The organism is Shimia sp. CNT1-13L.2 (genome assembly GCF_024331145.1).
Classification (GTDB): Bacteria; Pseudomonadota; Alphaproteobacteria; order Rhodobacterales; family Rhodobacteraceae; genus Shimia.
In genome coordinates this window covers 222,052-277,225 of record NZ_JANDJO010000001.1, presented here as the reverse complement: position 1 = coordinate 277,225, position 55,174 = coordinate 222,052, and the positions used below count along the sequence as shown (strand labels likewise).

The window sequence follows — 55,174 nt, the reverse complement described above, 5'->3', positions numbered from 1 at the left end:
CTGCCGTTCGAGGCGGTGGACGATTACGAGATCGTGGCCGGGTCGGCGCGGATATCGCTTGATCTCGAGGCGGTCGTGCGGCGCTATGGGCTGGCATTTGCGCCAGAGAGCATGGTGCCGATCGAGGTGGAGCTGCCGCTGCCGGTTGCCGGTGGGCGGGACAGTTTCAAGGAGGTGCTGATCGAGGATTTCTCGAAGCACCCCTGGGCGCATTTGCCGGTTCGGATTGCCCTCAGTGTTGAGGATGCGGCGGGGCAGGTGGGGGTCGCAGAGGACTTGCGGACCGATCTGCCGGCGCGGCGGTTCTTCGATCCGATGGCGGCGGCGGTGATCGAGTTGCGGCGCGACCTTTTGTGGTCGCGTGACAATGGCCCGCGCATTGCCCAGCTTTTGCGTGCGATTTCGCATCGGCCGGAAGAGGGCATCTTTCAGGACGAGACAAGCTATCTGCGGCTGCGGACAATCCTGCGGCGTCTGGAGAATGCCTTGCCCTATGGGTTGGCGGATGCTCAGGTTGCGGAACTGTCAGAGGCGATGTGGGAGTTGGCGATCCTTCTGGAGGATGGCGATCTGGATGACGCGCTGGACCGGATGCAGCGGGCGCGGGACCGGTTGGCCGAGGCGATGAAGAACGGGGCCAGCGAGGAGGAAATCGCGCGCCTGATGCAGGAGTTGCGCGAGGCGACGCAGGATTACCTGCGGCAGTTGGCGCAGCAGCAGAACCGCGAGATGGAAGATCTTGATCCGTCGGAGAGGGAGTTTGCCGAGAATTCCACGACGCTTAATCAGGATGATCTGCAGCGGATGATGGACCGCATTCAGGAGCTGATGGAACAGGGGCGGATGGCCGAGGCTATGCAGGCGCTCGAGGAGTTCCAGCAGATGATGGAAAACATGCAGGTCACGCAGGGACAGGGACAGGGCCAGCAGGGCGAGGGCGAGCAGGCGATGGAAGGTCTTGCCGAGACCCTGCGCGAACAGCAGGGGTTGTCGGATCAGGCGTTCCGTGAATTGCAGGAACAGTTCAACCCCGGCGCCAATACGGGTCAGAGCCAGGGCAACGAAGGTTACAGCGGGGGCGAAGGGCGCGGACAGGCGCATGACGGCACCGGTGAAGGCTCGGGCGAGGGGCAGGAAGGCGAAAGCGGTACGCCCGGCGCGCTGGCCGATCGGCAGCGGGCTTTGAGAGATCAGCTTGATGCCCTGCGCAACGGGATGCCGGGGCAGGGGACGCCCGAGGGCGATGCCACCGCCGAGGCGCTGGGACGTGCGGGTGAGGCGATGGACAACGCGGAAGATGCCTTGCGGGGCAATGATCTGGGGGAGGCCATCGACCAGCAGGCGCAGGCGATGGAGGCGTTGCGCGAAGGTATGCGCAATCTGGGTGAACAGATGGCCAACCAGAACCAGGGGCAGGGTCAGGAAGGACGGCAGGAGGCGCAGAGCGGCCTGCAGGATCCGCTGGGGCGCAGCCGCAACGGGCGCAATGGTCAGGTCAACGGCGATGCGTTGTTGCAGGATGAGGATGTCTATCGGCAGGCGCGTAAGCTTTTGGATGAAATCCGCCGTCGCGCCGGAGAGGCCGAACGCAGCGAGGAAGAACGCGGGTATCTGCGTCGGCTGCTGGATCGGTTCTAGGGGATTTCAGGCGTTAGTGGCCAAAGAAACCGCCCGGCCATGATGCCGGGCGTTTTTCGTTAGTTGACTTCGCCACCGGCTGCGGCGGCTTTCTCGTCGAGCCACAACATGCCCTCGGTGACCATGGTGTCGAGCCACAGACGCGCGGCGTTGACCTTGTCCATGAAGATCATGACATAGGGTTCGCCCGCCGGCCATGCGGCAACAATCTCGCGGTTGTAGACATAGGCGAGGATGATCATGGCAGCGATCAGCATGGTGAAGCCGAAACCAAGGCGGAAGCCCGAGTTGCGACGACGGCGGGCAGGCGCTGCGGCGGCTGCGGTCTCGCCGATGCCGCGTTCGTCGGCTGAACGGAGCGTCGAGTTGATTTCCTCGATGTCAGGCAGGAGTTCGCGGCGTGAATGGTGTTCTTCGGCTTCTGCGACGTCTTCTTGCGGTTCGGCCTCTTCGGGCAGGCCGCGGATACGGCGCATGCGGGCGCGGGCACCGGCGGCCATGTCATCCTTGTCGTCCAGACCAAGGTCGGGCTGGGATTCGAGATCGGCGAGGCTTTCTTCTGCGCGTGCGGAGGCTTCGTGTTCGGCTTCCTGCCGCAGGATGTCGGCCACGTTCGGATCGATCTTGCGGCGCTCACGACGCTGGACCGGCGCTTCGCCGGTGTCTTCTGCTTCCGGGATGTCTTCGGGGTCGGGGACCGGTTCGAAGGCGCTTTCTTCCTCTGCCGGTGCCTCTTCAGCGTGGCGGGCGGCGGCATCGGCGATCATGTCGGCAATCGCCGAGACTGTGTCCTCGCTCAGTTCAGCCTCGGCCGGTTCAGCTTCGGGTTCCGGGTCTGGTGTCGGTTCGGTGTCGAAGGTGAAATCGGGCGGCTGCACCTCATGTTCCTGAGCCTCGGGTTCCGGTGCAGGTTCGGGGGCAGCAGCAACTTCTGGCGTAGGTTCGGGAGCGGGCGCATCCTCGGCCCAGCTTTCGTCGGGGGTGGAGGTGCCAAGCTCGGCTGCCATCTCCACGTCCTGATCCGGGTGCATCTGGAACCACGTATGTCCGCAGTTCGAACATTGCACATCGCGCCCGGATTCCGGGATGACCTCGGTGGGCACTTCGTATTGTGCACCGCAATTCGGGCAGCTTAGCCGCATATTGTCCCTCTGGATGTCCCCAACCACTTATTCTTGTGGCAGCATATGGCCTAAGTGGCCTTTGGAAAAGAGCAAAGCCGCTCGGGACGGATTGAAACCAAGCTGTGGCTCAGGCACAACGGGACCTGAGTAAACGAGGGCGCGTCTTGTGATAGAACTTGAGAACATTGCCTATAGCTATGGTGGTGGAGAGCTTCTGAGTGACGTGTCGCTCAAGCTTTCGCCGGGATCGTTCCATTTCCTGACCGGCCCGTCGGGGTCGGGGAAGACCACTTTCCTCAAGCTGTGCTATGGCGCGTTGGTGCCGACGGCGGGGCGTGCCGAGCTGTTTGGCAAAGAGGTGCGCGAGATGGACCGCGACGATCACGCCATGGCACGGCGGCGGATCGGGGTGGTGCATCAGGACTGTCAATTTCTTGATCACCTGCCGGTGGCCGACAACGTGGCGCTGCCGCTGACGGTGGCGGGGCGCGATGATCTCGAGCAGGTGTCGAACCTCAAGGAGTTGATGCACTGGGTCGGGCTTGGCAACAAGGCCAGCGCCCTGCCGCCCGAGCTTTCGGGCGGGGAACGTCAGCGTGCGGCGCTGGCGCGGGCGGTGATCATGTCGCCGGATGTGGTGCTTGCCGATGAGCCGACGGGCAACGTGGACTGGGATATGTCGCAGCGCCTGTTGCGGCTGCTGATCGAGCTGAACCGGATGGGCAAGACCATCATGATCGCCACCCACGACCTGAACCTGATCCGCGCGGCGAAGGCGCAGAAGGTGCAGGCGCGGGTGCTGCGGATTGCAAACCGCAAGGTGCAACTGGCGGGGGCGGACCTGTGAGCGTGGGGCAGAGCATCAAGTTGTTCATCGTCGGGGATGTCTATCGCGATCGCGTGGTGCCGCCGTCGGGGATCACGGCGCGGCTGACCGGTTTTGCAGCGGCGGCGATGGCGTTTCTTGCGGTCTTTGCGCTGGCGTTGTCGCTGGCGTCGGGGCGGCTGGCGGCCCGATGGGGGGACGAGCTGGCACGCAGTTCGACGCTGCGCATTTCGGCCCCGGCGGGGCAGATGGCCGACCAGACGGCGGCGGCGATCCGGGTGCTGGAGACCACGCCCGGCGTGGCGGATGCGCGGGCCCTGTCGTCGGACGAACAGCGGGCCTTGCTTGAGCCGTGGTTCGGGCCGGAACTGCCGGTCGAGAGCCTGCCGATTCCGCAGTTGATCGAGATACTGGAGACTGAAGAGGGCTATGATGCCGCCGGGTTGCGGTTGCGGTTGCAGGCGGAAGTGCCGGGGGCGGTGCTGGATGACCATACGCGCTGGCGCAAGCCGCTTGAGCAGGCTGCGGCGCGGCTGCGGCTCTTGGGGATCGTGGCAGTGTTGCTGATCGGGGCAACGACGGCTGCGATGATCACCCTTGCGGCGCAGGCAGCGCTGGCGGCGAACGCGCAGGTGATCTCGGTTCTGCGGCTGATCGGGGCGCAGGACAGCTATATCGCGCAGGCCTTTGTGCGCCGCTTTACCCTGCGGGCGCTGGCGGGGGCCCTGGTGGGCACGGTCGCGGGCGGGGCGGCGGTGTTCCTGTTGCCATCGGCGCAGGAAGAGGGCGGGTTCCTGACCGGGCTTGGCTTTCAGGGCGCGGCGTGGTTGTTGCCCTTGTTGATCGTGCCTCTTGCTGGCATGGTCGCCTTCTTTGCAACCCGCGCGGCGGCGCGCAGAACGTTGAGAGGTCTGGATTGATGCGCAAGGCGGTACAGTGGGTTCTGTCCATTTTCTACGTGGTTCAGAACGCGGTCATGATGCTGGCGATGGGCATCGTGTTTTTCCCCTGGGCGCTGGTGTCGCCGAAGGGGGCGATGACCGCCTGCAAGGCCTATGCGACCTGGGCGCTCTGGAGCGCGCGATGGATCGTGGGCATCCGTTCCGAGGTGCGCGGCGAGGTGCCGACGGGCGCGGTTCTGGTTCCGGCCAAGCACCAGTCGTTCCTCGATATCATGATGATCTTCAAGGCGGTGCCGCAACCGCGTTTTATCATGAAGTACGAGTTGCTGTTCACGCCGATCATCGGGGTCTATGCGTGGCGTCTGGGATGTGTGCCGGTGCGCCGGGGCAAGCGGGGTGCGGCGATCAAGGCGATGCTGGCTGATGTTGAAAGCGGCCGCGTGCCGCCGGGCCAGTTGGTGATCTATCCGCAGGGCACGCGGGTGCCGGTGGGCGAGTATCGCCCTTACAAGGTGGGGCCTTATGTTCTCTACAAGGAGACCGGGCAGGATGCGGTGCCTGTGGCGACCAATGCCGGGATGTTCTGGCCCAAGGGCACCATGCTGCGCACGCCGGGGCTGGCGGTGGTCGAGTTTCTTGATCCGATTGCCTCGGGCAAGGCGCAGGATGCCTTCATGGCAGAGCTGGAAGACGAGGTGGAGACCCATTCCAACGCCTTGATGCGCGAGGCGGGGTTTGAGGCTGAACAGGAAGTGAAGGCGGTGTCCTGATCCGTCCTGCCTTTGCGATGACGTGAACGCCCGCCGGCCGGTGGGCGTTTTTCTTTGTGTCCTGTTCGAAAAAGATCGTGGGCGGTGCGACGGAAATGGCTGGCTGTTGCGTATGACCCTGTACTCGTTGGTTTTGCGAGACGCGCCCACTCACGGAGCGTATGTGCGGTAATCCGTGCGAACGACAGCCTTGGTCCCCCCGGGGCTGTCGTTTTTTAGGTGTGGGACCAGGGTTTCGCAAATTCGCCCGCCATCCATGCCTTTGTCATCGCGGTTTCCTGAAGCTTTACCTCGGGGTCGAGGCGCAGGGAGGGGAATTCGGTTTCCACCAGTCCCGCGATCATGTTGGCAAGCGCGTTACCCTGATCCCGGGTCAGGCCGGTCTTGCGGTCATGGAATTGTATGGAACAGCTGCGATCGTCGAATTTCAGAAAGGTTTCGGACAGGGGGTCGATCCAGAGAAGGTTGCCGTCTTTGGGAACGTATGAAACGAGGCCAAGCGCATCGAGTGCAGGCAGCTGAGCGCCGCGATGCTGGGGAAGGCAGACTTCGGCAAAGAGAGAATAGATGCTATCCACGCGCGTCGGGTTCTGCTGACACATCTTCTGGCCCACCAGGCCGATTGCGAAGCCAACGATGATGACAGACTAAAGAATACGTTTTTGCATGAAAGGCCGGACTGAAAAGGGGAGTTGGTTGAAAGGGATTGGCGGTAGTTCTGGTGATGCCGTGCAGGTGAGGCCGTGAGCAATGCTCTGGTGGCTGGTTTGAGGCCTTTTTGACCAATGCTGCGCTCCACACATATTGAAGTGATGCGCCAAAAGCCGCCATTGATCCGGATCAGTATCTGGTTCGTGAGCGTTGCAATAGTGCTAGGCGAAAACCGCATGTTTCGGGTCGATTGAAAAATTCGAGATTGGTACTTTTCTTCGAAAGTAACCACAGGATCTCCCCATGCACGGACGCGATGCACTCTTCCCAAACCTTGACCAACTGATGGACGCAGAAAATGCGTTGACCGAGCGGCTCAACCAGGCTCGCCGTGACTACGCCAGTCGCAGTGCGACCTCGGCGGAGTTGACGCCTGATTGGTTAGTGGAGTTGAAATCCAAGCGGTTTGAACAGTCGGAAGACCTTGAACCGCTGATGGACTGGGTGATTGATGCGCTCGACACTGGCAGTGTGCAGATGACTCATCCCGGATATCTTGGCCTGTTCAATCCGGCACCTACCTTTGCCGCAGAATGTGCGGATCGGATCGCGTCGATGTTCAATCCGCAAATCTGTGTGTATTCCCATGCGCCTGCTGCCGTCGAAATCGAACAGCATGTCATCAATGAAGTGGCCCGACGCGCAGGACTTCCCAAGAGGTCTGGAGGGCATTTTACCAGTGGCGGTGCCGAGGCCAATTCGACGGCTGTTTTATGTGCCTTGCAGGCGAAATGTCCGGAGTACAGCGACAAGGGCATCTATGCGTTCGGCGGTCAGCCGACGATTTACGTCTCGAAGGAAAGCCATCTTGCATGGTTGAAGATGGCGCATTCGGCTGGCATCGGGCGCAACGCCGTTCGATTGATCGCAACTGATGGTCAAGGCCAGATGGACGTGGATTGCCTTGCGGTCGCCATTGATGAGGATTTGAAAAACGGTTGCGTTCCGGTTCTGATTGTGGCCACTGCTGGCACCACGAATGCAGGGATGATCGACCCTCTCAAACCTTGCGGTGCTCTGGCCCAGAAACATGGCATGTGGTTTCACGTTGATGCGGCATGGGGCGGCGCAATGATTACCAGCAAGGCAGGGCGGTCCGTGCTGGATGGTATTCAGCAGGCGGATTCTATCACGATTGACGCCCATAAATGGTTCGCCACCACGATGGGGGCAGGCATGTTCCTGACCTCACGCCCCGACATACCGGCACAGGTATTCCGTATCTCGGCCAGCTACATGCCTGAAAGCGAGGCGGCCAAGGATTTCTATGTGAATTCGAACCAATGGTCACGTCGCTTCGTAGGATTGCGCCTGTTTCTCTCCCTTGGGGCCGCCGGATGGGACGGCTACGCAGACCATGTGGAACGCTCTATTCGACTGACGAACCGTTTCACGGAGAACCTGAAGAAGGCGGGGTGGTCGCAGGCAAACCGATCACTCATGGGGGTGAGCTGCATGGTTCCGCCGGAAGGGCACGACTCTGTGCAAGGCTATGTCGATACCGTTCACGCAGATGGGCGGTTCTGGGTTTCCAAGGCACTGTTCGAGGGCAAACCTGTTTTGCGGGCCTGCGTCACCAACGGACGCACGAACGAAGCGACCATTGACCAACTCACTGAATTCCTGACATCGGCTTAAGACAAAAAGGCACCCGTCATACGAATGGCGGGTACTCTCGAAGCTCTTCAACCTGCGCGCAAGTGGGTGGTTGTCATATCGATCAACAGACGACCCGTTTCTCCGCGAACTTCGGTGCGAATGACAATGAGTTTGCCACCGCGTTTGACCGTGGTGGATGTTGCGATCAGATCGCCCGTCCTTTCATTACCCGACAAGACTGTGTGAAGATCAACGGCGAGTGGAAAACCGGACCCGTCTTCACCAATGCTTTCCAAATCGCCGATTGCGCAGAGGGTCGCTGCGATGTCGGCAAACCAGATCAAGGCCCCAGCATGCATTGTCCCGAACGGGTTCTTTGCAGCTTCGGTCACCGGCATTCTGGCAACCACGCGTTCAGGCTCGCGGCTTTCAATAGTGAAGCCGATTTCGCCCTTCCATTCGTTCGCAGACAGCTTTTCTCTGATGTTCATCTCAATACCCTCGATTTTTTTGGTGACGAGAGCAGGCTTGCATCTGTGGCAAGTGAATTCGACCCAGAACTTGCGCAATCGGATTTTTGGTCCAAGTAGCGGAAAGTGCCCCTACCGGACATCTAAACATTCACCATGAAAGTCTGGAAAGTCCGAATAGCCGCCGTTTCAAATTGAGAAACCCTCGCAGACATCTGCGAGGGTTTCGGTGTTTGAAGCCTGTCGTGCCGTGCGGTGGGCGCAGGGCAGCGCACGGGGTTCGTACGATCAGCTGTGGATCGGGCCGTCGCCGCAAGCCAGGGCGGCTTCGCGCACGGCTTCCGAGTAGGTCGGGTGGGCGTGGCAGGTCAGGGCGATGTCCTGGGCCGAGGCACCGAATTCCATCGCAACACAGATCTCGTGGATCATGTCACCGGCCGACGGGCCGATGATCGCGGCACCCAGAACGCGGTCGGTTTCGGCATCGACGATGATCTTGGCAAAGGCACCTTCGGCCTGGCCAACGGCCTTGGCGCGGGCGTTGCCCATGAACATGAACTTGCCGACCTTGACCTTGCGGCCTTCGGCCTTGAGCGAGGCTTCGGTGGCACCAACGGTGGCCACTTCGGGAGTGGTATAGACGACGCCCGGGATCACGCCATAGTTCACGTGGCCGTGCTTGCCTGCCATCACCTCGGCGACGGCCATGCCTTCGTCTTCGGCCTTATGGGCCAGCATCGGGCCTTCGATCACGTCGCCGATGGCGTAGATGCCCGGCACGTTGGTGCGCCATTGGCCGTCAACGGCAACCTGGCCGCGTTCGGTCAGGGCAACGCCGACGGTGTCGAGGCCGAGGCCTTCGTAGTAGGGCTTGCGGCCGGTGGCGACCAGAACGACATCCGCGTCGAGCACTTCCTCGTCGCCGCCCTTCTTGGGCTGGTACTTGACCTTGGCCTTGGTCTTGGTGGTGTCGACACCCTGAACGGCGGCGCCCATGATGAACTTGAGGCCCTGCTTTTCGAGGATCCGCTTGAAGCTGCGCTGTACGTCGGCGTCCATGCCGGGGCAGACGGCGTCCATGTATTCCACGACGGTCACTTCGGCACCGAGGCGGGCGTAGACCGAGCCGAGTTCGAGACCGATGACACCGGCACCGATGACAACCATCTTCTTGGGCACTTTCGGCAGGTCGAGCGCACCGGTGGAATCCACGACGATGCCCTTGTCGTTGTCGACCTCGACACCCGGCAGCGAGGCGGGCACCGAACCGGAGGCGATCACGATGTTCTTGGTCTCATAGGTGGTGTCGCCGACCTTGACCTTGCCTGCGGCTTCGATTGTGCCGTAGCCCTTGATCCAGTCGATCTTGTTCTTTTTGAACAGGAACTCGATACCGCCGGTGTTCTGGCCGACGACGTCGGATTTGTAGGATTTCATCTGGTCCCAGTCGACCGAGGGGCTTTTGCCCTTGAGGCCGAGGTTGGCAAAGTTGTGTTCCGCTTCGTGCAGCAGGTGGGTGGCGTGCAGAAGCGCCTTGGAGGGGATGCAGCCCACGTTGAGGCAGGTGCCGCCCAGGGTTTCGCGGCCTTCGACCACGGCGGTTTTCAGGCCCAGCTGGGCGCAGCGGATGGCGGACACATAGCCGCCGGGGCCTGCACCGATGATGATGACGTCATATTGGGACATGGGTGTCTCCTAGTTTCGTTGGGGGAGCCTCAAGGCGACGATCCTGAGGGTACCGACAAGGGCTGGGGGGTTAAAGGTCATATCCGAAGGCCTCGAAATCCTTGGCGTAGAGGTCGCGGATGCGGTTGCGGGTGCCCGGGTCGGCGACATAGTCCTGTGTCGCGTCCCGGCCTTGATAGGTGCCGACGTTGCGGGGCTTTTCCGCGAAGGCCGCCGCGTGGTCGCGCGGCAGGTCAAAGCGGTCGGCCAGCTGTCGGAAAAAGCTTCCGAAGTCCTCGCATTTGCCGATGAGCGTGGGGGCGAGGATGTCGGGGCGAATGGTGTTGAACTGCGGGGCCCAGTGGCTTTCGACCAAAAGGCTGGTGTTGTTGGTCAGGCCATAGTCGATGTAGTCGAGAAAGCGTGTGAACCCTTCTGTGGTTCCGGCGTGGGTGTTCCAGTCAAAGCCGGTCAGGGCGCTGAGGCGGACGCGGTCGCCGGCAAACTGCGAGATGCTAAGTTCGTGCGAGCGGCAGAGGTAGTTGAAGGCAGAGACAAGGCGCGTCACGGGATGGCGCACCGTGGCCAGGTAGGTGGCCTCGCTCAGATAGCCGGGCAGCCAATTGACGTCCGACCGCTGGTGGACGAAACGGAAGACATTCAGGTTGGTCAACCGGTGCGGCAGGTTGTCTTCGTGAGCGTTGTCGGCTTCGATCAGGGAGGTCGTCAGGGGCACGCCGAATTCCGCCCAGAACAGGAAAGCCAGCGCTGTCGAGGTGCCGGATTTCCCGTTTGATTTGAAGATCCAGCGGCCACTGGGCGGGCTGACGAAATCGTGCAGGTAACGCACCATGTGGTGCTTGTGCGCAAATTGGTCGCCGTAGTGGGCGGCCAGCTTGTCAATCCGCTGCTGGGGCAGGCGGACGGGGCCCGGAATGTCGTGAAACAGCGCAGTCATGGCTCAATCGGCGCCTATCATCGGGACGTCATATTGGGACATGGTTGTGTTTCCTTGCGGACCTCGGTCCTTTTGCGTGTTTGGCCGCGTTGGGCGATCAGGGTTAGGCGGGGGTCAGGAGTTTGACGGAGACGTTGATGACGCCGTCGCGCTCCATGTGCATGGCAAGCTCTTCCGAGCCGAAGAAGGCGCGGGCGCGGTCGAGATCGGTTACGGCAAAGAGGGCAACGGCGTGGTCTGCCTTGTCCGGGTCGCTCCAGACGTGGAGGTCGACAATGCCCGAGGCCTTGCGGTTCTTGGCATCGTCCTTGAAGACCGTGAGCCAGGCGTCGAAGTCAGCGACGTCTGCTTGCCAGAGGATGTGAGTAGCCATGAGTCAGTTCCTTTGTTGTTTCCAACAGGATGCGCCATTCACGGGGGCTGCGCTTTGATTCCACTCAACTTTTGTTCGGGAGTGTAGCGAAGAGTGCGTCTGCCCGACTGTGCCGGGCAGCGAGTGATCCTCTCCACGAGCAGATACCCTGCCGTGGAGAGGATCGGTTTGGATTACAGATCCATCAGCAGGCGACGGGGGTCTTCCAGTGCCTCTTTTACGCGGACGAGGAAGGTCACGGCGCCTTTGCCGTCGACGATGCGGTGATCGTAGGACAGGGCCAGGTACATCATCGGGCGGATCTTGATCTCGCCGTTGATGACCATCGGGCGGTCCTGGATCTTGTGCATGCCGAGGATACCCGACTGCGGGGGGTTGAGGATCGGCGAGGACATCAGCGAGCCGTAGACACCACCGTTGGAGATGGTGAAGGTGCCGCCCTGCATCTCGGCCATGGAGAGTTTGCCGTCGCGGGCGCGGCGGCCTTTTTCACCGATGGCTTTCTCGATCTCGGCAAAGGACATCTTGTCGGCGTCGCGGATCACCGGAACCACGAGACCCTGCGGGGTGCCTGCGGCGATGCCCATGTGGACGTAGTTCTTGTAGACGATGTCGGTGCCGTCGATCTCGGCGTTCACTTCCGGCACTTCTTTCAGCGCGTGGCAGCAGGCCTTGGTGAAGAAGGACATGAAGCCCAGGCGGACGCCGTGTTTCTTTTCGAACTCGTCCTTGTACTGTTTGCGCAGCGCCATGGCCTCGGTCATGTCCACCTCGTTGTAGGTGGTCAGGATCGCGGCGGTGTTCTGCGCGTCCTTCAGGCGGCGGGCGATGGTCTGGCGCAGACGGGTCATCTTCACGCGCTCTTCGCGGGCGGCATCTTCGGCAGCAGACGGCGCGCGCGGTGCGGCGGCCGGGGCCGGGGCCGCAGCGGGGGCCGGGGCGATGGCGGCCTTGAGCACGTCTTCCTTCATGATGCGACCGTCACGGCCGGAGCCCTGTACGTTGGCTGGGTCGATGCCTTTTTCCGCCATCAGCTTGTTGGCCGAGGGGGCGTTTTCGACGTCTTTGCCAGCGGCTGCAGGCGCGGCAGCGGGGGCTGCGGCCGGAGCAGCGGCAGCAACGGCACCCGACGAGGAGATCACGGCCAGCTTGGCGGTGGCGTCCACGGTGGTGCCTTCCGGCGCGGTGATTTCAGCCAGAACACCAGCGGCGGGGGCCGGAACCTCGACCGACACCTTGTCGGTTTCCAGTTCGCACAGCATTTCGTCCTGGGCAACGGTGTCGCCAACGGCCTTGAACCAGGTCGAGACGGTGGCTTCGGTCACCGATTCACCAAGGGTCGGCACCATGACGTCCACGCTGTCGCCGCCAGCGGCTGCGGGGGCAGCGGCGGGCGCGGCTTCGGCGGCCGGGGCAGGGGCTGCGGCGGCGCCGTCACCGGCCACGATGGTCGCCAGCAGGGCATCAACGCCCACGGTGTCGCCTTCAGCGGCGATGATTTCGCCCATGACGCCAGCGGCCGGAGCGGGAACCTCGACGGTTACCTTGTCGGTTTCCAGCTCGCAGAGCATTTCGTCAACGGCAACGGCGTCGCCCGGTTTCTTGAACCAGGTGGCCACGGTGGCCTCGGTGACGCTTTCGCCAAGGGTGGGGACGCGAACTTCGGTCATGTGTCGTTATCCTTCGATGGTCAGCGCGGCATTCACCAGCGCCTCTTGTTGGGCTTTGTGTTGGCTTGCGAGGCCAGTTGCGGGCGAGGCCGATGCGGGACGGCCTGCGTAGGTCGGGCGGGTGTGCTTTGCCTTGATACGAGTGAGGGCCCACTCGATGTTCGGCTCGATGAACGACCACGCGCCCTGGTTCTTGGGTTCTTCCTGACACCAGACCATCTCGGCATCTTTGAAGCGGTCGAGCTCCTTGATGAGCGAGTGCGCCGGGAACGGATAGTATTGTTCGATCCGCATCAGGTAGACATCGTCGATGCCACGGGCGTCACGTTCTTCCAGCAGGTCATAGTAGACCTTGCCCGAGCACATGACGACGCGCTTGATGTCCTTGTCGGCCTTCAGCGCAGTGTCCGAGTTGCCCTGTTGTGCGTCGTCCCAGAGGACGCGGTGGAACGAGGAGCCATCGGTGAATTCGCTGGCTTCCGAGATGCAGAGCTTGTGGCGCAGAAGCGATTTCGGCGTCATCAGGATCAGCGGTTTGCGGAAACTGCGGTGGATCTGGCGGCGCAGGATGTGGAAGTAGTTGGCCGGGGTCGAGCAGTTCGCCACGATCCAGTTGTCGCCACCGCACATCTGCAGGAAGCGTTCCAGACGAGCCGAGGAGTGCTCGGGGCCCTGACCTTCGAAGCCGTGCGGCAGGAGGACGGTGAGACCTGACATCCGCAGCCATTTCGATTCACCCGAAGAGATGAACTGGTCGAACATGATCTGAGCACCGTTGGCGAAGTCGCCGAACTGGGCTTCCCAGAGGGTGAGCGCGTTCGGTTCCGCCAGCGAGTAGCCGTATTCAAAGCCCAGAACCGCGTATTCCGACAGGGCCGAGTCGATGACTTCGTATTGCGCCTGACCCTTGCGGATGTTGTTGAGCGGGTAGTAGCGTTCTTCGGTTTCCTGGTTCACCAGGCCCGAATGGCGCTGTGAGAAGGTACCGCGGGTGGCGTCCTGGCCCGCGAGGCGCACGTGGTGGCCTTCGGTCAGGAGCGAGCCATAGGCCAGTGCCTCGGCGGTGGCCCAGTCAAAGCCCTTGCCGCTTTCGAACATGGCTTTCTTGGTTTCCAGCAGGCGGCCAACGGTCCGGTGCAGCGGGAAGCCATCGGGCGCGGTGGTCAGGGCCTTGCCCACTTCGGCCAGCGTGTCCTCGGTGATCGAGGTCTTGCCGCGCTGGTAGTCGCCATCTTCGCGATCGAGGTGCGACCAGCGGCCATCCAGCCAGTCGGCCTTGTTGGGCTTGTATTCCTTGCCGATTTCGAATTCGTCGTTCAGCTTGGCCTGGAAGGCCGCCTTCATGTCTTCGATTTCGCCTTCGGGGATCAGGCCGTCCTTGACCAGACGCTCGGTGTAGAGCGACAGGGTGGTCTTGTGGCCCTTGATCTTCTTGTACATCACCGGGTTGGTGAACATCGGCTCGTCGCCTTCGTTGTGACCGAAGCGGCGATAGCAGAACATGTCGATGACGACGTCTTTCTGGAACTTCTGGCGGAATTCGGTCGCGACCTTGGCAGCGTGGACCACGGCCTCGGGGTCGTCGCCGTTGACGTGGAAGATCGGGGCTTCCACCACCAGGGCGTTGTCGGTCGGGTAGGGCGAGGAGCGCGAGAAGTGCGGCGCGGTAGTAAAGCCGATCTGGTTGTTCACCACGATGTGCATGGTGCCGCCGGTCTTGTGGCCCTTGAGGCCGGAGAGGGCGAAACATTCGGCCACGACACCCTGACCTGCGAAGGCAGCGTCGCCGTGCAGCAGGATCGGCATGACGGCGGTGCGCTCGTCATCATTGAGCTGGTCCTGCTTGGCGCGGACCTTGCCGAGAACAACCGGGTTCACCGCCTCGAGGTGCGAGGGGTTGGCGGTCAGCGACAGGTGCACGTTGTTGCCGTCGAATTCACGGTCGGAAGAGGCGCCGAGGTGGTATTTCACGTCGCCCGAGCCGTCCACGTCTTCGGGCTTGAACGAGCCGCCCTGGAATTCGTTGAAGATCGCGCGGTAGGGTTTCTGCATCACGTTGGCCAGAACCGAGAGGCGGCCACGGTGGGGCATGCCGATCACGATTTCCTTGAGGCCGAGCGAGCCGCCGCGCTTGATGATCTGTTCCATTGCCGGGATCAGCGATTCACCGCCATCCAGACCGAAACGCTTGGTGCCCATGTATTTGACGTGCAGGAATTTCTCGAAGCCCTCGGCCTCGACCATCTTGTTCAGGATGGCCTTGCGGCCTTCGCGGGTGAACTTGATTTCCTTGTCGTAACCCTCGATACGCTCTTTCAGCCAGGCGGCCTGCTCGGGGTTCGAGATGTGCATGTATTGCAGCGCGAAGGTGCCGCAGTAGGTGCGCTTCACGATGTCGACGATCTGGCGCATGGTGGCGATTTCGAGGCCGAGAACCTTGTCGATAAAGATCGGGCGGTCCATGTCGGCGTCGGTGAAGCCATAGGATTTCGGATCAAGCTCGGGGTGCGGGGTCTGGCTGCGCATGCCCAGCGGATCGAGGTCTGCAACCAGGTGGCCGCGGATACGGTAGGCCCGGATCAGCATCAGGGCGCGGATCGAATCCAGCACCGCCTGACGGACCTGTGCGTCGGAAACCTCGACGCCTTTCTCGGCGGCCTTGGCCTTGATCTTGTTGCCTGCCGCCTTGGCTTCGGAGGGTTCGGCCCATTCGCCGGTGAGGGCGGAGGTCAGCTCGTCCGCGGGTTGCGGCGGCCAGTCGGTGCGCTGCCACGAGGGGCCGTTTGCCTCGGCCTTGACGTCGAGTTCGGCGTCGCCCAGCTGGCGGAAGAAGGCCTGCCATGCCTCGTCAACGGCATTGGGATCGCTCGCGTAGCGGGCATACATCTGTTCGAGGTATTCCGCGTTGTGCCCCTGCATGAAGCTGGAGGCGTGGAAGATGTCGTTTGGGCTTTGGTCTGTCATATTCGAAGCCTCACTTCTTGGATTGTTTGCGAATAGAGAAAGCTGTCTCTACACGAGCAGGCCTTCCCCAAATGCCGTTCATTGGTTCTAGGTATTTCGCAATCTGTATGGACAACACTGCGCTTCTGGTTGGAGAGCCAATCTCTGAGTTGAGTTCTCCGTAGGCAAGATGGGCTTCCGGGTGCATCTGAGTGATGCCTAGCTGTTTGTAGCGTTCTCTCAGCTCATCCAACATCTTGTCGGATTGCTCAGAGGACGGTCCTGCGTAAAGGCACTCAAGGTCGATTTTGCCGTTTTTTGTTGACCCGATCACCAAAAGAACCGCTTTGGGATTCTTGGTATCGACAAAGCCCCAAGCGTCGCCTCGTTGCAACATCTCGAGATGGTGGCTGGTAAAGGATTTGCCAGTCTCCAGGACTTCGTTCCAGTCCATTTCACTTTCCGGATCCAGCGAAAACAAAAGGCCGTATCCGTCATGGGCGAGTCTGGAGAATCGCTTTGACAGCGGCGCGGAGAATTCAATCCAGCCGAAAGAGCTTAAAGTGCTCTTGAGGTTAGGGCCAAATTCCATGGCCTTTCCACAGGCAAGCATTGTTTTGTCGACAAGTGATGCACCGGCCAGTGAAGGCGACGTGAGCATTAAGCTTGAAAGCGCCGCGGCAATTGCGGCAATCCCCGCCCGGCGGCAACGCCGGGCAGCGCCCGACCCTCCCCACGGGAGGGCGCTTGGCGCCCCCCCAGGGTCAGGCGCTGCCCTATGTTCATGTGCCTTGGCGTTGGCCTTCATGCGTGTCGCGCCCCGGGCTTGTCCCGGGGCCTCCGGTCGTGGTCCCGGGGTATGCCCCGGGACGAGGTTGGTTTAGCCGAGTTCGATGGCTTTCAGCATGGCTTCGCCGAGGCCTGCGGGGCTGTCGGCGACCACGATGCCAGCTTCGTTCATGGCTGCGATCTTGTCTTCCGCGCCGCCTTTACCACCGGCAACGATGGCACCGGCGTGGCCCATGCGGCGGCCCGGAGGTGCGGTGCGGCCCGCGATGAAGCCAGCGACCGGCTTCCAGCGGCCTTTCTTGCGCTCGTTGGCGAGGAATTCTGCGGCTTCTTCTTCGGCCGAACCACCGATCTCGCCGATCATGATGATCGACTGGGTTTCTTCGTCCGACAGGAACATGTCGAGGACGTCGATGTGCTCGGTGCCCTTGATCGGGTCGCCACCGATACCGACGGCGGTCGACTGGCCGAGGCCGATGTCTGCGGTCTGTTTCACGGCTTCATAGGTCAGGGTACCCGAGCGCGAGACAACGCCAACCGAGCCACGCTTGTGGATGTGGCCGGGCATGATGCCGATCTTGCAGGCGTCGGGGGTGATGATGCCGGGGCAGTTCGGGCCGATCAGGCGCGACGAGGAGTTCTCGAGCGCGCGCTTTACTTTCATCATGTCCAGCACCGGAATGCCTTCGGTGATGCAGACGATCAGTTCCATCTCGGCGTCGATGGCTTCGAGGATCGAGTCGGCCGCGAAGGGCGGGGGCACGTAGATCACCGAGGCGTTGGCTTCGGTTTTCGCCTTGGCCTCGTGGACCGAGTTGAACACGGGCAGGCCCAGGTGTTCGTTGCCACCTTTGCCGGGGGTGACGCCGCCGACCATCTGGGTGCCATAGGCGATTGCCTGCTCCGAGTGGAAGGTGCCTTGCGAGCCGGTGAAGCCCTGGCAGATAACTTTGGTGTTTTCGTCTACGAGTACGGCCATTTTTGTGGTTCCTCAGTTCAGTGAATTACGTGGTTGGTTTGGGCTCGGCGCCATAGTTCAGGCGAAGGGCCAATTCGATTGCGTCGGTGTTCGTCTCTTCCTGGGGTTCGACGAGTTTCTGGTCCGGGCGGCGGGGAAACAGCACCTCGCGCTCGGGGAAGAAGGCGGCGCGCAGCTGTTCGTTGTGTGGGTCCATCGCATTGCGGAGGGCTTCGTACTGATCGCGGGTCAGGCCCTGGCGATCGCCGCCGATCGACATCTCCATCAGCTTGGTCAGGACACCCGTGCGGCGCGGGTTGTAATCGCCTTCGGGGGTGGCGAAGGGTTCGATCTCGTTCAGGATGCGCAGCACGGTCGTGGCATCCACCGAGAGTGCTTCGTTGGCGCGCGGCGGGGTTTTCAGACCGCTGCGATCAATCTTCAGCAACTGGCAGAGATCATCCACAAGATCGCCGTTCAGCAGATAGTCGGGTTCGAGCAGGGCAGGCAGGATGTTGTCCTTGCCCACGGCCTCGGCCCAGTTGGAGACCATCTTGTTGTAGTCGAGTTTCTTGATCAGCCCGTCGATGTGTTCCTGGAAGGAGATCGTCTGGCCCACCTTGATACGCTGCGAGTAGGACGAGGGGATCACGTCTTCCTGACGGCGCAGGTAGATGACATAGCGCACCTTGTCGGCGAACTGTTTGAAGTAGGCGTCGACCTTCTTGATCTTCTCGACCTTCTGGAACCAGACGCTGATCTGTTCGCAGGAGATGACGAGCGTGTCGTCCTTGCCCAGCTTGGCGCGGGCTGCGGCGAATTTCTCTTCGAAGGCGGCCGCGTATTTGCGCAGCGATTCACGGCCGGTGATCTTGGCCATGGTGCGCACGGAGCCTGCGGGCACTTTCATGTCGCCGAAATCGCAGGCCGCGATGGCGAATTCTTTCTGGCTCGGCGTGTTGCTGAGCTCGGCCGCATAGTGAATGCCCTGATCCACCAGAGCTTCCTTGTTCAGATCAAGGAAAGACTGGATCGTGGTGGAGCCGGTCTTGGGGCGGCCGATATGAACGATGATTTCCATCTAGACGCTCATGCAGAATAACAGGGGGGGAGCGGGTGGCCCAAGGCAGGCCACCCGAAGAGGTTTTAGCCCTTGACCGCTTTCACGATCTTTTCGGCGCCGTCGCTGAGGTTGTCGGCGGCGATCACGTTGAGGCCGGAGGTGTTGATGATCTCCTTGCCCTTTTCAACGTTGGTGCCTTCGAGGCGGACAACCAGCGGCACTTCGAGGCCAACTTCTTTCACTGCGGCAACAACGCCCTCGGCGATGACGTCACAGCGCATGATGCCGCCGAAGATGTTCACCAGGATGCCTTTGACGTTCGGGTCCGAGGTGATGATCTTGAAGGCTTCGGTCACCTTCTCTTTGGTGGCGCCGCCACCAACGTCGAGGAAGTTTGCCGGTTCCGCGCCATAAAGCTTGATGATGTCCATGGTGGCCATCGCGAGGCCCGCGCCGTTCACCATGCAGCCGATTTCACCGTCCAGAGCGATGTAGTTCAGGTCGTATTTCGACGCTTCCAGCTCTTTGGGGTCTTCTTCGGTCTCGTCGCGCAGAGCGGCAACGTCCTGGTGGCGATAGACAGCGTTGCCGTCAAAACCCAGCTTGGCGTCGAGCACCTTGAGCGAACCCTCGTCGGTGACGATCAGCGGGTTGATTTCCAGCATCTCCATGTCCTTCTCGATGAAGGCTTTGTAGAGCTGACCCATCAGGGCAACGCATTCCTTGACCTGCTTGCCTTCGAGGCCCAGCGAGAAGGCGATGCGGCGGCCGTGGTAGGCCTGGTAGCCGGTGGCCGGGTCAACCGAGAACGACAGGATCTTTTCCGGGGTCGATGCGGCGACTTCCTCGATGTCCATGCCGCCTTCGGTCGAGCAGACGAAGGAGACGCGCGAGGTGACGCGGTCAACCAGCAGGGCGAGATAGAGTTCGCGCTCGATGCCGGAACCGGCTTCGATGTAGATGCGGTTGACTTGCTTGCCGGCCGGGCCGGTCTGGTGGGTCACAAGGGTGCGGCCCAGCATCTTCTTGGCTTCTTCGGCGGCTTCTTCAACCGACTTGGTCAGGCGGACACCGCCCTTTTCACCAGCGTCGGCCTCTTTGAACGAGCCCTTGCCGCGACCACCTGCGTGGATCTGTGCCTTGACCACCCAGAGCGGGCCGTCGAGTTCACCAGCTGCGGTTTTTGCATCTTCGGCCTTGAGAACGACACGGCCCTCGGAAACGGGGGCACCGTAGGTGCGAAGCAGAGCCTTCGCCTGATATTCGTGGATGTTCATTGAACTGTCCCATCTTGCTGCGGTTGCCGAGCGTTTTGGCACAGGACATGGGACTGTCTAAGCGTTTTTTTCCATACTGCGGCGTTTTGGATCGTTTTTCCGCATTTTGTGATCACACTCAAATTTTTAGTGATCACAAAAATGGTTTGACGGCTCATATCCGAAGGAATCAATGCGTTAAGCGATGCTGTGCCGTGCTGGAAACCTTGTAACGCTTTGACGTCATATAAGCTGATATGCAGAGCCGTGAGAAGGATCTGGATGGTTTAGCAATAGATTTGAAGGGGGGGTGGTTCCGGGCGAACAAGTGTTTTCCTAGTCTCGCCCAGGTTCGTGCATTTGGCCTCCCCGCCACTTCTTGCCCTGGTTCTTGTTTTTGCGAAACGTGCGCAACCTCTTTTGGGTGAGTTCCAGTTCTTCTTCGGAATTGATGTAGAGGACCCCACTTTGAAACGTTTTCCCTTGGCCGATATGCTCATCGAATTGAATCAGCTTTGAAACATGATCCCCTCGAATTTGACCAATTTCGGCTCGGAGATCGAATGGATCGAGAGGAGATCCGGGCGGCCTTTTGTGAAGCTCGGTGAGGTGCAAGATGCGCGGTGCGCCGTGAATGGGGCGCCACCTATCGAAGGCGGCGACATCAAAGATGTTGTATTCCTGCGGATACACGCAGAATTTAGCCATGTCTTCATAGAGCATCTGCCGCAGAATAATCTGATCGTAGGGGGCCTGGGTTTCGTCCAGTCTACGCTCCCATTCCTCTGAGAAGGCCTCCATCTTGGCGGATTTTCGAATGCCAAGGACACCTGAGTTCAGGAACGGAAACGACCGCGGGATCGGGGGATTTGTTTTTGTGACGACCGGACCTCGGTTGAGCGCGCCTGCGGCGGCAAGGTCAAAATCGTGCAACACATCAAAGAGTTCGGAGACATCCATCAAGACAATGATGTCCGCGTCCAGAATGACGGTTCTCTCAAACCTAGTCTTCCGCATAGCTTCGATTTTGGGGCGAAACCATGATCGTTCCAGTTTGAAAACCTTGTTGAAAACCGTGTCTTCGACCTGTTGATCCGTGAACAAGTCGACATTTGCGTCTGGCATGTGCAGACGAAGTGTCCGCGCGGCGCGCTGGGCGAGTATCGTATATTCGGGTCCGGTTGTTGCGAACACGAAGCCCTGATCATTGCAGGTGCTTGCAACTTTTGATTCTGACATTGGCCAAGTACCTTGGATCAGAATAGACGCGTGAAATTGCAGTGCGGGGAAAAGAGCCGCTCTTTTCAGGCGGAATGGTGTGCGCCGAAGTCATGCTCCGGCGCACCAGAGTTTTAGGCCAGCGAGCCGTCGATGCCTTTGCAGGCGTCAACCAGACCTTGAACGGCCTTGACCGACACGTCGAACATTTCCTGCTCTTCTTTGTTGAGCTTGATGTTGACGACTTTCTCGACACCGCCAGCGCCGATCACGGTCGGAACGCCAACGTACATGTCTTTCACGCCCAGGTCGCCGTCACAGTAGGCGGCGCAAGGCAGGACGCGCTTCTGGTCTTTCAGGTAGGCTTCTGCCATTTCGATGGCCGACGCGGCCGGCGCGTAGAAGGCCGAACCGGTTTTCAGAAGGCCAACGATCTCGGCGCCACCGTCACGGGTACGCTGAACCATCGCGTCCAGTTTCTCCTGGGTGGTCCAGCCCATTTCGATCAGGTCGGGGAGCGGGATACCGGCAACGGTCGAGTAACGTACCGAAGGTACCATGGTGTCGCCGTGGCCGCCCAGAACGAAGGCGGTAACGTCGCGCATCGAGACGTTGAACTCTTCGGCCAGGAAGTGGCGGAAGCGAGCGGAGTCGAGAACGCCTGCCATGCCGCAGACCTTGTTGGTGGGCAGGCCCGAGAATTTCTGCAGAGCCCAGACCATCGCGTCGAGCGGGTTGGTGATGCAGATCACGAATGCGTCCGGTGCGTTGTCGCGGATGCCTTCGCCAACCGATTTCATGACTTTGAGGTTGATGCCCAGCAGGTCATCGCGGCTCATGCCGGGTTTACGTGCCACACCTGCGGTCACGATGCAGACGTCGGCGCCAGCGATGGCCGAGTAGTCGCTCGAGCCGGACATTGCGGCGTCGATTTTCTCGACGGGGCCGGATTCTGCGATGTCGAGCGCCTTGCCCTGGGGCAGGCCGTCAGCGATGTCGAACAGAACTACGTCGCCCAGTTCTTTGATAGCTGCGAGGTGGGCGAGCGTGCCGCCGATGTTGCCTGCGCCGATAAGGGCAATCTTGGGTCTGGCCATGGGAAATCTCTCCGGTCCGATTAATTTTTCGAGGGTGGCTTAGGGCGTAAAAGCCCGTGACGCAAGGTTTTTGCGCTGCGGCGCAGCGGCGCGGATTGGGCTTGAGATGTCGTAAATCGGTCATAAACTCCGGTTGACAGGGGATTTTTATGGCGCGGGAGCGGTAACATTGGAGATCGGGTTTTTTCTGATCGCGGCGCCCGCGGTGGTGTTTGCAGGCATCTCGAAGGGTGGTTTCGGCTCGGGCGCGGCCTTTGCCAGCGCGGCGATTCTGGCGATTGTCCTGCCGCCCGCACAGGCCCTGGGGATCATGCTGCCGCTGTTGATGCTGATCGACGTGGCGACGTTGCGACCCTATTGGGGAAAGTGGAGCTGGGGGGATGCGAAGGTGTTGATCCTTGGCGGAGTTCCCGGTGTCGCGCTGGGGGCGGGTTTGTTCACGGTGGCCGATGACGACCTGTTGCGCCTGCTGATCGGGACCGTGGCGCTTGGGTTTGTGCTGTGGCGGCTTTGGCCCGCGGCGCGGGCGCGTGCGCCGATCCCCGTCTGGGGCGGGCTGCTGGCCGGTGTCGCTGCGGGCTTCACGAGTTTTATCAGCCACGCGGGCGGGCCGCCGGTGGCGGTTTACCTTTTGTCGCGCGGGGTGGGGAAGACGACCTATCAGGCGACCACGGTTCTGATCTTCTGGGTCATCAATATCGCCAAGGCGGTGCCCTATGCGTTTCTTGGGGTGTTCACGCTGGAGAACCTTGTCATCGATCTCTGGCTGGCACCCTTTGCCCTGCTTGGGGCGTGGGTCGGGGTCAAGGCACATCACATGGTGCCGGAGCGCCTGTACTTTGCCGTGACCTATGTGCTGCTTGGTCTGACAGGAGGCAAGCTGGTGTGGGATGCGCTGAGTTGACGGCAGGATATTGCCGATCCCTGCGGTCGGCGCGGGGTGTTGTGGTATGATATGCGTCTACGAGCGGTTGCGGTGGGTTTCATTGGCGACATTCCCAGGGAGGAAAGACAATGAAAAGTCTCGTACTCGTACTCTCGGTTCTTGTGTTCGGTGCATTCGTGACCCCGGCGGCAGCCGATAAGGGGGGAACGCCGAACGAAAATGCAAGTGACAATGCGCGGGGAAGTGAAAACGCGCATGGTAACAACCCCAACAAGGGGCCTGGTAACAATTCCGGTAAGGGTGGCGGAGGTTAATCCGCAAACCCGTTGTTCATCTGGGGTCCGCAAGGAAGGTTGCGGGCCCCTTCAGGCGTCGTTGCCTTTCGCCGGCAGGGTTTCGGCCAGTGTTTCGTAGGCCTGACCGGAGGCGACGAGACATGTGGCGCCGTTTGGGAAGGTCACGGTGATTGTCCAACTGCCGGTTTCGGCGGCGAAGACCTCGACAATCGCGTTGTTGGCGCCAAGGCCGATGGCCTGCCGGGTTTCGCCATAGCTGTCGTTCAGGCGCTCAAGCACCACGTCGCGCGGGGCGCAGTTGCCTTGTTGTGCGGCCACCTGATCGGCGGCCAGCACCAGCAGGCCGAAGCCCATTGTCGCTTGGAGAAATACATCTTTCATTGCTCTGCCTTTCGTTGGGGCGGGTGAGCCCGCCGCGAATTTGATGCGAAAAGCATGCCGGATGAGGCGAGAAATAAGGGTTAACGCCGCGTCCTGAAGGGTTTCTTCTGCACTGCGGCATTTTTCATCTTGAACTTATCTGTAAAAAAAGTCCATTTTTGCGCAACTTTGTTTCGGAGAGACTCATGGATCAGCGCGCACGTCCTTATCGTTCGGTACTTTACATCCCCGGTTCGCGAGAGCGTGCCCTTGAAAAGGCCAAGACCCTGCCGGTGGATGCGATCATTTTCGATCTCGAAGATGCCGTGGCTGTCGATGAGAAGGACAATGCCCGCGATATCCTGAAAGCCTCGCTTGCGGCCGGTGGGTATGGGACGCGTATGCGGATTGTCCGTATCAACGGTCTGGATACCCAATGGGGCGAAGCCGACGCCAAGGCGGCAGCCGAGATGGATTGCGATGCGGTGCTGTTGCCCAAGGTCGAAAGTGCGGCGCAGGTGGACGCGCTGGCGGCGCTGGTGGGTGACAAGCCGATCTGGGCGATGATGGAAACCCCGCGCGGTATGCTGAACGCGGCCGAAATCGCGGCGCATCCGCAGCTGACCGGTTTCGTGATGGGCACGAATGACCTTGCCAAGGAACTCCAGTGCCGTTTCCGTGCCGATCGCCTGCCGATGCTGACCTCGCTGTCGCTGTGCCTGCTGGCGGCCAAGGCCGAGGGCATCGTGATCGTGGATGGTGTTTACAACGCGTTCAAGGACACAGACGGTCTGCGCGCCGAATGCGAGCAGGGCCGTGACATGGGTATGGACGGCAAGACGCTGATCCACCCGGCGCAAGTGGATGTGGCCAACGAAGCCTTTGCCCCGACCGAAGCCGAGATCGATCTGGCCCGCCGCCAGATTGCCGCTTTCGAGGAAACGGAAGCGAAGGGCGAGGGCGTGGCGGTTGTCGACGGCAAGATCGTCGAAAACCTGCACGTCGTGACCGCCAAGGAAATTCTTGCCAAGGCAGATGCAATCACGGCGCTGGCGAGTTAAGTCTGTCCCCAAGACCATATAGCTAGCGGAGAGCGAGATGACACTTTTGGTTCTTGGGGTACTTCTGTGGGCGGGGGCCCACTTTTTCAAACGTCTTATGCCGGATGCGCGGGCGCGTATGGGCGATGCAGGCAAGGGGATTGTCGCGGTTGCCCTCGTGATAAGCGTAGTGCTGATGGTGATTGGCTATCGTGCGGCCGAGGTGGTTGACCTGTGGTATCCGCCCGCCTGGACGGTGCATGCGAACAACTTTCTTGTTCTGGTCGCCATTTTCATGATGAGCCCAGCCCCCAAGAAGGGCCGTATCCTGAACGGTATGCGCCATCCGCAGCTTGCGGGTTTCAGGGCCTGGGCCTTTGCGCACCTTCTGGTGAATGGCGATCTGGCCTCGGTGATCCTGTTTGGCGGGCTGTTCGTCTGGGCGCTGGCCGAGGTGGTGCTGATCAACAAGGCAGAGCCGGAATGGACCCCGGGCGCGGCGGGCAGCTATGCCAAGGACGGTATGTTCCTGGTGGCGTCGCTCGTGCTGATGGCGGTGATTGGCTACATCCACTATTGGGTCGGCCCCTGGCCTTATCCGGTGTGAGGCCATGAAGCTTTATCGATTTCTCAGTGAAGACGACACATCGGCCTTTTGTCACAAAGTGACAGAGGCCCTTAACAAAGGGTGGGAGCTGCATGGCGACCCCACGTATGCGTTCAACGCCGAAACCGGTGTGATGCGCTGTGGGCAGGCCGTGGTGAAAGAGGTGGATGGCACCTACTCCCCGGACATCAAGTTAGGAGAACAGTAGATGGCCAAGACAAATCCGGGCCGGTTTTTCGAAGACTACACGCTTGGCCAGGTGATCGAGCACGCGGTGCCGCGCACCGTGTCGGGCGGCGAGCGGGCGCTGTATCACGCGCTTTATCCCGCGCGCCACGCGCTTTATTCCTCGGACGAATTCGCGCGGGCCTGTGGCCTGCCGAAGGCGCCGATCGACGATCTCGCGGCGTTCCATGTGGTGTTCGGCAAGACCGTTCCGGATGTGTCTCTGAATGCTGTGGCGAACCTTGGCTATGCCGAGGGCCGCTGGCTCAAGCCGGTCTACGAAGGCGATACCCTGCGCTCGACCTCCGAGGTGATCGGTCTCAAGCAGAACTCGAACGGCAAGACCGGCGTGGTCTATGTGCGGACCCGTGGCATGAACCAGAACGACGAGGTCGTGATGGAATACGTGCGCTGGGTGATGGTGCGCAAACGTGACGTTGACGCGCCCGCGCCCGAAACCGTGGTGCCCGAGCTGGCCAAGGTGATTGATGCCAAGGATCTGGTGATCCCCGAGGGGCTTGATTTCTCGAACTATGATTTCACGCTGGCGGGCGAGCCGCACCGCTGGGGCGACTACGAGATCGGCGAGACGATCGACCACGTGGATGGTGTGACGCTGGAAGAGGCCGAGCACATGATGGCCACGCGCCTGTGGCAGAACACGGCCAAGGTGCACTTTGACGCCACCTTCCGCCCCGACGGGCAGCGCCTGATCTATGGCGGGCACATCATTTCGCTGGCGCGGACCTTGTCGTTCAACGGCCTCGCAAACGCGCAGATGATTGTCGGCCTGAACGGTGGCGCACATGCCAACCCGGCGTTTTCGGGTCTGACCGTCAAGGCGTGGTCCGAGGTTCTTGATAAGGCCGACACCAATGTGCCGGGTGTCGGTGCGATCCGTCTGCGGCTTGTGGCGACCAAGGGGGGCGAGCCCTTTGCCCTGCGTGGTGAGGACGGCAAGTACCAGCCCGAGGTGCTTCTGGATCTCGACTACTGGGCGTTGATGCCGATGTAAGTCGCGCGTACCAAGTGTTGACAGGAGAGAGGGTGCCAGAGATGGTGCCCTTTCTTTTTGTGATCACAATGCCGAGTGACGTTGTGACGTGCAGAAACGTCGGCTTTTGCAGACAGAAGCGGGTAAACCGGTTGAAATTGATTCTTAGGAACCTGACTGATTTCGTTAGATTTGAATATGTGATCACAAGAAATGGGGTGTGATCACGAATTTCTCAAAAATTGCCCTCTTGCGCCAAAAAACCGCGCCTATTCAAAGTCTGAAACCGTGACACGTCGGAAAAATCCGGTAATTAGGTACGCGAGGGAAACCGAAAGGATTCAACATGGCTGATGTGAACCGGGGCAATCGCCCGCTTTCGCCGCATTTGTCGATTTACCGCCCGCAGCTCACGTCTGCGACATCGATTTTTGCACGTATTACTGGCGTAGCCCTACTGGGTGCCGCCGTTCTTGTTGTTTGGTGGTTCCTGGCCGCTGCGGCAGGGCCGGAATATTTTGACTTCGTGAACGGTCTGATGACCTCGTTCATCGGCGATGTCGTGATGTTCGCGGCGCTCTGGGCTGTCTGCTACCACTTCCTGTCGGGTCTGCGTCACCTTTACTGGGACACGGGCCGCGGTTTCGAAATCGAATTCGCCGAGAAACTTGCCAAGGGCGTGATCGTTGGATCCGTTGTCCTGGCGGTTGTGATCGCGCTGATCGTCTGAGGGAGATCGAACAATGGCATTCCTGACCGACCGTAAACGCGCCGAATTCCGTGGCTCCTCGCGCACGGGGACCGAACACTTCTGGGGCCAAACCATCAGCGCCGTGGGTCTTGCGATCCTGGTTCCGCTGTTTGTCTTCACCTTTGGCTGTGCCCTGGGTGGTACCTATGAAGAAGTGATCGCCTATTACCAGCGTCCTTTCCCGGCCATCATCGCCGGTATGACCATCACCGTTGCAATGATCCACTTCCGCCACGGTATCCAGGTGGTGATCGAGGATTATACCCGCGGTTTGCAGAAGAAGTTCCTTATCATCATCTGCACCTGCATCGCCTATGCCGTCGCCGCCACCGGGCTTTTCGCCCTGGCGAGCATCGCCCTCTAAGTCCAGGAGCTGAGACATGGCTGCTTACGAATACGAAACACATGAATATGACGTGGTCGTTGTCGGTGCCGGTGGCGCCGGTCTGCGCGCCACCCTCGGCATGGCCGAGCAGGGCCTGCGCACCGCTTGCGTGACCAAGGTTTTCCCGACCCGTTCCCACACTGTTGCAGCACAGGGCGGCATCGCCGCCTCGCTTGGCAACATGGGGCCGGACAGCTGGCAATGGCACATGTACGACACCGTCAAGGGGTCGGACTGGCTGGGTGATACCGACGCGATGGAATACCTTGCCCGTGAAGCGCCCAAGGCGGTTTATGAGCTTGAGCACTATGGCGTGCCGTTCTCGCGGACCGAGGAAGGTAAGATCTACCAGCGTCCGTTTGGTGGTCACACCACCGAATTCGGTGAAGGTCCCGCCGTGCAGCGGACCTGTGCTGCGGCCGACCGTACCGGCCACGCGATCCTGCACACGCTCTATGGCCAGTCGGTCAAGAACAACGCGGAATTCTATATCGAATACTTCGCCATCGACCTGATCATGTCGGAAGACGGTCAATGTCAGGGTGTTGTCTGCTGGAAGCTGGACGACGGCACCATGCACGTCTTCAACGCGAAGATGGTTGTGCTGGCGACCGGTGGTTACGGCCGTGCCTATTTCTCGGCGACGTCGGCACACACCTGTACCGGTGACGGTGGCGGCATGGTGGCCCGTGCGGGCCTCGCGCTGCAGGACATGGAATTCGTTCAGTTCCACCCGACCGGCATCTACGGTTCGGGCTGTCTGATCACCGAGGGTGCCCGCGGTGAAGGCGGCTACCTGACCAACTCGGAAGGCGAGCGTTTCATGGAACGCTATGCGCCGCAGTACAAGGACCTCGCGCCGCGTGACTATGTTTCGCGCTCGATGACCATGGAAATCCGCGAAGGCCGTGGTGTGGGCAAGGATGGCGATCACATCCACCTGAACCTGAACCACCTGCCGGCCGAAGCGCTGGCCGAACGTCTGCCGGGTATCTCGGAATCGGCGAAGATTTTTGCCGGTGTCGACGTGACCAAGGAGCCGATCCCGGTTCTGCCGACCGTTCACTACAACATGGGCGGTATTCCGACCAACTATTGGGGTGAAGTGCTGAACCCGACTGCCGAAGACCCGACTGCGGTTGTGCCGGGCCTGATGGCTGTCGGTGAAGCGGGTTGTGCCTCGGTCCACGGTGCGAACCGTCTGGGTTCGAACTCGCTGATCGACCTCGTGGTCTTTGGCCGTGCCGCCGCGATCCGCGCCGGCAAGGTTGTTGACGCAGATGCGCCGAACCCGGTTCTGAACCAGGCGTCGGTTGACGCGGCCTTTGATCGTTTCGACGGTCTGCGCCATGCAGACGGCAATATCGCGACTGCGGAACTGCGTCTGGAGATGCAGAAAACCATGCAGGCCGACGCGGCCGTGTTCCGGACCGCCAAGACCATGGCGGAAGGCGTCGAGAAGATGACCGCCGTTGCCGCCAAGATGGACGACCTGAAAGTCAGCGATCGCTCGCTGGTCTGGAACTCGGACCTGATGGAAACGCTGGAACTGACCAACCTGATGCCGAACGCGCTGGCCACCATCGTGGGTGCCGAAGCGCGTAAGGAATCGCGCGGCGCGCACGCACACGAGGACTTCTCGGAGCGTGACGACGAGAACTGGCGGGTTCACACCGTCAGCCGTGTCGAGGGCAACAAGGTTGATCTGACCTATCGTCCGGTGATCGTTGATCCGCTGACCAACGAAGACCAAGGCGGCATCAGCCTCAAGAAGATCGCGCCCAAGGCGCGGACCTTCTAAGCAGGCCTAATCCGGTGGAACGCGGCATGACGCATAGGGTTGAAAAGCGGCTGATCGTCCATTGTGGCGTTCAGAAAACCGCTTCGACCGCGTTCCACCATTTCGTCCAGCGCAATCGTGACGTGTTGGGCGCGCATGTGACCATCCTTACCCCCGAAAAAGGCACACCCACCCGCGAGTTGGGCCGGTTGTGCGCTTTGTTCAGTCTGGGCAGATGCACCGAGGGGGATCTGGCGGCGGCGCTTGATGCGGTGCGGGCCAAGGTCGAGGCGGTCAAAACCACCTGTATCGTTTCGCATGAAAATATCCCCGGTGCGATGCCGGGGCGCAGTGGCGTGGTCGAGTTGTTCCCGCGTCTTGATGCGATTTTCGAGATTTTCGAAGACCGTCTTGGCGACCTGGTGCCGGACTATGCGTTCTATACGCGCCAGCAGGATGCCTGGAAGGTGAGTGTTCACAATCAGGCGGTCAAGTCGGACCACTATACCGAGACGCTTGAGACCTTCCTTGCGGATACGGCCAGCTGCGATAGCTGGGCGGCTTTGCAAAAGCGGGTTGAGGGGTTTGTCGGGGCCGAGCGGGTGCATTTCTTGGCCCTCGAAGACGAAGCCGACCGGCAACGTCCGGGATCGCAGCTTCTGCGCCTTGCCGGTGTGCCCGAGGACGTGATTGCCGAGATGTCGGTGACCAAGAGCCGTAGCAACGAGAGCCTGAACGCAGGCTCGCTGGAGTTCCTGCGGCTCGTGAACCGTCTTGATCTGCCGCGTACTGCGCGTACGGCTGTTGCCAAGCTTATTCAGGGCAATCCGTCGCTGTTCGTGAATGAACGGGGGGCGCTGTGATGCTGGCTGTCTATCGCCCCTATGAAGTGGCCACACTGCGCCAACTTTCGCAGAATGCAGAGATAGTGAAAAAAATCGCTGCACATGCGCCGATTTCCAAGGAGGTGTTCCAGTGACCCTCTTTATCCAGAAAACTGCCAAGCGCATCCTTGTGCCTGGCCCCAGCGATTTCCGGTCTGCACAGCAGATGCCGGTAGAAGAGTTCCGCACCATGCCTTTGGCAGCGCGCGGCGAAGCAAGGAGAGAGACCAATGGTTGAATTCGCACTTCCGAAGAATTCCAAGATCACAACCGGTAAGACTTGGCCCAAGCCCGAAGGCGCGACCAACATCCGTAAATTCCAGATCTATCGCTGGAACCCGGATGATGGCCAGAACCCGCGCGTGGATACCTATTTCCTCGACATGGATGAATGCGGTCCGATGGTTCTTGATGCGCTGATCAAGATCAAGAACGAGATCGACCCGACCCTGACCTTCCGTCGCTCCTGCCGTGAAGGGATCTGTGGCTCCTGCGCGATGAACATCGACGGGATCAACACGCTGGCCTGTATCTATGGCATGGACGAGATCAAGGGCGACGTGAAAATCTATCCCCTGCCGCACATGCCGGTGGTGAAAGACCTGATCCCCGACCTGACCCACTTCTATGCACAGCACGCATCGATCATGCCGTGGCTGGAAACCAAGACCAACCGTCCGGCGAAAGAGTGGAAGCAGTCGATCGAAGACCGCAAGAAACTTGATGGTCTGTATGAGTGCGTGATGTGCGCGTCCTGCTCGACCTCCTGCCCGAGTTACTGGTGGAACGGCGATCGCTACCTCGGCCCGGCAGCCCTGCTGCACGCCTACCGCTGGATCATCGACAGCCGTGATGAGGCGACCGGTGAGCGTCTGGACAACCTTGAAGACCCCTTCAAGCTGTACCGCTGCCACACCATCATGAACTGCGCCAAGACCTGCCCGAAAGGGTTGAATCCGGCGAAGGCGATTGCGGAGATCAAGAAGATGATGGTCGAGCGCAATATCTGATCCACGGTCAGAAAGTTAACGGAAAGCCCGCCGATCTGGCGGGCTTTTTGCGTTTAGGGTCGGCTTGACGGCCGAGGATATCCGTTGGAAAAATTTGAGGAAACCACGGAGCGGCAGGCATGAGCGATTTGATGATGGCCTTGGTGTTGGCAACGCTTGCGGGCGCATCCGTGCCCTTGGGCGGCGCGTTGACTGGGCTGGAACGATGGCTGCCTGCGGACCAGGATCGCGGGCTTCAGCATTTCGTGATGGCCTTCGGGGGCGGGGCGCTGATTTCCGCGATCGCGCTGGTGCTGGTGCCCGAAGGGGTGGATCGCCTGTCTGAGGTGGCGGCCTTGTTCTGGTTCGTGGCGGGTGGGCTCGTGTTCCTTGTGGTGGATCGCGCACTGGCACGGCGCGGGAGCCATGCAGCGCAGTTCCTTGCGATGCTGCTGGACTATTTCCCCGAGGCGCTTGCGCTGGGCGCTTTGCTGGCTGTCGAGCGTTCGGTTGCTGTGCTGATGGCGGTGCTGATCGCGCTTCAGAACCTGCCGGAAGGGTTCAATGCCTTCCGCGAAATGAGGGATAGTGGCATGGCCGGACGGCGGGTGATGCTTTTGTTTGTCCTCATGGTTCCGGTTGGGCCGCTGGCGGCGTTTACGGGCATGTTCGTATTGCAGGACTGGCCGTCGCTGCTCGGGGCGGTGATGATGTTCTCGTCGGGCGGTATTCTATACTTGTTGTTTCAGGACGTCGCGCCGCAGGTGCCACTCAGGCATAGCTGGACGCCACCACTTGGGGCTGTCATGGGTTTCGCGCTGGGGTTGGCGGGGCATATGCTGACGACGTAAAGGCGCGGGCCGCTGCAATATTTGCATTTTCTGCATAGCCAGAATGCGAAATCGGGCGGTGTCATGCAGGGAATTCATGACTAGGTTCGCGCGCATGGGAGGAGTTCTGACGCTTTCGGAGATGACCATGTCGAACTCATATGATGACAAACCTGAAGATTTCGCTGCACGCGCGCTTGAGCTGCTGGAACAGGCCTATGCCTATTATCAGCCGCCGCTGCAGACTGTTGCAAAGGCGCAAGCGAAAGAGGGCAACGAGACCTATTACGAGTATGTAAAGGCCGCCTGATCTTCTACATTCCGGTTTGCTTGACAAAATGGCGTCCCCTGGGGCGCCATTTGCATTTCGGGCTGGTGACGCGGGCGTTATTTTGAAGTGATCGGGCGGGGCGCTATCCTTTCAGGTAGGGAATCTTGGAGGAGACAGAAAATGCGTAAGGTTTTGAGTGTGTTGGCCCTGCTGGCGGGAACCGCGGCCTGGGCGGGAGAGACGCCATCGAACCCGGGGGCGGAAGTGTATTTCATAGGCCTTGAGAACGGGGCCATGGTTGATGGGCCGGTCACGATCCGGTTCGGGTTGTCGGGCATGGGGGTTGCGCCGGCTGGAACCGAGCGGGAAGGGACGGGGCATCACCACCTGTTCGTGAACCGCCCGGCATTGGGCGAAGGGGCCGAGGATGCGGAGCTTTTGGAGAACGGCATTCCTACGGATGACAACCATCGTCACTTTGGCGGCGGGCAGACCGAGGTGACGCTGGACCTTGAGCCGGGCACCCACACGCTACAGCTTGTTCTGGGCGACGAGTTCCACGTGCCGCACAATCCGCCGGTTGTCTCGGATGTGATCACCATCACCGTGAAATAGGGATTGCCAAATCAGCGGCGCGGCGGGCAGGGTTCGCGCATGACACATGCGCCCAACCCTCCCGCTGATGCTGCTGATCGCCGTGCCGTGAAGCCGGTGATCTGTTACCCGAATGAAACCCTGCCCGAGGTGCCGCTGGCGATGTACCAGGCGGCGCTGGCGGGGGCCGAAAAGGTGGGCGAGGTTCTGGTGCCACCGCGCGAGGCGCGCACGTTTCATGTGCCTGCCGGGTCGTTTTTCCGCATCGTTTCCGTCGAAGGGCCGCAGGTTGGCGATTTGAACCTGCACAATGCCAATGACCTGAACGAGCGGTTTTATTCCGGTAAAACAAGGGCTTTGCATGGGACGCACCTGACCACGGGCGAGCGGATGTGGTCGTCTTTTCCCTACCTGCGCCCGATGGCGACGGTCGTCGATGACAGTCTGCATTGGTACGGGATGGATGAATACGGCGGGTCGGTGCATGACGTGATCGGGACGCGGTGTGACCCCTATACCGGCAACCTTCTGGCCGGATCGCAGTACCATCACTGTTGCCATTCCAACCTGACCCGCGCCCTTGCCGAGGAGACGGGCAAACCGACCGCCGAGATCGAGGGGATGGTACATGATGTGCTGAACGTCTTCATGTGCACCGGTTTCACGCGGGATACGGGGCAGTACTTTATGAAGGCAAGCCCGGTGCGGCCCGGAGATCACCTTGATTTCCTTGCCGAAATTGATCTAGTGGGCAACCTGAGCGCCTGTCCGGGCGGGGATTGTTCCAGCGAGCACAGTTCGGATGCGGCGGCGTGCTATCCGCTTTTGGTGGAAATCCTGAAGCCGCAGGATGGCGCGCTGGAGGGGTGGGAAAGCCCTGTTGTGAATGGCTATGACCGCAGCCACGGTTCATAAAGGTTAACGCCGAAACCCCTGTCTGTATTGCGTCGGTATTACGTCGGTATTGCGACGGTATGGATACCCCCAAGTTGATCCGTTAACGGAGCGCGCGGGTTAAGGATGTGTTGATGCTGGCCCCTTGGGCGGCATGGGGTCATGCCGCCCGTTTTGCGGGGCGCTTTAGCCGTGGACGAAGTGCAGCTTGTTGAAGCTCTGCCGCCAGTTTGCGACCTCGGGTGCGAGGCTTGCGGGATCGTTGCTGCGCAGGGCGGCGGCGATCAGGCGGGCCAGTTCGGGGGCGTGGTCCGACGTCATGCCCCAGCGCACGAGTTCTGGGGTGCCGATGCGCAAGCCGTTCATGTCACCTTCAACCGTCGCGATGGGCAGGCCAATGCCGCAGGCGAGGAAGCCCGCCTTGCGCAGGGTTTTCGATGCGGCCTGCCCCCCGCCAAAGGCTGCCGCCTCGACCGCGAACTGGTGCGAGAGGGTGGGGCCGTGGCGGGTTTCGAAGATCGGCAGGCCCTCGGTTTTCAACGCGGCGGCGAGGGACTGGGCCATGTCGATCATGGTCGCGGCATAGGCCTGTCCGAAGTCGCGCCAGTCGAGCATCGAAATCGCGAGGGCGGCGGATTTGGCCACGTCGAAGTTGGCCGTCATACCGGGGAAGGCGATCTTGTCGAGACGTTCGGCGATGTCCGCGTCGTCGGAGACGATCAGGCCGGAGGCGGGGCCGCCGAGGCTTTTGTAGGTGGACATGGTCATCAGGTGCGCGCCTTCGGCCAGCGGGTTCTTCCACGCTTTGCCAGCGATGATGCCGCATTGATGGGCCGCGTCGAACAGGACATGCGCCCCGACCTCGTCGGCGATGGCGCGGATTTCGGCCACGGGGTGTTCGGCGAGGTTTAGAGAGCCGCCGATGGTGAGCAGGGTCGGCTTGACCTGGTGGGCGAGTGTGCGCAGGCCGTCGAGATCAATGGTGTATCCGTCTCCATCAACGGGGGCGGGATGCGAGGTCAGGCCATAGAGGCCGGCGCAGCCGTCGGCGTGGTGGGTGACGTGGCCCCCGACGCTGGCGGGTGGGGTGATGATGGCGTCGCCGGGTTTGGTGAGGGCCATGAAGGCATAGAGGTTGGCGATGGCACCGGAAGGCACGCGGATTTCGGCATATTTGGCGTCGAAGACCTCTGCGGCCAGTTCGGCGGCGATGACTTCGATTTCCTCGATGGCTTCGAGGCCCATCTCGTATTTGTCGCCGGGATAGCCCAGGGACGGGCGGGAGCCGAGACCGGAGGCCAAGAGGGCCTCGGCGCGCGGGTTCATGACGTTGGTGGCGGGGTTGAGGTTGAAACAGTCGGCCTCGTGGATCTGGCGGTTTTGCGCGGTGAGGGCTTCGATACGGTCGGCAATCGCGTCGCTGGGGGTGTTGGCGGTGTCCTGGGCGATGGTTTGCACGCGGGTTTCGCAGGCGGCGGGCACCCAGGCGCGGGGGGCGAGGTTGGTCATGGTGGTTGTCTCCGATGTCGTTGGGGGCAGCATGGCGCGGGGGTGGGGATTGGTGCAAACCAGAAATCATGGTATCTAGGCCTAGAAAATCTGAGGCTCATGATATGTCGATCAAACCACCCCGCCCGAAGGGACCGCCTTTGAATGCCCTGCGTGCCTTTGAAGCGGCGGCGCGGCTTGGCGGGTTTTCGCGGGCGGCGGACGAATTGTGCGTGACGCCCGGCGCGGTGGCGCAGCAGGTCAAGCAGCTTGAGGACTGGGCCGGGGCCGATCTGTTCGAGCGGCGGGCGCAGGGGGTTGTGTTGTCAGCGGTGGGGCAGCGGGTGTTGCCCGAGATGGAGCTGGCCTTTGACGCATTGGGCGCGGCTGTGGCGGCGTTGCGCGAGGCGGCGCGGCCCGAGCGGGTGCATGTGGCGGCATTGCCGGCGGTGGCGCAGTTGTGGTTGTCGCCGCGCCTGCCGGAAATACGCGCGGCCCTGCCGGAGATGGAGGTGTCAGTAACCGCGCTTGAGCAGGCGCCGAACCTTGCGCGCGAGCCGTTTGACCTGACGGTGTTTTATGGGGCGGGAGAGGGGCTGCGGCTGGCGCGGGACGAGATCTTTCCGGTCTGCGCGCCGGAGCTGGCGGAGAGGCTTGCGCGGGTCGAGGATCTGGCCGGGGTGCCCTGTCTGTCGGATGCGGTCTGGGGAGAGGACTGGGATCTGTGGCTGGCGGAGACAGGGGCAGGCGTGCGTGTCGCGGGGCCGGTCTATTCGCTTTATGCCCTCGCGGTAGAAGAGGCGATGAACGGAGCCGGGGTGTTGATGGGACACGCGGCCCTTGTGGCGCGGCACCTTGAAAGCGGCGCGCTGGTGGCGCCGTTTGAGGGGCGGGTTGCCCTGCCGCGGTGGCTTGAGCTGGGGGTGAAGGGCGGCGCGGTGGCCCCGCCCTTGCAGGCCTTGATCGACCTCTTAGGCGAAGGCGGCCTCTAGCGCGATTTCGACCATGTCGCCGAAAGAGCGTTCGCGATCTTCCGATGGCAGGGCCTCGCCGGTCAGCAGGTGATCGGACACGGTGAGCACGGCAAGGGCGCGGCGACCGTGGCGGGCGGCGAGGTTGTAGAGTTCGGCGGCTTCCATCTCGACGCCGAGGATGCCGTGGCGGGTCATCTGTTCGTTGAGGTCGGGGCGTTCATCGTAGAAGACATCGGACGAATAGATGCCGCCCACATGGGTGGCGACGCCCTTGGCGGCAGCGGCATCGGCGGCGGCGCGCAGGAGGCCATAGTCGGCGCAGGGGGCGAAGTTCAGTTCCTTGAAGATGCCGCGTGACGGCGTGGACAGGGACGACGCGGTCATGGCGAGGATCACATCGCGGACCTCGACCTTGCGCTGCATGCCGCCGCAGGAGCCGATGCGGATCAGGGTCTGGGCGTTGTAGTCGCGGATCAGTTCGTTGGCATAGATCGAGAGGGAGGGCATGCCCATGCCCGAGCCGTGGATGGTGACGCGGTTGCCGCGCCATGTGCCGGTGAAGCCCAGCATGCCGCGCACCTCGTTGATGCAGGTGGCGTCTTCCAGGAAGGTTTCAGCCGCCCATTTGGCGCGATAGGGATCGCCGGGCATCAGGACGGTTTCGGCGATGTCGCCGGGTTTGGCTCCGATATGGATGGTCATCTGGGGTTTCCTCGCTGCTTGTCTTTCATAGATGCGGGAAAGCGAGGGGGGAGGGCAAGGGGATTGTGGGCAGGCGGAATGCCTGCCCTTGCGGTAGGATCAGCTGACGGCGGCGGCTTTGGCCGGGTCGTCTTCGATCTCTTTCAGCAGGCGGGCCAGCCGGACTTGGGGGTTCAGTTCCGGATCGCTGACGTGGCTGAGCATATCGGGCACGCTGGCTTCGATCTGGGTCTCGTCGGCCTGAGCCATGCCGTGGGCAATGAAGGGGCGCAGATAGGTCATGCCGGTCAGGTTGGCGGTTTGCTGGAAGGGTTTCAGCAGTTCGTCCATCGAGAAATTGTTGTAGCCGCCAGCGTGGTAGCTGTCGGCGGGGCCACCGGTCGAGACGAGGATCAGGAACTCGCGGTCCTTCAGCTTGTCGCCGCCGGGGCCGTAGGCAAAGCCGAAGCTGAGCACCTGGTCGAGCCAAGCTTTGAGGATCGGGGGGGCGGAATACCAGTAGAAGGGAAACTGCACGACGATCCTGTCGTGGGCCAGAAGCAGGGTTTGTTCTGCCTCGACGTCGAACTGCAGGGTCGGGCCGCCGATGGTGGTCAGGTCGCGGGTGGTGACGTTGTCGGCCTCGGACAATGCGTCGAACCATGCTCGGTTGATACGTGAGGTGTCGAGGTTGGGGTGAGCGGTGAGAACGAGGGTTTTCATGCGGGAAGCTCTTCGAGGAAAGTTGCGGTGTAGTGTGTGATCAGCGGGGTGCCATCGGTGCGCGGCGTGAAGTGCCAGTCTTCGCGGACCTTGGCTTGGATGGTGGTGCCATCCTTGGTGCGGGCGCGGAGCCGCACGTTGAAGGTGGCGGTGTTGCCCGTGACGGTGATGTTGCTGAGGTGATGCTCGGTAGGCGGAACCAAGGTGTCGAGCACGGCCGCGTACCACGCTTTGAAGCGGGCGTGGCCGTGCAGGTTCGGATCGATGTCCGGCATGTCCCAGACCACGTCGGGGTGGAGATCGGGGAGGAAGGCCTCGACGGGATCAAGGCGATCAAACCTCTGGAACCAATCTACGATGAAGCTGTGAACGGGGCTGGTCATGATGGGGGCAATCCTGCTTATTTGGCGAGGCGGTCCGGCACGGGGGCGAGATCGTAGTTCGACCAGAAGAAGGTATTGGCGGCGTCCTGATCTGCGCTGAGGTTGGTGGCCTCGACGATCTTGCCGTTCTCAATGCGGTAGACGAGCGCCCATGTGGTATCGACGTTGGGTTTGCCCGGAGCGTTGGACCAGCCGCGATGGATGTCGACAACATGCGCGTCATCGGCGCCAAAGTAGATCGGGTCGGCCTTGAAGCCTGCGCTGCCGAGTTGGGCAAAGAAGGCGAGAACCTCGTCGCGGCCGGACTTGGTGCCGGAGAGCGGGTGGCGGCCGGGGATATGCCATTGCACGTTTTCATCCATCACGGCGGCGATGCCGTCGAGATCGTTTGCGCCGTAGGCGGCAAAGAAGTCCTGCACCACCTTGATGTTGTCTTCGGGGGAGGCTGCGAGGGCGGAGGTTGCGGTGAGGATTGCTGCGGTGAGGGTCGGGAGGAGAGTGGTGGGTTTCATGAGCGTGTCTTTCGGTTGGGTGTGCCGTTGAACCGAATGTAGGGCTGGGTAGATTGTGAAATAATCCACCACGTTTGCACTTCTTTCATGTATCATTTCGATGAATAAGGGTTGGAGGGACCATGCGACTGCCGCTTGCGATGCTGGAAGTGTTCACCGCGATTGCCAGACACGGCAGTCTTCGCGCGGCGGCCGAGGCCTTGGGGATCAAGCCCTCTACGGTCAGTCACCAGTTGAAGGCGCTGGAAGATCAGATGGGCACCGCGTTGTTCATCCGGACCACGCGGTCCGTGAGCCTGACCGAGGCCGGGCGGGCGTTGATGCGCGGGGCCGGACCGGCGTTTGACCAACTGGGGGCGGCGGTTGAAAGCGCGCGCACGACGGGCCACGCGGCACGCGGGACGTTGAAGATTGCCTTGCCGGAGTTTGCCTATCATCAGTTCGTGGCCAAGGCGCTGCCGTCGTTTCATGCGGCCTATCCAGAGATTGAGCTGGAGCTGTCGCTGACCGATGCGCTGTCGGATCTGTTGGGTGAAGAGCTGCACGCGGGGTTTCGGCTTGGGGACAACATCGCCGAGGATATGGTGGCGGTGCGGATGACACCGCCGTTGCGGTTGGCGGTGCTGGCCAGTCCCGACTATGTCGCTGTGCATGGTGCGCCGGAGACGCCGCGTGATCTGTTGCAGCACAACTGCGTGCGGTATCGTTTCCTGTCAGCGGGACGGATCGCGCCCTGGACCTTTACCGGTGAGGAGGGGGAGTATGCGGCGGAAGTGGGTGGCAGCCTGATCGTGAATTCCCTTCCGGCCTCGGTCGATCTTGCGATGCGCGGTGTGGGGTTGGCTTATACCTTTCGCGACTATTGTGCCGAGGCTTTGGCAGACGGGCGGCTGGTGACGGTTCTGGAGCCGCACCTTGGTAAGACGCCGGGCCTGTTCCTGTATTTCCCGCGAGAATATCGCCAGATGATGCCGCTGCGCCTGTTCATGGACTACCTGCGCGGATTTCGCGACACGCCTAGCGACGGATAACGAAATCGCGGGCGTTGGTGGGGGCGACGGTGTGGGATTGCACGTCGGTGACGGATGCAGCGCCGGGGCCGGACCAGAGATCGGTCAGCATGGTTTCGATCTTGTCGCGCTCGCCTTCGAAACAGGCAACGACTGCGCCCATCGGATCGTTGCGAACCCAGCCCGTGAGGCCAAGGGCCGAGGCGCGGGAGCGGGTCCAGTTGCGATAGGCCACACCCTGAACGCGGCCCGTGATCCGGGCCTCTTTTGCAATGGTGGTCATGTGGTTTCCTCCGACCCCAGTGTCCCGCAAGGGCCGAGTCGGCGCAAGCGGGGCCGGAAAAAGCAAAAAGCCCCGCACTATGGCAGGGCTTTTCAGAGGAGCGCCGGGAGGCGTTATTCGGCGGCGACGGCCTTGGGATCGACCAGCGCGACCACGTCCATCATGATGGTGTTCAGCTCGAAGTCTTTCGGGGTGTAGACACGGGCGACGCCCATGGCGCGCAGGCGTTCGGCATCGTCGTCGGGGATGATGCCGCCCACGATGACGGGCACATCTGCGAGACCGGCTTCGCGCATACGTTTCATCATGTCTTCGACCAGCGGGATGTGGCTGCCCGAGAGGATCGAGAGGCCAACCACATGCGCCTCGGTTTCGAGGGCCGAGTTGACGATTTCCTCGGGGGTCAGGCGGATGCCGTCATAGGAGATGTCCATGCCGCAGTCGCGGGCGCGGAAGGCGATCTGCTCGGAGCCGTTGGAGTGGCCGTCGAGGCCGGGTTTGCCGATCACGAACTTGAGGCGGCGGCCGAGGCGGTCGGAGACGGCGTCAACCGCTTCGCGGATGTCATCCAGGCCTTCGGTCTTGTTCGAGGGCGAGCCGGAGACGCCGGTCGGGCCACGGTATTCGCCGTGAACGGTGCGCATCTGGGCGGCCCATTCGCCGGTGGTGACGCCGGCCTTGGCGGCGGCAATCGAGGCGGGCATGACGTTTTCGCCCGACTTGGCCGCGGCGCGCAGATCGGCGAGGGCCTTTTCGACAGCGGCGCTGTCGCGCTGGCTGCGCCATTCGTTGAGGCGTTCGATCTGTTCCTGTTCCACGGCCGGATCAACCACCATGATGCCGCCATCGCCGGTCATCAGCGGCGAGGTTTCGCCCTGCTGGTACTTGTTCACGCCGACAACCACGGTTTCACCCGCTTCGATGCGGTTCAGGCGGTCTGCGTTGGATTCCACGAGGCGCGACTTCATATAGTCGATCGAGCCGATGGCGCCGCCCATGCTTTCGAGGTTGGAGAGCTCGTGGCGGGCACCTTCCTTGAGTTCGGCGACCTTGCGGTCGACGGCGGGGTTGCCATCGAAGAGATCGTCATATTCCAGAAGGTCGGTTTCAAAGGCCATGATCTGCTGCATGCGCATCGACCACTGCTGGTCCCACGGGCGCGGCAGGCCGAGGGCTTCGTTCCAGGCGGGCAGCTGCACGGCGCGGGCGCGGGCCTTTTTCGACAGGGTCACGGCGAGCATCTCGATCAGGATGCGGTAGACGTTGTTTTCCGGCTGCTGTTCGGTCAGACCGAGCGAGTTGACCTGAACGCCATAGCGGAAGCGGCGGTGTTTCGGATCGGTCACGCCATAGCGTTCGGCGCAGATTTCATCCCAGAGTTCGACGAAGGCGCGCATCTTGCACATCTCGGTCACGAAGCGGATGCCCGCGTTCACGAAGAAGGAGATGCGGGCGACCATCGGGCCGAAGTCTTCGGCGGGCACACGCGGTTGCAGGGTGTCGAGAACGGCCTGTGCGGTGGCAAGTGCGAAGGCGAGTTCCTGTTCCGGCGTCGCGCCTGCTTCTTGCAGGTGGTAGGAACAGACGTTCATCGGGTTCCACTTGGGCACGTTGGTATAGCAATACTCGGCCACGTCCGCGATCATCTTGAGCGAGGGTTTGGGCGGGCAGATATAGGTGCCGCGCGACAGGTATTCCTTGATCAGGTCGTTCTGAACGGTGCCCTGAAGCTTGGAGATGTCGGCGCCCTGTTCCTCGGCCGCCGCGATGTAGAGCGACAGAAGCCACGGTGCGGTGGCGTTGATCGTCATCGAGGTGTTCATCTGTTCAAGCGGGATCTGGTCGAACAGGGTGCGCATGTCACCAAGGTGGCAGACGGGCACGCCCACCTTGCCCACTTCGCCGCGCGACAGGACGTGGTCGCTGTCATAGCCGGTTTGGGTGGGCAGGTCGAAGGCCACTGAAAGACCGGTCTGACCCTTGGCAAGGTTCGAGCGATAAAGCGCGTTTGACGCCTTTGCGGTCGAGTGGCCGGCGTAGGTGCGGATTAGCCAGGGGCGATCTTTCTGCGTCTGCGACATGGAACGTCCTCGTGAATCGGTTGGGCAATTTTATTTCGTCTGAGCGTAGATATGCGAAATATCATGTGCAAGTCAATTCGCTGCGTCGCGGCAAGTTTATTTTGCAGATACAGAATAACGCATCGTCGTGCTGGAGGAAAAGCCGAACAGGTGTTTGAGGGGGCCGAGGTGCTGGGTTTCGCCTGCGACAAAGCCCTGTCGTTCATAAAGGGCGCGGGCGCGCGGGTTGGTATTGATGACGTCGAGGCGGACTTCGCGGAGGCCACGTTCGGCGGCCTCCGCCTTGATTGCCTCGAGCAGGGCCGAGCCGATGCCCATGCCGCGGGCCGCCTCGGAGACGAAGATGCCGTCCATCAACAGGCAGTCCGGGGCGAGATCACGTTCCAGAAGCGAAAGCAGGGGCGCGCGCCATAGGGTGCCGAGCCAGCCATAGGCCGCGGCAAGATCGGGTAGGTCGCCGCCGACCAAGGCGCCTTTGTCGGTTTTGAAACCGGCCGCGCCGAGGATGTTGCCGTCGGGAGAGATCGCGGAGATCGCGAAGTCGGGGTTCAGGACACGGGTCAGAAAAGCCTGTGCCTTGGCCTCGGGGCGCATCAACGGGCCGAGCTTGGCGGAAAAGGCCTGCCAGTAGAGGCGGGCGATGGTGTCACGGTGGGCCGGATCAAAGCCGGCGCGGATGGAAAACTGCTGCATCTTTATCCGGTTTGCCTAAAATCTGTCGTTTAGATATTTACCCTCTTCTCCGCTCCTGCAAGGGTCAGACCATGACTTCGACCGTCGAACTTCCCATCTGGCTGTTCATCCTGATTGTCCTGTTCGCTGCCGTAACGGCGGCGAGCCACCTGTTGTTCCCCTCGGTGCGCTGGTTTTTCCGGCGGCGGATGGAGAAGGCGGTGGCGCGGCTGAACGAGCGGCTGGAACGGCCCATCGAGCCGTTCAAGCTGGCGCGGCGGCACGACATGATCCAGCGGCTGATCTATCACCCGGACGTGACGGAAGCGATTGTCGACCACGCGCGCAAGAACAAGATCCCCGAGAACGTGGCCTTTGAAGAGGCCAAGGGGTACGCGCGGGAAATCGTGCCGTCGTTCAGTGCTTCGGCCTATTTCGGCTTTGCCATTCGCGTTGCCCGCTTTCTGAGCCAGGCGCTTTACCGTGTGCGGCTTGCCTATTTCGATGAGGCGGGGATTGCCAATATTCCCAAGGATTCAACGGTGGTGTTCGTGATGAACCACCGGTCGAACATGGATTACGTGCTTGTGACGTACCTCGCGGCTGAGCGGTCGGCGCTTGCCTATGCGGTGGGGGAATGGGCGCGGGTCTGGCCGCTGAGCCGATTGATCAAGGCGATGGGGGCCTATTTTATCCGCCGCAAATCGCGCAACGCGCTCTACCGGCAGGTATTGGCGCGGTACGTCAAGCTGGCGACGGATGGTGGTGTGACACAGGCGATGTTCCCGGAAGGGGGGCTTTCGCTTGATGGTGCGCCGCAGGAGCCCAAGCACGGGTTGTTGAAATACATCGTGGACGGGTTTGATTCCGATGACCGTGACGTGGTCTTCGTGCCTGTTGCGCTAAACTATGACCGGGTGCTGGAGGATCGCATCCTGCTTGGGGCGCTGGAGCAGGGGAACCGCCGGTTCAACGCCAAGATCAGCGTGGTGGGCGGGTTCTTTATCAAGCAGATGTGGCTGCGGCTGCGCGGGAAGTATCACAAGTTCGGTTACGCGGCGGTGAGCTTTGGCCATCCGCTTTCCCTCGGCAGTTTCGTAAAGGACCGGGAGGGGGAGGTTTCCGAGGCGCTGGCTTATGAGCTGATGGAGCGTATCGAGAACGTGGTGCCCGTGCTGCCGGTGCCCTTGGTGGCGAGTATCATTGCGGGGGCCGACCATCCGATGTCGCGGGCGGCGATCGAAGCGGATTTTGTTGCGCGCATCGAGCAGTTGCATGAGGCGCATGTGCACCTGCCGCGCAATGACGTGGCCTATGCCACCGAGGTCGGTTTGCGGATGCTGAGCGAGCGCCGGATGATTCTCAAAGAGAACGGGTGTTACCGGGCAAATCCCGATCAGGACACCGCCCTGGCGTTTTATGCTAACTCGATAAAACATCTTTTCCCCTGATTTTGCAGGTGCAGAAGGAATTTCTGCGTTCGCTCGGTCATAAAATTACAAAATCACACCAAATGTGGTTGCAATATTACAGGGCCGCCGATACTCATCCTTCAGGAACCGCGATTCTGCGCCGCGGCAAGAGAGCAACTTCAGGAGGCTAACATGGCTCTGGACACCGAAACCGGCATTGCACCGTACGACGCACCCGAGAAAGATCTTTACGAAGTGGGTGAAATGCCCCCGCTGGGCTATGTGCCCAAGAAAATGTACGCATGGGCGATCCGTCGCGAACGCCACGGCGAGCCGGACACGTCGTTTGAAGTAGAAGTGGTCGACACCTGGGAAGTCGACAGCCACGAGGTTCTTGTTCTCGTGATGGCTGCCGGTGTGAACTACAACGGTGTCTGGGCTGGTCTCGGCAAGCCGATTTCGCCGTTCGACGTGCACGGCCAAGACTACCACATCGCCGGTTCGGATGCTTCGGGCATCGTCTGGAAAGTGGGTTCGGCCGTGAAGAACTGGAAAGTGGGCGACGAGGTCGTGATCCACTGTAACCAGGACGACGGTGACGACGAAGAATGTAACGGTGGTGACCCGATGTTCTCGCCGACCCAGCGTATCTGGGGCTACGAGACCGGCGACGGTTCCTTCGCACAGTTCACCAAGGTTCAGGCCCAGCAGCTGATGCCGCGTCCCAAGCACCTGACCTGGGAAGAGGCTGCCTGCTACACCCTGACCCTGGCCACCGCATACCGCATGCTGTTCGGCCACCACCCGCACGAGCTGCGTCCGGGCCAGAACGTTCTGGTTTGGGGTGCTTCGGGTGGTCTGGGCTCCTATGCGATCCAGCTGGCCAACACCGCCGGTGCCAACGCGATCGGCGTGATCTCGGACGAGAGCAAGCGCCAGTTCGTGATGGATCAGGGCGCTAAGGGCGTGATCAACCGCAAGGACTTTAACTGCTGGGGTCAGCTGCCCACCGTGAACTCGCCCGAGTACAACGAGTGGCTGAAGGAAGCGCGCAAGTTCGGCAAGGCGATCTGGGAGATCACCGGCAAGGGCAACAACGTGGACATGGTCTTTGAACACCCCGGTGAGGCGACCTTCCCCGTGTCGACCCTGGTTGTGAAAAAAGGCGGTATCGTGGTGATCTGTGCTGGTACCTCGGGCTTCAACACCACCTTCGACGTTCGCTACATGTGGATGCACCAGAAGCGTCTTCAGGGTTCGCACTTTGCCAACCTGAAACAGGCTGCATCGGCCAACCGCCTGATGATCGAGCGTCGTCTGGATCCCTGCATGTCAGAAGTGTTTGCCTGGAACGAGATTCCGGAAGCGCACATGAAGATGCTGCGTAACGAGCACAAGCCGGGCAACATGGCTGTTCTGGTTCAGGCCCCGAAAACCGGCCTGCGCACCGTTGAGGACGTGCTGGAAGCTGGCAAAAAGTAAGATGAGTGCCGCCCGGTCTGGGCGGCCCCGTTTTTCCCTCGCGAATCACCCCCGGATGGCCCTGCCCATTCGGGGGTGATTTACGTTGTGGAAAGGGAATTGTGTGTATTCAGGGCCTTGTCGAAGCTGACCCCGCCATTTTGGGGGAGGGAATTTCGGCGAATACCGGGATTAACGAAGTTCGTGTTAGGGTTGAGTTAATCTTTGATTAACCACTGTTACCGAGAGTTAAAGATGCAGAATGATTGGATACTCGACGTTCTCGCGGATTTGAGAACCTTTGCCGATAACAACGGGTTGGACGCATTGGCCCAGCAGCTGGAGGACACCCGGCAGGTCGCGGCCGCCGAGATCGTTTTGGCAAATGATTTGGTAGGCGTGGTGGCACATGGGGAAGATCGAGCGACGAGATGTCTTGTTGGGAGAGCTGCAACGCGCGCAAGAGCTTGAGGCGCTGAGCGCAGCCATCTTTGACCTCAGGGATCATTTTCGTGTCGATCACATGGTTTACCACTGGGTGAATGCCGAGGGGGATCAATACGGCTGTTACACCTACTCGGAAGACTGGGTTCAGCGATACAACGAACAGGACTACGTGCGCATCGATCCGGTGATCCTTGGCTGTTTCCAGCGGTTTCACCCGGTTGACTGGAAACGGCTGGATTGGTCCGGCAAGGTGGCGCGGGACTTCATGGCCGAAGCAATGACCCATGGGGTCGGCAACCAGGGTTTTTCGGTGCCGATCCGCGGGCCGAACGGGCAGTTTGCCCTGTTCACCGTGAACCACACATGCAGCGACGACGAATGGTGCCGGTTCACGCAGGAAAACCGCCGAGATCTGATTTTGATTGCCCATGAGTTCAACGAAAGGGCGCTGGCGATCAACCCGGATGCAGACCCCAAACCGATGCGGCCGCTGAGCCCGCGGGAGGTGGATGCGATGACCTTTCTGGCGCTGGGCTATAGCCGGGCGCAGGTTGCGGAGATGCTGGCGATCTCGGAACACACGCTGCGGGTTTACATCGAAAGTGCACGTGCCAAGCTTGGTGCGCTGAACACCACGCACGCGGTGGCCCGCGCGCTGAGCCATGGGTTGATCGTGGTTTGACGGGCGTGGGGTTAGGGGGGTATTAACCTTAATGTTCTAGGTCTGTTCCTGCGCTTTTATGCGGGAGGGACGCAAGAATGCTCCGTTATCTCTATGCCGATCAATTGCAGGACCGCCCCGGGCTGGCCCATGCGATGTACGTCGACCGTGCCGATCAGTTCAAAACGCGCCTGGGCTGGGATGTGACGGTGAATGCGGACGGCGAAGAGCGTGATGAGTACGATGCGTTGAACCCGCTTTATATCCTCTGGGAAAAGGCGGATGGCGGGCATGGCGGCTCAATGCGGCTTTTGCCAACGACCGGCCCCTGCATGATCAACGATCACTTTTCCGAGCTGACGGATGGTGTGCGGATCGAAAGCCCGCTGATCTGGGAATGCACGAGGTTCTGCCTCGCGCGGGACGCCGAGCCGAAAACGGCGGGCGCCCTGATGCTGGCGGGCAGCGAGGTGCTGCGCGGCTTCGGGATCGAATATCTTGTGGGCGTGTTTGATGCGCGCATGGTGCGAATTTACCGGATGATCGGCTCATCGCCCGAGGTGATCGGGACAAAGGGCACAGGACGGGACCGGATCAGTGTCGGGCTCTGGTCGTTTGGCGAGGATACCCATCGCACCATGGCCGAGCGTGCGGGCATTCCGGTTGCAACGTCGAAACTGTGGTTCGAACAGGCCTTTGGTGGCACGCATCCCGCGGATCTTGCGGCGAGTGCGTAATGGCGGCTGGTGCTTGGCAAGGGGCGGTTGTAGGGTCGCCCCATGACGAGCGCGCTGACCCTTTCCCACGACCAGGCCGAGGCCTTTGACTCCATTACCGAGCTGCTGCGCGGCGCGGGGATCGACCTTGATGACAGCCTGCTGACGCCGCCGCGCGACGGCAAGAGCGCCGTGGCCGCGGTGATCGGCAAGGCGGGGTCGGGCAAGACGCTTTTGCTTGCCGAACTGGTGAAGGCGCTCGAGGCGGCGGGGGTCGATATTGTCTCGGGCGACTACGAGGGCAAGAAGCGCCCGGACCGGCGGACGCTGGCCATTCTGGCGCCGACCAACAAGGCCGCGAGCGTGTTGCGGATGCGCGGTGTGCCCGCGACCACGATTCACCGGATCATCTATACCCCCGTCTATGACCCCGAATACGAAAAGATCGCCGAATGGCTGTCGGGCGAGGGCGAAAAGCCCGAGATCGAAGGGTTGACGGAAGAGGCGCTGGAGCGGGCCTTTGCCTTTTACCAGTTGCACAAGTCGATCCCCGGTGCGCTGGCGGCGGCGGGTTTGCGGGGGTCGGATTTCATCACCGGCTGGAAACGGCGCGACGAGCCGCTGGATATCGGGTTCATTGATGAATCCTCGATGCTGGATGACAAGCAGTTCGAGGACCTGAAAGAGATTTTCCCGACGCTGGTTCTGTTTGGCGATCCGGCCCAGCTTGCGCCGGTGAACAAGGGCGGCGGTGGCATGGTGTTCGAAACCCTGCCACCGAAATCGCGCTTTGAGCTAAGCCGCGTGCACCGGCAGCAGGCGGACAACCCGATCCTGGACCTGGCCCATGCGCTGGCTGATCCGGCGATGGGGTTCGAGGATTTCGAGAGGCTGGTTGAAGAGACCGCGAAACGCGATGACCGTGTGGTCTGGAGCCAGCGGGTCGAGGTGGACCTGATGGCGCGGTCGCCGGTGCTGGTGTGGCGCAACGCAACGCGCATCCGGCTGATCAACGCGTTCCGGCAGGTGCATGGCGCGCCCGAGGATGCGCTTTTGGAAGGCGAGCCGCTGGTCTGTGACGGGATCGAACTGCCGCTCAAGCATCGCAAGAAACGGCTGGACCTCGAGGCGCGGGGGCTGATCAAGGGGGCGCAGGTGATTTATCTCGGCCCCGGCCGCAAACCGGGATTTTCGCGTCTGCACGTGATGGGCGCGGAAGATCCGCAGGTGTCGGCGGCGTCGATCGTGAAGATCGAGAAACCGGACGAGGAAGAGCCGTTTATCCCCTATGCGGCGCGGATGGGCGCGACCTTTCTGCACGGGGCGGCGGTGACCATTCACAAGGCGCAAGGCTCGCAATGGGAGAACGTTCAGGTCTTTGCGCCGGACATTTACGCGGCGGCGCGGATGGGGCGGTCGGAAGCGGGCCAGCCCCTGTGGAAGCGGCTGGCCTATGTGGCGGTGACGCGGGCCTCGGAGCGGCTGTTCTGGGTGGTGCGCAACCGGCTGGCACGCCCATCGGATTCGTTGCGCACGGATGATTTGCGAGTGGCGCCAGCGCCGCTCAAGCTGGAACAGGCGGAGGGTGAGACATGAAAAGCGTGATCGTGACCGGGGCGAGCTCGGGCATTGGGCGGGCGACGGCCGAGGAATTCCTGAAAGCGGGCTGGCGTGTGGGTGTCGTGGCCCGGCGCGAAGACAGGCTGCGCGAAGTGGGAGACCATGAGAACGCGGTTGTGTTGCCGGGGGATGTGACCGACGCGGCGGCGATGGAAGAGGTGTTTGCCCGCTTCGTGGCCGAAGCCGGGCGGCTGGATGTGCTGTTCAACAACGCAGGGATTTTTGGCACGGCGGGGCCGATTGACGAGATCCCGCTGGAGGATTTCGAGCGGGTGATGGATGTCAACATTCGCGGCATGTTCATCTGCGCGCGTCTGGCGTTCGGACAGATGCGTCGACAAGACCCAAGGGGCGGGCGGATCATCAACAACGGCTCGCTTTCGGCGCACAATCCGCGGCCCGGCTCGGTGAGCTATACCACCAGCAAACATGCGATCACCGGTCTGACACGGACGCTCTCGCTGGATGGGCGGGACTTTGACATCGCCTGCGGGCAGATCGATATCGGCAATGCGGAAAGCGAGCTGGTGGCGATGCTGAGGGACAAGTCGCCGGAGATGCAGACCATGGGCGTGGAGAATGCCGCGCGCTCGGTGGTGCATATGGCCAGCATGCCGCCAGAGGCCAACGTGCAGTTCATGACCGTGATGGCGACCAAGATGCCCTATATCGGGCGCGGCTGACCAGGGCGGGGGGCAGGCTTTTCGAAAAGCCTGCCGGAACGCCTTTGCAAAGGCGTTCTTTCGGCGTTTGAATTGAGGGGGAGGGAAAGCCTTTCGAAAGGCTTTCCGCCGACTTATCCGCCCTGTCGGATAAAGCGGAAGGCGGCGGAGGCGCCCCAGCCGGCTGCGATGGCGATGGCCAGCGACAGGAGACCGTAGACCAGCGGTTGCTGGCGCGAGAGGTTGAAGAGCCAGCGTTCCAGCCCGACCTTGCGCACGTCGATCGTGGTTTCGTACTGCGAGACGACGTCGCCCCCGCGCGTCAGGAAGATGCGCGTCAGGTAATCGCCCTCGGTCAGGTTGGCAGGCAGTTTGACCGAGGTGTTGAACAGGGTCTGCTGGTCGACCTCCACGGTGTTTTCCAGCACCTGGTAGAGACCGTTGTCGGTGCGGATGCGGGCCACGGCTTCGGAGAATTCCTGGGCGTTTTTCACATCCATCGGTGCGCCGACAGACCGGATGGCGCGAGGGATCGAGATCTTGTGGCGCAGGTCCTCGATGTCTTTCACGATCTCCTTGAATGGGCCGGAGGTGGCCACGGCATAGAAGCTGGGCGCGGCGTCGACCTCGACGCTGTCGGTATTGACCCAGATGCCGAGGCGCTTTTCCTTGCGGCGCACGACGACGGGAAGTTTGGGCCCGGACACGGCAACAACCACTTCAAGGGGATGGGCCTCGGGGATCGCGGTTTCGCGTTTCACCGCGCCGAAGATCAGGATCTCGGAGCCATCGAAATTGGCGGTGATGGCGACACGGTTCTGGCTCATGCCGAGGACGACCTGTTCCTCTGCGGCCAGCACCGAGGGCGCGATCAGGAAAATGAGGGCGGCAAGACAGCGGAGCATCCTAGTGTCCTCCCACTGCGCCGAGCGAGTAGAGTTCGTTCGGCATGACGAGAAGATCAAAGGCCAGTTTGCCACAGACGGCGAGGACGAGGGCGGCCAGAAGGATGCGCAGTTGTTCCGCCTTGAGACGGGTGCCGATGCGGGTGCCGATCTGTGCGCCGATGACGCCACCGACCAGGAGAAGCACTGCCAAAGCCATGTCTACGGTATAGTTGGTGGTGGCGTGCAGAAGGGTGGTGAAGGCGGTAACAAAGATGATCTGGAACAGCGAAGTGCCCACCACGACCTTGGTGGGCATGCCCAGCAGGTAGATCATCGCGGGGACCATGATGAAGCCGCCGCCCACGCCCATGATGGCGGCGAGGATCCCCACGCAGAGGCCCACCAGAAGCGGCGGGATGACCGAGATGTAGAGACCCGAGACACGGAAGCGCATCTTGAAGGGCAGACCATGAATCCAGTTGTGTTTCTTGCGTTGCGGCGGTGCGGAGTTGCCGCGCGACTTGCGGATCGCGTTCAGGCTTTCGATGAACATCAGGCCGCCGATGATGCCGAGGAAGATCACGTAGCAAAGCTTGACCAGCAGATCGACCTGACCGAGCGACTTGAGATAGTTGAAGATGAACACGCCGAGGCCCGCCCCGGCAAGGCCGCCGACAAGCAGGACACATCCCATCTTTAAGTCGACGGTTCGTCGTTTCAGGTGGGCGAGAACCCCCGAGAAGGACGAGGCCACGATCTGGTTGGCTTCGGTGGCAACGGCCACTGCCGGTGGAATGCCGATGAAGAACAACAGCGGCGTCATCAGGAAGCCGCCGCCCACACCGAACATGCCGGACAGAATGCCCACGATTCCGCCCAATCCGAGCAGCAGGAAAGCGTTCACGGAGACTTCGGCGATGGGGAGGTAGATCTGCATGAAACCAGTTAGCGTTACCGTGGAAAAGAATGCAACACATGTGCCGGTCAAAAGGTCGACAGGCTTGATGATTAGTTGCCGATTGGACTTATGGGTTTGCTTGGCTGGCCCCATTCAGGGCCAGCCGGATCACCATGAGAGCCGTTGGCCTAGCGTTCCTTGACGTAGGGCTCGCCTCCGGCACGTGGCGGGATGGCCTTGCCGACAAAGCCTGCGAGAATCACTACGGTCAGGATGTAGGGCAATGCACCCAGCAACTGGCCCTGTACCTTGATGCCGATCACGGTTTCGATCAGGTCGGGACGCAGTTCGAGCGCCTGGAAAAGGCCGAACAGAAGGGTTGCCCAGAGCGCGTACCATGGGCGCCATTTGGCAAAGATCAGCGCGGCAAGCGCGATATAGCCACGGCCTGCGGTCATGTCTTTTACGAAGCCAGCCTGCAGGGCGGTGGCAAGGTAGGCCCCTGCGAGGCCGCAGAGCACGCCGCAGATCATCACGGCGGCAAAGCGCAGGCCAACCACCGAGACACCGGCGGTATCGACCGAGGCCGGGTTTTCACCAACCGCACGCAGGCGCAGGCCGAAACGGGTGCGGTACAGAACCCACCATGTCAGCGGGACCAGCGCAAAGGCGATATAGACAAGGATCGGATGGCCCGAGATCAGTTCCTGATAGACCGGGCCGAGGATCGGCACGTCCTTGAGGGCTTCGGCAAACGGTAGGGTGATCGGTTCGAACCGCGCCGCCCCTTCGAGTTGCGGCGTGCGGCCGCCCTGTTTGAACCAGTCCTGCGCGATCAGCACGGTCATGCCGCTGGCCAGCATGGTGATGGCAAGACCCGAGATCAGCTGGTTGCCACGGAAGGTGATAGAGGCGAGGCCGTGGATGCCCGACAGAAGCAGCGAGACACCGACACCCGCGAGCAGGCCAAGCCAGACCGAGCCGGTGGTATAGGCAAAGGCGGCAGAGAAGAAGGCCGCTGCCAGCATCTTGCCCTCAAGGCCGATGTCGAAGATGCCCGCGCGTTCCGAATAGAGACCGGCAAGGCAGGCCAGAAGGAGCGGCGTTGCGAGACGAACGGTGGTGTCGAGCAGTTGAACGAGGCTGAGGAAATCCATCATGCGTCTCCCTTGCGCAGAGCGAGGAACATTTTTTCAAGCGGCATGCGCACCATGTTGTCGAGGGCTCCGGTGAAGAGGATCACTAGCGCCTGGATCACCACGATCAGTTCGCGCGGGATGTCTGTCCAGAGGGCGAGTTCCGCACCGCCCTGGTAGAGGAAGCCGAACAGGATTGCGGCAAGGAAGACGCCGAAGGGGTGGCTGCGGCCCATGAGGGCAACGGCGATCCCGATGAAACCGGCCCCTTCGGTGAAGTTCAGCACAAGGCGTTCGCTTTCGCCCATCGTGGTGTTGATGGCCATCATGCCCGCCAGTGCGCCGGAGATCAGCATCGATATCACGGTGATGCGGACGGGCGAGATACCGGCGTATTTCGCACCACTTTCGGAATGGCCGAAGGCGCGGATTTCATAGCCGAGCTTGGTGCGCCAGATCAGGAACCAGACGAGGACACAGGCCGCGAGGGCGATGAAGAAGGACACGTTGGCCGGGGCACCGCGGAACAGGATGTTATCGGCGGTCGAGAACATGTCGCGGAATGTGGGCAGGTGGGTGGCCTCGGGGAACTTGGCGCTGGCCGGGTCCATCGAGCCGCGTGGACGCAGGAGGCTGACCAGCACATAGTTCAGCAGGGCAGCAGCGATGAAGTTGAACATGATGGTGGTGATCACCACGTGGCTGCCGCGTTTGGCCTGCAGGTAGGCCGGGATCAGCGCCCAGAAGGCACCGAAGATGGCGGCACCCGCGCTGGCACCGAGGATGGCCAGCGACCAATGCGGCCAGGGGATGTAGAGACAGGCCAGCGCAACACCGAGGCCGCCGAGCATGGCCTGGCCTTCGCCGCCGATGTTGAACATGCGGGCGTGGAAGGCGACCGAGACGGCAAGGCCGGTGAAGATGAAGTTGGTGGCATAGTAGAGCGTATAACCCCAACCGGACGAGCGCATCAGCGCGCCGTCAACCATCAGCTTGAAGGCGGTCCAGGGGTTTTCCCCGATCGCAAGGATCACGAGGGCCGAAAGGAGGGCCGACAGGACCAGCGAAATCAGGGGGATCAGGACGATATCCGCCCAATGAGGCATCTTTTCCATTATGCGGCCTCTCCGTTCATGCCGGCCATCAGGAGGCCGAGTTCTTTTTCATCTGTTTGTGCGGGATCGCGTTCGCCCATGATCTGGCCGTCGAACATCACCGCGATGCGATCGCTGAGCGACATGATCTCGTCGAGTTCGACCGAGACAAGGAGGATGGCCTTGCCCTGATCGCGCAGGTTGACGATCTGCTGGTGGATGAACTCGATCGCGCCGATGTCGACGCCGCGGGTGGGTTGCCCGATCAGAAGAAGGTCGGGGTTGCGTTCGATTTCGCGGGCCACGACGATCTTCTGCTGGTTGCCGCCGGAAAAGTTCTTGGCGGCAAGGCGCGGGTGGGGCGGACGGACGTCGAAACGGTCCATCTGTTCCTGCGCCTTGGCGAGGATGCCGGCGTTGTCCATCAGGAGGCCGTTTTGGTAGGCCGGGTCATGGTGGTAGCCAAAGACCGAGTTTTCCCAGGCCGCGTATTCCATGATCAGGCCTTCGCGCTGGCGGTCTTCAGGGACATGCGCGATGCCGGCGGCGCGGCGGGATTTGCCGTGCGCGCCCTTGCCGATGAGCGGCAGGGTGGCGCCGTTCATGGTAATGTCGCCGGTGGCGTTCATGTAGCCGCCCAGCACCTCGAGCAGTTCCGACTGGCCGTTGCCGGCAACCCCGGCAATGCCGAGGATTTCGCCGCGCCGCACGGTGAGGTCGATGCCCTTGACGCGTTCGACGCCCTTGTCATCGGTGACGCGGAGGTTCCTGACCTCTAGAACGGTGTCGCCGGGGGTGGCGGGTTTCTTGTCAACGCGCAGCAGGACCTTGCGGCCCACCATCAGCTCGGCCAGGTGTTCCGGGCTGGTTTCCGAGGTTTTTACGGTGTCCGTCATCTGGCCGCGGCGCATGACCGAGACGGAATCGGTGATATCCATGATCTCGCGCAGCTTGTGGGTGATGAGGATGATGGTTTTGCCCTCTTCGCGCAGGCGGTCGAGGATGCGGAACAGCTGGTCCGCCTCGGCCGGGGTCAGCACGCCGGTGGGTTCGTCGAGGATCAGGATATCTGCCTGACGGTAGAGCGCCTTGAGGATTTCAACCCGCTGCTGGTGACCGACCGAGAGGTTTTCGATCATCGCGTCTGGATCGACGTTCAGCTCGTATTCCTTGGCGAGATGGGCCAGTTCCTTGCGGGCCTTGGCAAGAGAGGGGCGCAAGAGGCCGCCGTCTTCGGCACCGAGGATGATGTTTTCCAGAACCGTGAAGTTCTCGACCAGCTTGAAATGCTGAAAGACCATGCCAATCCCGGCGGCGATGGCAGCCTGTGAATCGGGGATCTGGGTTTTCTGGCCCTTGATGAAGATCTCGCCCTTGTCGGCCTTGTAGAAGCCGTAAAGGATTGACATCAAAGTGGATTTCCCGGCGCCGTTTTCGCCGATGATACCGTGGATGGTACCGGGCATGACGGAAATCGAGATGTCCTTATTGGCCTGAACCGGGCCGAAGGCCTTGGAGATGCCTTTCAGTTCGATGGCGGGTGCTGTCATTCGGGCT

58 protein-coding genes (2 of these 58 running past the window's edge) are annotated in these 55,174 nt (G+C 61.3%); 29 read left to right on the top strand and 29 right to left on the bottom strand.

The window, feature by feature from the left end; all coding sequences use genetic code 11:
- Positions 1–1,638, top strand: partial view of a TIGR02302 family protein gene (locus NNA36_RS01360; RefSeq protein ID WP_255103538.1) — the 3' portion only. The gene continues 921 nt to the left of window position 1, outside the view; only the last 1,638 of its 2,559 coding nucleotides appear in the window; its start codon lies off the left edge, out of view; its stop codon occupies positions 1,636–1,638.
- A 59-nt stretch (positions 1,639–1,697) separates the two neighbouring features.
- Here the strand turns inward: NNA36_RS01360 and NNA36_RS01355 are convergent, their stop codons facing one another.
- Entirely contained in the window at positions 1,698–2,780 is a 1,083-nt protein-coding gene (locus tag NNA36_RS01355) for a zinc-ribbon domain-containing protein (RefSeq protein ID WP_255103536.1), read from the bottom strand.
- A gap of 148 nt (positions 2,781–2,928) precedes the next feature.
- On the opposite strand from NNA36_RS01355, the gene NNA36_RS01350 reads away from it, so the two are divergent.
- The 3 genes from NNA36_RS01350 to NNA36_RS01340 are packed head-to-tail and all read left to right on the top strand — an operon-like array spanning position 2,929 to position 5,260.
- Positions 2,929–3,609, top strand: coding sequence for an ATP-binding cassette domain-containing protein (locus NNA36_RS01350; RefSeq protein ID WP_255103534.1), 681 nt, complete (start codon positions 2,929–2,931; stop codon positions 3,607–3,609).
- A gap of 2 nt (positions 3,610–3,611) precedes the next feature.
- Entirely contained in the window at positions 3,612–4,508 is an 897-nt protein-coding gene (locus tag NNA36_RS01345; protein ID WP_255103532.1) for an FtsX-like permease family protein, read from the top strand.
- Complete coding sequence (locus tag NNA36_RS01340; protein WP_255103531.1) at positions 4,508–5,260, top strand: 1-acyl-sn-glycerol-3-phosphate acyltransferase; 753 nt, start codon at positions 4,508–4,510, stop codon at positions 5,258–5,260. Before NNA36_RS01345 ends, NNA36_RS01340 begins: the two co-directional genes overlap by 1 nt.
- A 215-nt stretch (positions 5,261–5,475) precedes the next feature.
- Here the strand turns inward: NNA36_RS01340 and NNA36_RS01335 are convergent, their stop codons facing one another.
- Positions 5,476–5,838, bottom strand: coding sequence for a hypothetical protein (locus NNA36_RS01335; protein ID WP_255103528.1), 363 nt, complete (start codon positions 5,836–5,838; stop codon positions 5,476–5,478).
- A 376-nt stretch (positions 5,839–6,214) separates the two neighbouring features.
- Here NNA36_RS01335 and NNA36_RS01330 point away from each other — a divergent pair, with 376 nt between their 5' ends.
- Complete coding sequence (locus NNA36_RS01330; RefSeq protein WP_255103526.1) at positions 6,215–7,609, top strand: aminotransferase class V-fold PLP-dependent enzyme; 1,395 nt, start codon at positions 6,215–6,217, stop codon at positions 7,607–7,609.
- A gap of 47 nt (positions 7,610–7,656) precedes the next feature.
- Here NNA36_RS01330 and NNA36_RS01325 read toward each other — a convergent pair whose 3' ends face one another.
- From NNA36_RS01325 to mdh, 12 genes are all read right to left on the bottom strand, one after another.
- Complete coding sequence (locus tag NNA36_RS01325; RefSeq protein ID WP_255103524.1) at positions 7,657–8,061, bottom strand: PaaI family thioesterase; 405 nt, start codon at positions 8,059–8,061, stop codon at positions 7,657–7,659.
- A gap of 267 nt (positions 8,062–8,328) precedes the next feature.
- Positions 8,329–9,726, bottom strand: a complete 1,398-nt coding sequence (gene lpdA / locus NNA36_RS01320; RefSeq protein WP_255103522.1) for a dihydrolipoyl dehydrogenase — start codon at positions 9,724–9,726, stop codon at positions 8,329–8,331.
- Between the two features lie 70 nt (positions 9,727–9,796).
- Positions 9,797–10,663, bottom strand: coding sequence for a sulfotransferase family 2 domain-containing protein (locus NNA36_RS01315; RefSeq protein ID WP_255103520.1), 867 nt, complete (start codon positions 10,661–10,663; stop codon positions 9,797–9,799).
- Positions 10,664–10,766: 103 nt separating this feature from the next.
- Positions 10,767–11,036, bottom strand: coding sequence for a hypothetical protein (locus tag NNA36_RS01310; RefSeq protein WP_255103518.1), 270 nt, complete (start codon positions 11,034–11,036; stop codon positions 10,767–10,769).
- Positions 11,037–11,209: 173 nt separating this feature from the next.
- A complete protein-coding gene (odhB, locus tag NNA36_RS01305; RefSeq protein WP_255103516.1) occupies positions 11,210–12,706 on the bottom strand; it encodes a 2-oxoglutarate dehydrogenase complex dihydrolipoyllysine-residue succinyltransferase in 1,497 nt (498 codons plus the stop codon).
- Between the two features lie 6 nt (positions 12,707–12,712).
- A complete protein-coding gene (locus NNA36_RS01300) occupies positions 12,713–15,670 on the bottom strand; it encodes a 2-oxoglutarate dehydrogenase E1 component (RefSeq protein WP_255103514.1) in 2,958 nt (985 codons plus the stop codon).
- A 10-nt stretch (positions 15,671–15,680) separates the two neighbouring features.
- On the bottom strand, positions 15,681–16,457 hold the full coding sequence (locus NNA36_RS01295; RefSeq protein WP_255103512.1) for a hypothetical protein: 777 nt from the start codon (positions 16,455–16,457) through the stop codon (positions 15,681–15,683).
- A gap of 72 nt (positions 16,458–16,529) precedes the next feature.
- The gene (gene sucD, locus NNA36_RS01290) at positions 16,530–17,417 is read right to left on the bottom strand and encodes a succinate--CoA ligase subunit alpha (RefSeq protein ID WP_255103511.1); all 888 of its coding nucleotides are present in this window, start codon (positions 17,415–17,417) and stop codon (positions 16,530–16,532) included.
- Positions 17,418–17,442: 25 nt separating this feature from the next.
- Complete coding sequence (locus tag NNA36_RS01285; protein ID WP_255103508.1) at positions 17,443–18,477, bottom strand: hypothetical protein; 1,035 nt, start codon at positions 18,475–18,477, stop codon at positions 17,443–17,445.
- A 65-nt stretch (positions 18,478–18,542) separates the two neighbouring features.
- A complete protein-coding gene (gene sucC / locus NNA36_RS01280; protein WP_255103506.1) occupies positions 18,543–19,736 on the bottom strand; it encodes an ADP-forming succinate--CoA ligase subunit beta in 1,194 nt (397 codons plus the stop codon).
- A gap of 315 nt (positions 19,737–20,051) precedes the next feature.
- Positions 20,052–20,954 (bottom strand): putative nucleotide-diphospho-sugar transferase, encoded by a 903-nt coding sequence (locus NNA36_RS01275; protein WP_255103505.1) that lies wholly within the window; start codon positions 20,952–20,954, stop codon positions 20,052–20,054.
- A 113-nt stretch (positions 20,955–21,067) separates the two neighbouring features.
- Complete coding sequence (mdh, locus tag NNA36_RS01270; protein WP_255103502.1) at positions 21,068–22,030, bottom strand: malate dehydrogenase; 963 nt, start codon at positions 22,028–22,030, stop codon at positions 21,068–21,070.
- A 169-nt stretch (positions 22,031–22,199) separates the two neighbouring features.
- On the opposite strand from mdh, the gene NNA36_RS01265 reads away from it, so the two are divergent.
- Positions 22,200–22,934, top strand: a complete 735-nt coding sequence (locus tag NNA36_RS01265; protein WP_255103500.1) for a sulfite exporter TauE/SafE family protein — start codon at positions 22,200–22,202, stop codon at positions 22,932–22,934.
- A gap of 110 nt (positions 22,935–23,044) precedes the next feature.
- Positions 23,045–23,230 (top strand): hypothetical protein, encoded by a 186-nt coding sequence (locus NNA36_RS01260; protein ID WP_255103498.1) that lies wholly within the window; start codon positions 23,045–23,047, stop codon positions 23,228–23,230.
- A 51-nt stretch (positions 23,231–23,281) separates the two neighbouring features.
- Here the strand turns inward: NNA36_RS01260 and NNA36_RS01255 are convergent, their stop codons facing one another.
- Positions 23,282–23,593 carry a hypothetical protein gene (locus NNA36_RS01255; RefSeq protein WP_255103496.1) on the bottom strand — a complete coding sequence of 104 codons (312 nt, stop codon included), beginning with the start codon at positions 23,591–23,593 and terminating at the stop codon, positions 23,282–23,284.
- Between the two features lie 185 nt (positions 23,594–23,778).
- On the opposite strand from NNA36_RS01255, the gene NNA36_RS01250 reads away from it, so the two are divergent.
- From NNA36_RS01250 to NNA36_RS01185, 14 genes are all read left to right on the top strand, one after another.
- Complete coding sequence (locus NNA36_RS01250) at positions 23,779–24,633, top strand: CoA ester lyase (RefSeq protein ID WP_255103494.1); 855 nt, start codon at positions 23,779–23,781, stop codon at positions 24,631–24,633.
- Between the two features lie 37 nt (positions 24,634–24,670).
- Positions 24,671–25,219, top strand: a complete 549-nt coding sequence (locus NNA36_RS01245; protein ID WP_255103492.1) for an NnrU family protein — start codon at positions 24,671–24,673, stop codon at positions 25,217–25,219.
- A gap of 4 nt (positions 25,220–25,223) precedes the next feature.
- A complete protein-coding gene (locus NNA36_RS01240; protein WP_255103490.1) occupies positions 25,224–25,427 on the top strand; it encodes a DUF1737 domain-containing protein in 204 nt (67 codons plus the stop codon).
- Entirely contained in the window at positions 25,428–26,459 is a 1,032-nt protein-coding gene (locus NNA36_RS01235) for a MaoC family dehydratase (RefSeq protein ID WP_255103488.1), read from the top strand.
- Between the two features lie 325 nt (positions 26,460–26,784).
- Positions 26,785–27,168 carry a succinate dehydrogenase, cytochrome b556 subunit gene (sdhC, locus tag NNA36_RS01230; RefSeq protein WP_255103486.1) on the top strand — a complete coding sequence of 128 codons (384 nt, stop codon included), beginning with the start codon at positions 26,785–26,787 and terminating at the stop codon, positions 27,166–27,168.
- A 13-nt stretch (positions 27,169–27,181) separates the two neighbouring features.
- A complete protein-coding gene (gene sdhD / locus NNA36_RS01225; protein ID WP_255103484.1) occupies positions 27,182–27,553 on the top strand; it encodes a succinate dehydrogenase, hydrophobic membrane anchor protein in 372 nt (123 codons plus the stop codon).
- 16 nt (positions 27,554–27,569) lie between these two features.
- The gene (sdhA, locus tag NNA36_RS01220; protein ID WP_255103482.1) at positions 27,570–29,375 is read left to right on the top strand and encodes a succinate dehydrogenase flavoprotein subunit; all 1,806 of its coding nucleotides are present in this window, start codon (positions 27,570–27,572) and stop codon (positions 29,373–29,375) included.
- 26 nt (positions 29,376–29,401) lie between these two features.
- Positions 29,402–30,217, top strand: a complete 816-nt coding sequence (locus NNA36_RS01215) for a hypothetical protein (protein WP_255103480.1) — start codon at positions 29,402–29,404, stop codon at positions 30,215–30,217.
- Positions 30,218–30,329: 112 nt separating this feature from the next.
- On the top strand, positions 30,330–30,476 hold the full coding sequence (locus tag NNA36_RS01210) for a hypothetical protein (protein WP_255103478.1): 147 nt from the start codon (positions 30,330–30,332) through the stop codon (positions 30,474–30,476).
- The gene (locus NNA36_RS01205; RefSeq protein WP_255103475.1) at positions 30,469–31,248 is read left to right on the top strand and encodes a succinate dehydrogenase iron-sulfur subunit; all 780 of its coding nucleotides are present in this window, start codon (positions 30,469–30,471) and stop codon (positions 31,246–31,248) included. Before NNA36_RS01210 ends, NNA36_RS01205 begins: the two co-directional genes overlap by 8 nt.
- A 119-nt stretch (positions 31,249–31,367) precedes the next feature.
- Positions 31,368–32,078 (top strand): ZIP family metal transporter, encoded by a 711-nt coding sequence (locus tag NNA36_RS01200; RefSeq protein ID WP_255103472.1) that lies wholly within the window; start codon positions 31,368–31,370, stop codon positions 32,076–32,078.
- 76 nt (positions 32,079–32,154) lie between these two features.
- On the top strand, positions 32,155–32,367 hold the full coding sequence (locus NNA36_RS01195) for a hypothetical protein (RefSeq protein WP_255103470.1): 213 nt from the start codon (positions 32,155–32,157) through the stop codon (positions 32,365–32,367).
- Between the two features lie 141 nt (positions 32,368–32,508).
- Positions 32,509–32,943 (top strand): DUF4399 domain-containing protein, encoded by a 435-nt coding sequence (locus NNA36_RS01190; protein ID WP_255103469.1) that lies wholly within the window; start codon positions 32,509–32,511, stop codon positions 32,941–32,943.
- Positions 32,944–32,982: 39 nt separating this feature from the next.
- The gene (locus NNA36_RS01185) at positions 32,983–33,837 is read left to right on the top strand and encodes a DUF1989 domain-containing protein (RefSeq protein ID WP_255103467.1); all 855 of its coding nucleotides are present in this window, start codon (positions 32,983–32,985) and stop codon (positions 33,835–33,837) included.
- 165 nt (positions 33,838–34,002) lie between these two features.
- Here NNA36_RS01185 and glyA read toward each other — a convergent pair whose 3' ends face one another.
- Positions 34,003–35,325 carry a serine hydroxymethyltransferase gene (gene glyA, locus NNA36_RS01180; RefSeq protein ID WP_255103466.1) on the bottom strand — a complete coding sequence of 441 codons (1,323 nt, stop codon included), beginning with the start codon at positions 35,323–35,325 and terminating at the stop codon, positions 34,003–34,005.
- Between the two features lie 104 nt (positions 35,326–35,429).
- Between glyA and NNA36_RS01165 the strand changes: the two genes are divergently transcribed.
- Positions 35,430–36,296 carry a LysR family transcriptional regulator gene (locus NNA36_RS01165; protein WP_303623607.1) on the top strand — a complete coding sequence of 289 codons (867 nt, stop codon included), beginning with the start codon at positions 35,430–35,432 and terminating at the stop codon, positions 36,294–36,296.
- Here the strand turns inward: NNA36_RS01165 and deoD are convergent.
- The 4 genes from deoD to NNA36_RS01145 all read right to left on the bottom strand — a co-directional run bounded on the left by deoD (position 36,276) and on the right by NNA36_RS01145 (position 38,577).
- Positions 36,276–36,980: a purine-nucleoside phosphorylase gene (gene deoD / locus NNA36_RS01160; RefSeq protein WP_255103465.1), complete on the bottom strand. Its 705-nt coding sequence runs from the start codon at positions 36,978–36,980 to the stop codon at positions 36,276–36,278. The two genes, NNA36_RS01165 and deoD, sit on opposite strands and share 21 nt — an antisense overlap.
- Before the next feature lie 99 nt (positions 36,981–37,079).
- Positions 37,080–37,682 (bottom strand): NAD(P)H-dependent oxidoreductase, encoded by a 603-nt coding sequence (locus tag NNA36_RS01155; protein ID WP_255103464.1) that lies wholly within the window; start codon positions 37,680–37,682, stop codon positions 37,080–37,082.
- Positions 37,679–38,065: a nuclear transport factor 2 family protein gene (locus tag NNA36_RS01150; protein WP_255103463.1), complete on the bottom strand. Its 387-nt coding sequence runs from the start codon at positions 38,063–38,065 to the stop codon at positions 37,679–37,681. Before NNA36_RS01150 ends, NNA36_RS01155 begins: the two co-directional genes overlap by 4 nt.
- Before the next feature lie 17 nt (positions 38,066–38,082).
- A complete protein-coding gene (locus tag NNA36_RS01145; protein WP_255103462.1) occupies positions 38,083–38,577 on the bottom strand; it encodes a nuclear transport factor 2 family protein in 495 nt (164 codons plus the stop codon).
- Positions 38,578–38,699: 122 nt separating this feature from the next.
- Between NNA36_RS01145 and NNA36_RS01140 the strand changes: the two genes are divergently transcribed.
- Positions 38,700–39,608, top strand: coding sequence for a LysR family transcriptional regulator (locus NNA36_RS01140; RefSeq protein ID WP_255103461.1), 909 nt, complete (start codon positions 38,700–38,702; stop codon positions 39,606–39,608).
- Here NNA36_RS01140 and NNA36_RS01135 read toward each other — a convergent pair.
- From NNA36_RS01135 to NNA36_RS01125, 3 genes are all read right to left on the bottom strand, one after another.
- Positions 39,595–39,870 carry an acylphosphatase gene (locus tag NNA36_RS01135; RefSeq protein WP_255103460.1) on the bottom strand — a complete coding sequence of 92 codons (276 nt, stop codon included), beginning with the start codon at positions 39,868–39,870 and terminating at the stop codon, positions 39,595–39,597. The two genes, NNA36_RS01140 and NNA36_RS01135, sit on opposite strands and share 14 nt — an antisense overlap.
- Before the next feature lie 113 nt (positions 39,871–39,983).
- Positions 39,984–41,951, bottom strand: a complete 1,968-nt coding sequence (locus tag NNA36_RS01130) for a protein meaA (protein WP_255103459.1) — start codon at positions 41,949–41,951, stop codon at positions 39,984–39,986.
- Positions 41,952–42,047: 96 nt separating this feature from the next.
- Entirely contained in the window at positions 42,048–42,644 is a 597-nt protein-coding gene (locus NNA36_RS01125) for a GNAT family N-acetyltransferase (protein WP_255103457.1), read from the bottom strand.
- Positions 42,645–42,715: 71 nt separating this feature from the next.
- Between NNA36_RS01125 and NNA36_RS01120 the strand changes: the two genes are divergently transcribed.
- The 6 genes from NNA36_RS01120 to NNA36_RS01095 all read left to right on the top strand — a co-directional run bounded on the left by NNA36_RS01120 (position 42,716) and on the right by NNA36_RS01095 (position 49,623).
- Positions 42,716–44,074 (top strand): 1-acyl-sn-glycerol-3-phosphate acyltransferase, encoded by a 1,359-nt coding sequence (locus NNA36_RS01120; RefSeq protein WP_255103455.1) that lies wholly within the window; start codon positions 42,716–42,718, stop codon positions 44,072–44,074.
- A gap of 153 nt (positions 44,075–44,227) precedes the next feature.
- Entirely contained in the window at positions 44,228–45,517 is a 1,290-nt protein-coding gene (ccrA, locus tag NNA36_RS01115; RefSeq protein ID WP_255103453.1) for a crotonyl-CoA carboxylase/reductase, read from the top strand.
- 388 nt (positions 45,518–45,905) lie between these two features.
- Positions 45,906–46,625 carry a LuxR family transcriptional regulator gene (locus tag NNA36_RS01110; RefSeq protein WP_255103451.1) on the top strand — a complete coding sequence of 240 codons (720 nt, stop codon included), beginning with the start codon at positions 45,906–45,908 and terminating at the stop codon, positions 46,623–46,625.
- Between the two features lie 77 nt (positions 46,626–46,702).
- Positions 46,703–47,341 (top strand): acyl-homoserine-lactone synthase, encoded by a 639-nt coding sequence (locus NNA36_RS01105; RefSeq protein WP_255103450.1) that lies wholly within the window; start codon positions 46,703–46,705, stop codon positions 47,339–47,341.
- 42 nt (positions 47,342–47,383) lie between these two features.
- A complete protein-coding gene (locus tag NNA36_RS01100; RefSeq protein WP_255103448.1) occupies positions 47,384–48,916 on the top strand; it encodes an ATP-dependent RecD-like DNA helicase in 1,533 nt (510 codons plus the stop codon).
- Positions 48,913–49,623, top strand: a complete 711-nt coding sequence (locus tag NNA36_RS01095) for an SDR family oxidoreductase (protein WP_255103446.1) — start codon at positions 48,913–48,915, stop codon at positions 49,621–49,623. The genes NNA36_RS01100 and NNA36_RS01095 overlap by 4 nt, the downstream gene beginning before the upstream one ends.
- Before the next feature lie 113 nt (positions 49,624–49,736).
- Here the strand turns inward: NNA36_RS01095 and NNA36_RS01090 are convergent, their stop codons facing one another.
- From NNA36_RS01090 to NNA36_RS01065, 6 genes are all read right to left on the bottom strand, one after another.
- Positions 49,737–50,507: a TIGR02186 family protein gene (locus NNA36_RS01090; RefSeq protein WP_255103444.1), complete on the bottom strand. Its 771-nt coding sequence runs from the start codon at positions 50,505–50,507 to the stop codon at positions 49,737–49,739.
- A 1-nt stretch (position 50,508) separates the two neighbouring features.
- On the bottom strand, positions 50,509–51,426 hold the full coding sequence (locus NNA36_RS01085; protein ID WP_255103442.1) for a sulfite exporter TauE/SafE family protein: 918 nt from the start codon (positions 51,424–51,426) through the stop codon (positions 50,509–50,511).
- A gap of 149 nt (positions 51,427–51,575) precedes the next feature.
- Positions 51,576–52,544 (bottom strand): ABC transporter permease, encoded by a 969-nt coding sequence (locus NNA36_RS01080; protein WP_255104374.1) that lies wholly within the window; start codon positions 52,542–52,544, stop codon positions 51,576–51,578.
- Complete coding sequence (locus tag NNA36_RS01075) at positions 52,544–53,638, bottom strand: ABC transporter permease (RefSeq protein ID WP_255103441.1); 1,095 nt, start codon at positions 53,636–53,638, stop codon at positions 52,544–52,546. Before NNA36_RS01075 ends, NNA36_RS01080 begins: the two co-directional genes overlap by 1 nt.
- A complete protein-coding gene (locus NNA36_RS01070) occupies positions 53,638–55,167 on the bottom strand; it encodes an ABC transporter ATP-binding protein (protein ID WP_255103439.1) in 1,530 nt (509 codons plus the stop codon). The genes NNA36_RS01075 and NNA36_RS01070 overlap by 1 nt, the downstream gene beginning before the upstream one ends.
- On the bottom strand, positions 55,164–55,174 hold the 3' portion of the coding sequence (locus tag NNA36_RS01065) for a molecular chaperone GroEL (RefSeq protein ID WP_255103437.1). The gene runs 346 nt beyond the window's last position; 11 of the gene's 357 nt are visible here — the last part of the coding sequence; the start codon falls outside the window, past its right edge; the stop codon is at positions 55,164–55,166. The genes NNA36_RS01070 and NNA36_RS01065 overlap by 4 nt, the downstream gene beginning before the upstream one ends.

What these genes read in the sequence shown, in the direction of transcription:
- NNA36_RS01085 (WP_255103442.1), bottom strand. Translation starts at nt 51,426, where the DNA reads ATGCAGATCTACCTCCCCATCGCCGAAGTCTCCGTGAACGCTTTCCTG.
- NNA36_RS01100 (WP_255103448.1), top strand. Translation starts at nt 47,384, where the DNA reads ATGACGAGCGCGCTGACCCTTTCCCACGACCAGGCCGAGGCCTTTGAC.
- NNA36_RS01275 (WP_255103505.1), bottom strand. Translation starts at nt 20,954, where the DNA reads ATGTCAGAATCAAAAGTTGCAAGCACCTGCAATGATCAGGGCTTCGTG.
- sdhA (WP_255103482.1), top strand. Translation starts at nt 27,570, where the DNA reads ATGGCTGCTTACGAATACGAAACACATGAATATGACGTGGTCGTTGTC.
- NNA36_RS01190 (WP_255103469.1), top strand. Translation starts at nt 32,509, where the DNA reads ATGCGTAAGGTTTTGAGTGTGTTGGCCCTGCTGGCGGGAACCGCGGCC.
- NNA36_RS01080 (WP_255104374.1), bottom strand. Translation starts at nt 52,544, where the DNA reads ATGGATTTCCTCAGCCTCGTTCAACTGCTCGACACCACCGTTCGTCTC.
- ccrA (WP_255103453.1), top strand. Translation starts at nt 44,228, where the DNA reads ATGGCTCTGGACACCGAAACCGGCATTGCACCGTACGACGCACCCGAG.
- NNA36_RS01260 (WP_255103498.1), top strand. Translation starts at nt 23,045, where the DNA reads ATGAAAAGTCTCGTACTCGTACTCTCGGTTCTTGTGTTCGGTGCATTC.
- NNA36_RS01150 (WP_255103463.1), bottom strand. Translation starts at nt 38,065, where the DNA reads ATGACCAGCCCCGTTCACAGCTTCATCGTAGATTGGTTCCAGAGGTTT.
- NNA36_RS01300 (WP_255103514.1), bottom strand. Translation starts at nt 15,670, where the DNA reads ATGACAGACCAAAGCCCAAACGACATCTTCCACGCCTCCAGCTTCATG.
- NNA36_RS01125 (WP_255103457.1), bottom strand. Translation starts at nt 42,644, where the DNA reads ATGCAGCAGTTTTCCATCCGCGCCGGCTTTGATCCGGCCCACCGTGAC.
- sucD (WP_255103511.1), bottom strand. Translation starts at nt 17,417, where the DNA reads ATGGCCGTACTCGTAGACGAAAACACCAAAGTTATCTGCCAGGGCTTC.
- NNA36_RS01130 (WP_255103459.1), bottom strand. Translation starts at nt 41,951, where the DNA reads ATGTCGCAGACGCAGAAAGATCGCCCCTGGCTAATCCGCACCTACGCC.
- glyA (WP_255103466.1), bottom strand. Translation starts at nt 35,325, where the DNA reads ATGACCAACCTCGCCCCCCGCGCCTGGGTGCCCGCCGCCTGCGAAACC.
- NNA36_RS01095 (WP_255103446.1), top strand. Translation starts at nt 48,913, where the DNA reads ATGAAAAGCGTGATCGTGACCGGGGCGAGCTCGGGCATTGGGCGGGCG.
- NNA36_RS01355 (WP_255103536.1), bottom strand. Translation starts at nt 2,780, where the DNA reads ATGCGGCTAAGCTGCCCGAATTGCGGTGCACAATACGAAGTGCCCACC.
- sucC (WP_255103506.1), bottom strand. Translation starts at nt 19,736, where the DNA reads ATGAACATCCACGAATATCAGGCGAAGGCTCTGCTTCGCACCTACGGT.
- NNA36_RS01105 (WP_255103450.1), top strand. Translation starts at nt 46,703, where the DNA reads ATGCTCCGTTATCTCTATGCCGATCAATTGCAGGACCGCCCCGGGCTG.
- NNA36_RS01135 (WP_255103460.1), bottom strand. Translation starts at nt 39,870, where the DNA reads ATGACCACCATTGCAAAAGAGGCCCGGATCACGGGCCGCGTTCAGGGT.
- NNA36_RS01340 (WP_255103531.1), top strand. Translation starts at nt 4,508, where the DNA reads ATGCGCAAGGCGGTACAGTGGGTTCTGTCCATTTTCTACGTGGTTCAG.
- NNA36_RS01185 (WP_255103467.1), top strand. Translation starts at nt 32,983, where the DNA reads ATGACACATGCGCCCAACCCTCCCGCTGATGCTGCTGATCGCCGTGCC.
- deoD (WP_255103465.1), bottom strand. Translation starts at nt 36,980, where the DNA reads ATGACCATCCATATCGGAGCCAAACCCGGCGACATCGCCGAAACCGTC.
- NNA36_RS01240 (WP_255103490.1), top strand. Translation starts at nt 25,224, where the DNA reads ATGAAGCTTTATCGATTTCTCAGTGAAGACGACACATCGGCCTTTTGT.
- NNA36_RS01165 (WP_303623607.1), top strand. Translation starts at nt 35,430, where the DNA reads ATGTCGATCAAACCACCCCGCCCGAAGGGACCGCCTTTGAATGCCCTG.
- NNA36_RS01090 (WP_255103444.1), bottom strand. Translation starts at nt 50,507, where the DNA reads ATGCTCCGCTGTCTTGCCGCCCTCATTTTCCTGATCGCGCCCTCGGTG.
- NNA36_RS01235 (WP_255103488.1), top strand. Translation starts at nt 25,428, where the DNA reads ATGGCCAAGACAAATCCGGGCCGGTTTTTCGAAGACTACACGCTTGGC.
- NNA36_RS01120 (WP_255103455.1), top strand. Translation starts at nt 42,716, where the DNA reads ATGACTTCGACCGTCGAACTTCCCATCTGGCTGTTCATCCTGATTGTC.
- odhB (WP_255103516.1), bottom strand. Translation starts at nt 12,706, where the DNA reads ATGACCGAAGTTCGCGTCCCCACCCTTGGCGAAAGCGTCACCGAGGCC.
- NNA36_RS01145 (WP_255103462.1), bottom strand. Translation starts at nt 38,577, where the DNA reads ATGAAACCCACCACTCTCCTCCCGACCCTCACCGCAGCAATCCTCACC.
- NNA36_RS01200 (WP_255103472.1), top strand. Translation starts at nt 31,368, where the DNA reads ATGAGCGATTTGATGATGGCCTTGGTGTTGGCAACGCTTGCGGGCGCA.
- lpdA (WP_255103522.1), bottom strand. Translation starts at nt 9,726, where the DNA reads ATGTCCCAATATGACGTCATCATCATCGGTGCAGGCCCCGGCGGCTAT.
- NNA36_RS01110 (WP_255103451.1), top strand. Translation starts at nt 45,906, where the DNA reads ATGGGGAAGATCGAGCGACGAGATGTCTTGTTGGGAGAGCTGCAACGC.
- NNA36_RS01315 (WP_255103520.1), bottom strand. Translation starts at nt 10,663, where the DNA reads ATGACTGCGCTGTTTCACGACATTCCGGGCCCCGTCCGCCTGCCCCAG.
- NNA36_RS01295 (WP_255103512.1), bottom strand. Translation starts at nt 16,457, where the DNA reads ATGAAGGCCAACGCCAAGGCACATGAACATAGGGCAGCGCCTGACCCT.
- NNA36_RS01250 (WP_255103494.1), top strand. Translation starts at nt 23,779, where the DNA reads ATGGATCAGCGCGCACGTCCTTATCGTTCGGTACTTTACATCCCCGGT.
- NNA36_RS01285 (WP_255103508.1), bottom strand. Translation starts at nt 18,477, where the DNA reads ATGGAAATCATCGTTCATATCGGCCGCCCCAAGACCGGCTCCACCACG.
- mdh (WP_255103502.1), bottom strand. Translation starts at nt 22,030, where the DNA reads ATGGCCAGACCCAAGATTGCCCTTATCGGCGCAGGCAACATCGGCGGC.
- NNA36_RS01070 (WP_255103439.1), bottom strand. Translation starts at nt 55,167, where the DNA reads ATGACAGCACCCGCCATCGAACTGAAAGGCATCTCCAAGGCCTTCGGC.
- sdhD (WP_255103484.1), top strand. Translation starts at nt 27,182, where the DNA reads ATGGCATTCCTGACCGACCGTAAACGCGCCGAATTCCGTGGCTCCTCG.
- NNA36_RS01215 (WP_255103480.1), top strand. Translation starts at nt 29,402, where the DNA reads ATGACGCATAGGGTTGAAAAGCGGCTGATCGTCCATTGTGGCGTTCAG.
- NNA36_RS01205 (WP_255103475.1), top strand. Translation starts at nt 30,469, where the DNA reads ATGGTTGAATTCGCACTTCCGAAGAATTCCAAGATCACAACCGGTAAG.
- NNA36_RS01310 (WP_255103518.1), bottom strand. Translation starts at nt 11,036, where the DNA reads ATGGCTACTCACATCCTCTGGCAAGCAGACGTCGCTGACTTCGACGCC.
- sdhC (WP_255103486.1), top strand. Translation starts at nt 26,785, where the DNA reads ATGGCTGATGTGAACCGGGGCAATCGCCCGCTTTCGCCGCATTTGTCG.
- NNA36_RS01195 (WP_255103470.1), top strand. Translation starts at nt 32,155, where the DNA reads ATGACTAGGTTCGCGCGCATGGGAGGAGTTCTGACGCTTTCGGAGATG.
- NNA36_RS01325 (WP_255103524.1), bottom strand. Translation starts at nt 8,061, where the DNA reads ATGAACATCAGAGAAAAGCTGTCTGCGAACGAATGGAAGGGCGAAATC.
- NNA36_RS01330 (WP_255103526.1), top strand. Translation starts at nt 6,215, where the DNA reads ATGCACGGACGCGATGCACTCTTCCCAAACCTTGACCAACTGATGGAC.
- NNA36_RS01140 (WP_255103461.1), top strand. Translation starts at nt 38,700, where the DNA reads ATGCGACTGCCGCTTGCGATGCTGGAAGTGTTCACCGCGATTGCCAGA.
- NNA36_RS01245 (WP_255103492.1), top strand. Translation starts at nt 24,671, where the DNA reads ATGACACTTTTGGTTCTTGGGGTACTTCTGTGGGCGGGGGCCCACTTT.
- NNA36_RS01075 (WP_255103441.1), bottom strand. Translation starts at nt 53,638, where the DNA reads ATGGAAAAGATGCCTCATTGGGCGGATATCGTCCTGATCCCCCTGATT.
- NNA36_RS01155 (WP_255103464.1), bottom strand. Translation starts at nt 37,682, where the DNA reads ATGAAAACCCTCGTTCTCACCGCTCACCCCAACCTCGACACCTCACGT.
- NNA36_RS01255 (WP_255103496.1), bottom strand. Translation starts at nt 23,593, where the DNA reads ATGAAAGATGTATTTCTCCAAGCGACAATGGGCTTCGGCCTGCTGGTG.